The organism is Bacillus sp. BF2-3, assembly GCF_008368795.1.
Lineage (GTDB): Bacteria > Bacillota > Bacilli > Bacillales > Bacillaceae_G > Bacillus_A > Bacillus_A cereus.
The window spans coordinates 115,344-172,347 of sequence record NZ_QOSA01000020.1 but is presented as its reverse complement, the minus strand read 5'-3'; the positions used below and the strand labels follow the sequence as shown (position 1 = coordinate 172,347).

The following is a 57,004-nucleotide window of genomic DNA, read 5'->3' as shown; positions in this document are numbered from 1 at the left end:
TACTTTCATACCATCTGAGGCTTGATACGGTTCAGATGTCGTGCCATCAGTACGGGAAATATTAATTTCGTCCACTGGACTTTTCATCACAGCAGCTTGAATAACTGGAGCCCACACATTCAGCACTGAAAATAATACTAGAAAAACTAATGAAACCATTGAAATATGTCTTTTAGTACTTTTCATTTGCATAGTTCCCTCCTATTTTTTATATTTATATAACAAAAAAAGACCGTCCGGTTGCATCAAAAATGTGCAACCAGACGATCTTAGTAACCAATATGTATTACCGTAGACTCTAAGCTTTGCGGCCTATCCTTTCGAATAGTGTGCTAAAAATATCTTTTATTCTTTTTTTGTTTCATTTTCCTCTTAAACCAAATATTACTATACCGTCTGGACGGTTATAATTCAATACTCTATAAAATTGTTCTATTTTTCTAATAAAAAAAACAATTCACCACTACATTAAAGAAGCAATGGTGAATTATTTTCGCATTATATAGTTCGCATATTCTATTTATATGAATTACTAATAAGAGCTTGAATCACTTTTTCTCTTAACTCGGGGCTTAGTCTTCCAACCCCTAAATATTCCGAATACCATAATCCATCTGCTGCTAATCTAATAATTGTTGCACAAACTGAATCTATCTCATCATTTTCTATATTCTTTTGCAGTTGCTGAAATGATTGTTGTAATGGCTCAAGTAATTCAGGTTTTAACATGAATGCTGCCATCATACTACTAGATAACTCTTCTGTTCTTCTCTCATTATTTAATCTTTCCTCTACAAAAGAGCGAACCCATCTCCCTTTCCTCTCTGAGTCTTCCGCTACTTTATTGTAAATGGCCCCTTCATAATCCTCTACCCCTCTGACTATCATACCTTCTATTAAAGCTTCTTTATTTGAAAAGTGATACAATAATCCACCTTTACTTACACCCGCCTCTTTTGCCACTGCTTCTAAGGTTAATTTAGCAACCCCTTTACATTGCACAATTTGAGAAGCGGCCGCCAAAATCTTTTGCCGCGTTATGCTTATACTCATTCCTTTTTAAAACCCCATTTCTACTAAATTTATATAAATACGAATCTTATTTTTAATATTGTTGATTACTACTAAGTATTTTCTTTATACAACAAAAGCTTCATTACCTTTGAATTTTTAGTTACTTATTCTATTAAAAATTTCCATATCATTCAATATGATAACATTAAACACACAAAGCTGACTATACATCTATACTTTTGTATTTATTGAAAATATATCCATTAATAAAATTTACCAATTTAGTCCTTCTTATTACTTTATAAGACGGCAGTAATTCTTTCAGCACTAAATAAAAAATGTTATTACTCCCATTGAATTGAGTAATAACATTTTACTTAACAAATTCGCTGCCAACTAGCATCCTTCACATCTTCACTAGTCGGTTTTCTAACTAATCCAACAAAACATTCCTCGCAAGCACCAAATGCAATAAAATTTTTCTGTGCTTGTCTTAACGAGACTTCATTTGCACCGCCTTCAAAGTCAGGATCGTTAAACTGTACCTCATCATCTTCCCAGTAACATATATTACAAATTTCATATGTACCTGGTGGTTCTTCTTCTATTGTTCTATACCCGCAGCACGGACATGTATATTTCATTCTGTTACTCCATTATTCATTTCTTTTTTCTCCCATATATTCCGGCCCATAAAGAATGTAACAGCGCAAATCATAGTTATTACCATGAAAGTAGTATTAGAATCCTCATATGTAGTTGGAATTCCAACCGTTACAGAAACAATACTAAAAGCTAAAAGTAAATATAATAATAAAGATAGAATATAGCTTAGTCTAAATCGTAAAATGATACCTCTAAACAATAGCTCACCAAGTAGACAGCCACCTAAAATAATAGGTACTCCGAAATACAATGTAAGGACTCCCATTTGCGCAGTAGATTGAATTATCTTTCCAATTATGTTCGGCGAAACCAGCTCACTATTGTTTCCCATCCTATCATATAAATCAAGTGCTGTTGCTGAAATAAAGAAACTTAATATAGAAAATGAATACGGTATTAAAAATTTGCTCACTCTCATTCACCTCGCTTGTTTCTTTACATATATTATTCATTATTTTCGCATAAAAAAATAGCCCGTCTTCCGCGAAAGGCGAGCCGTTCCACTTAATTCTCACTTAACTTCTTCTTATACCAATCCTGCATTCTCTCCGCATCTTCTACTCTCGTATGCTCTATTTTATAATTAGATGATGCACTAGAAAACTTATACGTACATAAATCCGCTCGGCGCTGGAAATATGATTGTGTCTTCTCCATTGATTGGACATGTCTTCTTCTAATAAGTCCTGTATATTTTCCGACGCTACGATAGACAAGTGTAATTTGTTCTCCGTTAACACTGTAACCATTTGTTTTAAATGTTGCGTATCCAAGTGTAAAGATGAGGATCGCGAGCGGAATTAATGCCCACATGATGAAGTGCTTTTCAGAGTATATACTTATTCCAGTAAGCGGGATTGCGAGCATAGCGAAAAAGATAAAACTATCAATGAGATAACGGCGCAATGCTGCTTTTGGTAATGCAATAATGTTTGCATTCAGTTCGTATGGTAATTGTAAATGGGCGAGTAACTGTTGTACTCGATCTTTTCGAATGATTGGGTGCAGTGTAACCTTTTCTTTTTCGTCACTCATTCCTTTACTTTGAATGACTTCTACTTGCACAGCACAATAACCGAATGGTTGGCGTAAAATACTTTCTTTTATCGTAATACCTTGAATACGATGCAATTTTAGTACAAGCTCTTTTTTCTCAAGTAATCCTTGCGAAATGCGAACTTCGTCATTTCTTCGATTCACTGTGAAATCGCCATGTTTTAACGCGTAACCGATTGTAGATATAATCCAAGAAAGAACGAGTAACATGGCTACCATGAAAATCCAGCCATATATATCATGTTCCATTACATACGACTTTACGCCATTCTCTATCCATTTCGGAATGTACTCATCTACTTGGTGATAAACGAAAAAGATTAAAGAGAATAATAGTCCAAATTGACCAGATGTAACAGATGCTAATAAAATCTCTTTCCAAGTTAATTTATATTCTGTCGCTTGTTTTTCTTCTGTAACAATTTCTTTTTCTACTACATTTTCTGCTGCTTCGTCTAATGTTCCTTCTGCTTTCACTTCTGGAGTTGGCTCATTTAGCAAAGTAATAAGCTCCGCCGCTTCTTCTGCCGTAATACCAGCTAAGCTAACTTCTGCTTCATCGCCCCCACCAGCTGTTTCAATCTGAATTTTTTTCAAACCGAGCATTTGATATAGTACGTTAGAACTTGTATTAATCGTTTGAACACGTTCTTTATTTAAGTAGCTCTCCTTTTTCACGAAGAGACCTTTTTTCACATGTAATACGTTATTTTCAACCCAATATGTTGTGTAATACCATTTTTCAAATGCTGAAAAAACGGTGAGTAAACCAAATGCTGCGGGAATTAAATACCAAAACGGGAATTTTCCGTTTAAGCTAAACATGAAAATAATGAGTGGTATAAAATCTGTTATTTTTAATTCTAATAACATCGTGATTGGATGCTGCCTCTTATACATCCTCATCACTCACTTTCGCTAATTCTGCGATTTTCGTTTTCAACATTTCTGCTTCATACATCGTTAAGCCTGGGATGCTATGAGAAGTTGCTGCTGTTGAAATGTGTAATTCTGCTAATCCGTATTTTCTCATAATTGGCCCTTGTTCAATCGTTACGTGCTGTACACGAATCATCGGCACTAATACGCGCTTAACAACGAAAAGGCCATGCTGAATTTCAAGTTCTTCTTCATTTAGTTGGTAGCTGTAATAACGTTGACGTAGTTTCGGAAACGTAAAGTAATCAAACGGTGTATATACGATTGTTAATCCGATGAGCACATAGAAAATCCAAGCCCACCAATTAAACTTAATCATAAAGAAAAGATATGCAAAAATGACTATAATACTGATTCCTAGCTCAATTAAAGAACGCGCTTTCCACACCTTGACCATGTCAGGGTGAATTTCATTTTTCAATGGATCCATGTAACCACTCCAAATCTAGTAATCTAATATATGAATACTCTCAATCTATATTTTACGTAACTTTACAGAAAATTGGAATTTAATCTTCTTTCTTCTCAGGAATAAAATATCCGAACCAAAGTAGCCAAATGAAACCGATTAACTTCATCCAATTTCCATCCGCTTGAAAAGCTTCAATCATACCTGGTATTTTATAAACCCCAATAAATCCAAGAAAACCGAGCCACCAGTTTTTTTGCATTTTCATTTTTACTCCTCCTTCATTACGTTTTTCACATTTCGAATCCAAATTTCTTTATACTTTAACTGGAATCCCATGAGCATATAGTTGCTCATATTATCGATCACGAGCGCTAGCGTATGAGCATTTTCTTCCGTTTCATGTTGTGACACAACGCCCAGTCTCGCGCCTTTCTTCAATAAATCGTGGAAACCATGCAAAAAATCCTCTTGTATTTCAAATAAACGTTTCTGATACTTTTCATTTCGTGATGCAGTTACGATAAATTCATTGATAACGCGTAGTATTCCTTCTTGCCCTTCATACTCAGAGAGCATATGTAAACCATCTGCGATTAGCTTTTCTGCAAAGTTTTCTTTCGTATACCGCTCTTCATTAAAGTACTTTGTAAAATGATAATCAGAAAAAATCTCTTCAAATAAAAAATCAACTAACGCTTCTTTAGAAGAAAAATGATAGTAAATAGCCGGTTTTGAAATACCTACCTCTTTCGCAATCATGGAAAGACTCATCTTCTCAATGCCGTGTTCTGCCATAAGTTTAAATGATGCCTCTACAATGTTCTGCGATGTTTGTAAATTCTTCGTCATACTGTACCTCACTTATTTTTACTTACCGGTCGGTAAGTAAATTATAAAACAAAACGAAATGATTTTCAATTTAGTTAGCACTACAGAAGGTGTTTATTGGAAAATACAGAAAGTTATAAAGTAAAAGCAACATATAACAATAAGGAGGATATCATATGAGACTTGGTGGTAATGGCGGCGGTGAAGCGGGACAAGCTGGTAAGAGCGGATTTTCATTAATCATTGTACTTTTTATCGTATTGATTATAGTTGGAATTAGCTATATCGGACTTAGCTTCTAAGAAAAGGCGTCCTACATTACATATGTAGGACGCCTTGTTTTTAATCCCTATTCAGCAATCGCATACGATAGCAATTCATCGTCACTTCTCCAAGCCTTTGCAGTAATTGATAGTTCGCATATGCGCCGACTGGGGCACCGATTACTGGTACGAGCTGAAGCATTTTCGCTAAATCAATATAGTCTCGGTACTCTGTTTGGAACTTTTCCCAGTCCATATGATTTTCTTTTTCTGTATCCCACGTTTCGATTGCTTTCCATATTTCTTTTCTGTGATTATCACTTGAAAAGGCAAGTTGGAAAACGTGAAGGATAAAAAGACGCTCTTCTTGTTTACTCGTATCAAATCCGTACAATGTCGCTGCATCGAATAAAAATTTAATTTTAATTGTAAGTAAAAGCGGAAAGTCAGCAAGACCGAGGAGAATACCACCAGCTCCAGTCCCTGCTCCTTCTGCCGCTGCTATTTTTTTGTACTCATCCATTTTTTTACGAACTTCATCGTCACGTCTTTGCAGTGACCATGTCGTCTCTTTTAGCTTCGGCTTTATAAAGTTTGACCCGGCGCTAATCGTTTGCACCATCATACGAATCGTCTCTGTTAGTACCTTTTGTACTTTCGCCGGAATGAGCTGTTGCACCTTCGTCTGCACTTTTTTGGAGAACCGTGTCATCATAGAAGAATCTTTCATGAATGTAGCTTTCCACTGCTCCAATTCTTTTATAACCTTCTCTTCGTATGTAATCATAGGTTCATTCCTTTCAATTTAAACGCTCAATGCGCTTCGCCCCGTATTGGTAAACGAAACCGATACTAAATAATATGCTTACGATAAGTAAAATTCCTGTCATCATGAAATCTTTCGTTGCTAGTGCAAATATAATTGTAAATATAACGCTACCTGTAATAAGAATTGCATTTAATAAAGTAAGAAAATCTTTCTTCTTCTCTTCTCCGCCTACTGGGTACAAATCAAGCCAAATTTTCATGCGGTGATGTTTCCATAAAGTTAATAGCTGATAACCGATTAAGTATAGGAAGATAAGGCTTACGATAAATCGTCCATATAAAAACGGAATGAAGTAAAGAATAACTCCGCCTAGAGCGAGCAGGCGCACATATAATCCAAAATAGTTACCTGATCTTAAAAATGTTCTCGTATATAAGTATAAATATGTACGCTTTTCGCCGATTATCGAAAGAAGGAAATCCAGCCATTTTCGGCGAGATACTCTTTCTTTTAATGCTGGTACATCAACGAACATATTCGCGATGCGGTACAGCAGCATCATCTTCTTACCTTCTTCGGAAATTAAATACTCCCAGTTTAGTGGCTTTCCTTTGACCATTTGATGCATGATAGCAAGGTATAACACCATGAGAAGGACGATTCCACCAATGAAAAGAACTGAAGTACGTTCTACAAGGAAATATACAAATAAACCGTTTAGGATAAAACGAATAAACCAATCAGCCCTTTGTATATTTTGATCTGTTAAAAATGACTTTTCCCACGCTACAAATAAATTCCACGCTTTTACAATGACAAATGCGAGTACGATCCATATGTAGCCAGCTCCTGTTTGCTTCATTTGTTGGAAGTATAACGGAGCAAGCGCAGCTGCTACGATTGCGATTATGTATAACTGAATCATAAATGTAAAAAGAAATGCCTTTGTGAAGTAAGGTTTTAACTTTTCTTCAACTGGCAGTAAGTAAACGAGATCCGCTTCTTTTAATAACGTTTGAATGGATCCAGCCGTTAACACGAGTCCAATTAATACTGCCATTACGAGCGCAGTTGGAAACGAAGATGTTAACGTTTGTAACCATTGCTGGTAATAATACGCTCCCGCACCGATGATGAACACGAAAATAAATTTCAAATGATCATTAAATACGTATTTACTATATGTACGAACTTCTTTTAGAAATTGACGAAATCGTTCTTTCCATAACGCTGTGCTATTCATAATCTTCTTCCTTCGTTAATGCAATGTAAATATCATCTAACGTTGCACCTGGCATATTAAACTGTGATTGCAGTTCAGATAGAGTTCCCTTCGCTCTTACTTCACCTTGATGCAAAATAATGAACGAATCACAATAACGCTCTGCCGTCGCTAAAATATGTGTGCTCATTAAAATACCGGCACCACTCTTTTTCATTTGGTCCATCATTTGAAGAAGGGATTGAATCGCTAACGGGTCTAATCCAACGAAAGGTTCATCTACTATGTAAAGAGATGGCTCCACTAAAAATGCGCTCATAATCATTACTTTTTGTTTCATCCCTTTTGAGAAATGAGATGGAAACCATTTTAAACGATTTTTCATACGAAACTCTTGTAGTAGTTGTCCTACACGTTCTTCATATTGTTTTTCATCCACGCCATACGCCATAGCTGTTAATTTCAAATGCTCTTCTAACGTTAATTCATCATATAATACCGGCGTTTCCGGAATAAATGAAAAGCTAGAACGGTACGCTGTCATATCATCACGAATTGTTTTCCCATTAATTGTGACAGTTCCTTTTTTCGGTTCCATTAAACCGATAATATGTTTAATCGTCGTACTTTTACCAGCTCCATTTAAACCGATTAAGCCGACAAGTTCGCCTTTATTAACAGAGAACGAAACGTCTTTTAATACAGGTCGTTTCGTATATCCTCCTGTAACATTTTCTACACGCAATAACTCGCTCATACGACACCACTTTCTTCATTAGTATTCATTCTATATTCATCTTACCAAAAATTATGCTGTACTACATAGTATCCATGTACTCAAAAAAAATTTTAAAATTTATTAGCATATAATTTCCCGAAAGCGGACATCATAATTATTGAAGAAGGAACACATTGAAAAAGCAACCACCAATTGATGAGTACAACAACATAGTGAAGTCATCATGAAATGGGGTGTCCAAGTTGGACAATGAAATTTACACATAACCAGATCATTTGTTTCATTTTCGAAACGGGGTGTCTCTGAAAGAGCATATACTGTTTTAAAAAATAAACAATTTCATTTTAAAAAAGATTGCAATTCATTTCACTTGAAAATGGGGTGTCTACGGCAGAAACTTTAGCCGATTTACCGTGCATTTCTTAAATAAATGAGGTGTCTGCGAAACGTAAATTACGATAATGCTTTTTCAATCCCTCTTCAGAAAACAGGAAGCTGAGTCAGCTTCCTGTTTTTCGTGTTTGTTCTCTTATGTAATTATGGTAAAATACGGCTAAGGATATTTGAAAGGATGAGATCAATGAATCATACAGCAGACAATTGTATTTTTTGTAAAATCATTGACGGGCAAATCCCTTGCTCAAAAGTATACGAAGATGAACATGTGCTTGCATTTTTAGATATTAGTCAAGTAACAAAAGGACATACTCTTGTTATTCCGAAAGTTCACAAACAAGACATTTTTGCGTTAACGCCAGAAATCGCATCACATATTTTTTCTGTCGTTCCAAAAATCGCAAATGCGATTAAAGCAGAGTTTAATCCAGTTGGCTTTAACCTACTTAACAATAATGGTGAAAAAGCTGGACAAACTGTGTTCCACTTCCACCTTCATTTAATTCCACGCTACGGTGAAAAAGATGGTTTCGGTGCTGTTTGGAAATCACACCAAAATGAATACACTATGGAAAATTTACAAAACATCGCAAGTACAATTGCAAATAGTGTGAAATAATGACACTATAAGAAGGCGTAATACATAACAAGCCACTTCCCTGAAGTCATCAAATTCCGCATGGCTTGTTTCTTCACCTAAAATGCTCAGGGATGATTGTTTGTGCATAGCACATATAAGAAAGATATGCATATTTTTTCACATCATGAATACGAACAAAAAATAAGGAGGTCTCCTTTTATGTCAAAAGCTAAATCCTTTATTACAGGTGTTATTTGCGGCGGAGCAGTTGCTGGACTAGCCGTTCTTTTCTCAACTCCTTCTTCTGGTAAAGACATGCGCGGCAAGTTAAAAGAAAAAGGAAATGATATTAAAAAGACTTTAGCTGATATTACAGCTGATACGAAATTATTAAAGCGTCAAATTGTTGAAACTGCTTCAGAAGGTAAAGAAGTGTTTCAAGAACTAAAAGATGACATGCAAGACACGCTTTCTAATTGGAAACAAGATATTTCTCAAAACAAGCGCCATATTGAGAAAGAAATTTTGGACATCCAAAAGTCAATTGAGAAACTGCAAGAAGCTGTTCCAGAAAAAGCGTAAACAAATTCCTGCTTAGTTTTTTGCATATAACAAATATTTTTTATATAAATTGACCTTGACACGGCATATCGTATAGATATGCCGTGTTTTTATGCATTTACAATATATGTTATCAATTAACATGTAAGGACAACGCATGTATTCACGACTCATAAAACGCTTCCATAGTTATGCATGATTTGTATAGAATGTCATTTTGTTAAAAAATTTTCACAATTCTTACAAAAAGACTTTATTAATTTTTATTTTACTGGCATAATAGATAGTAATGAAAAAGAATGTTAAAGTGGGTGAGTAAATGAAAAGTGGAGAAAAAGATTACTCGGTAAAAGAAGCGATGATTTTCAGCCAACGCATTGCTCAATTATCGAAAGCGTTATGGAAATGTGTAGAGAAAGATTGGCAGCAGTGGATTAAACCTTACGATTTAAATATTAATGAACATCATATTTTAACAATCGCTTATCATTTAAAAGGGGCTTCTATTTCTGAGATTGCTAAGTTTGGAGTTATGCACGTATCAACGGCATTTAACTTCTCTAAAAAGCTAGAAGAACGCGGCTATCTTGTATTCTCAAAAAAGGAAGATGATAAACGAAATACGTACATTGAAATTACAGACAAAGGGGAAGAATTACTACTTCGCTTAATGGAGGAGTATGATCCTGAAAATAATTCAGTGTTTAATGGGGCTCTTGCACTTCGTAATTTTTATGGGAAGTTCCCAGAAAATATCGAACTGATTGCAATCCTGCGTAATATTTACGGACAAGACTTTATCGATATTTTTGAGAAATCATTAGAAGATATTGAAGAGAACTTTACAGAATCCGATCAAAAGTTAGTTAAGAAATAATCTATTTATTTTTTCGCAATCATGCTTAAGAATTCATTCATAAGCGGCTTAAATAAACCTTGTTTTGCTAGCGCTTCCGCAGTTTCGTGTACTTCGAGCTGATGTGGAAGCGCTTTTTCAAATTGATCTAACAGCGCATCGAACAAAAGAAGCCCTTCTGCTTTCTCCACTACATATTGATCGTTCAGTTTTTCACAAAGATTTAGTATACGTTCAATATCTTTTTTACGAGCTTTTTTCTTTATGATTAAAGAATAAAATGGACACTTCTCTTCATCAATCATTTTAAATAGTAGGTCTACATAGTATTCAGCTTGTTCTAATCTTCTAACAACGTCCATTTTCTCCCTCACTTTCTAACACAAAGTCTTCTATTTCTGAATTTTGTAACACGAACAAAATATCGTGTGATACAATATATGTATATGTATTTTAGCCAAAAGGAGGTCTCGCCTCATGACACTTATAACAGTTGTTTTTGTCGCATTCGCACTTCTTGTTATATTTTACACGAATTTCATGACACATACACTGTGTGAACGAAAACAAATAGCTGCGAGCCGCCAGCCCGGTGTCTTTCGGGTTATTAATGTATGTATAACAATTTTATTAATTTCTAGTTATATAGAAATTATATTTCATGGAAAGTGAGGAAGGAAAGCCCCTTCCTCACTTTTTTCCTCTATAAGCAAATTATACCTACAATAACCAATAAAATAAACAGTACAAGTAATAAAATAAGTTGAGAATTCATCCCCATCCCCTCCTCTATTCTGTATATGCGGTATACGCCCAATATGGCACACTTTCAAAATCTGACACGTGCTGGTTAATTTTTCTTTATCAATATGAAAACGAGTCGAAATATGATATATTAAATTTTGTACATATTGCTTATACTATAGAACAAAACATTCATCAAAACTTTATCCTCAGCCTCGGTAAGCCCTGTTAAGCGCGCTTTACCAATATAAAAAAGCAAAAGTATCAGTGAGACTTAATCGGGCTCTTATGAACTAAAATTCATTGGTGTAGGATAAATTAAAAATACATAATAGTAGGAGTGTTTATCGAATGAAGAAAGCTATGCTTGCCTTAGCCGCAACAAGTGTAATCGCATTATCAGCATGTGGAACATCATCATCAGACAAAATTGTTACATCTAAAGCTGGTGACATTACAAAAGAAGAATTTTACAATCAAATGAAGACACAAGCTGGTAAACAAGTACTAAACAACATGGTTATGGAAAAAGTACTTATTAAAAACTACAAAGTAGACGACAAAGAAGTAGATAAAAAGTTCGATGAAACGAAAAAACAAGTTGGTGATCAATTCGATACACTGTTAAAACAACAAGGTCTGAAAGAAGAAACATTTAAAAATATGTTACGTGCTCAATTAGCTCAAGAAAAAGCAATTGAAAAAACAATCACTGATAAAGAATTAAAAGACAACTACAAGCCTGAAATTAAAGCAAGCCACATTCTTGTAAAAGATGAAGCTACTGCGAAAAAGGTAAAAGAAGAACTTGGACAAGGTAAATCTTTCGAAGAGTTAGCGAAACAATACTCTGAAGATACTGGCTCAAAAGAAAAAGGTGGAGACTTAGGATTCTTCGGACCTGGTAAAATGGTTAAAGAATTCGAAGATGCTGCTTATAAACTGAAAAAAGATGAAGTAAGTGAGCCTGTAAAATCACAATTCGGTTACCACATCATTAAAGTTACAGACATTAAAGAGCCAGAAAAATCATTCGAACAATCTAAAGCTGACATCAAAAAAGAACTTGTTGCGAAGAAAGTGCAAGATGGCGCATTCATGAACGATCTTATGATGAAAGAAATCAAAAAAGCTGACGTAAAAGTTGACGATAAAGATTTAAAAGATCTTTTCGAAGAGAAAAAAGCTGACGATAAAAAAGAAGAAAAGAAATAATGAAGTAAAAAAAAGCTTGGGCTTCGGCCCGAGCTTTTTTATGTATCCTCTTCGTTAATGAAAGTTTATTTTTTCATTCGTTTAACTAAAACCATCTTTTATGCATTTCACTTAAAAACATTTCTGTAATTTTAAATCCAGAATTTTCTCCTATAATAGAGTCAATCCCGCAATGCGGACAAACTGCTGTGTTATCATCATCCCACCACTCTGTAATTTTTTCTGGATGAAAAATTTCTAAACAATAGAAACAACCACATATAACATCCTTTTCTAAGTGCTTTCTATTACGAGAACAAAAACGATGCGCTTCCTCAAAATATTTTTGCATCAGTATCCCCCTATTCCTGATTTTCTTCTTTGCTTTACTTACATTCTCCTCAATAAAATTGCAATTCTTCCTTAAAGAAAAACACAAAAAAACCTTGATCCACGCCACGCAGAACCAAGGTTTATCTTATTATCATTGATTAAATTCAAAAACTATGTTAAATTAGTACAGAAACACGTTTTCTAAAACGAAAGGAACGTATTTATCCGTATCTTAATTGTACACCAAAACACATCTTCAGTCAACCTCTATTTTTCACTTTTAAAGGAGTGCTTACCGTATGAACAAAAAACTTGATTTAGAGCAAAAAAGATTGGATACCGTAATCGAGACAATTACGGAGCAAATTGATAAACTGGAGAACGAAACTGGCAGACGCCGGGCAGAAGTAATCAATATTCGTAAACACTTTTGGGATGATGTGAAAGTGAACACGGATACTTTTGATGATTATCTTGAAACAGTTATCAACTTAAGACAACAAGCTCAGTCACTAGCTGTCACACAAATTACTCATAAGCACACCTTTAATCGACTTGCCGCACTAAAACGCATGCATAAAGCACCTTATTTTGGACGAATTGATTTCAAAGAAGAAGGAGAATCTGCTGCGGATCAAATTTATATCGGTGTTGCTACACTTACTGATGCTAGCGGAGAAAACTTTCTTATATATGACTGGCGCGCACCCATTTCGAGTGTATACTACGATTATCCACCAGGACCGGCTGAATACAGTACACCAGAAGGCGTAATTCACGGCAATGTGGAGAAAAAATTACAATACATTATTCAAAATGGCGAGATTGATTCTATGTTCGATACGAGCCTTACAATTGGCGATGAAATCTTGCAACAAGCGCTCGGAAAAGGTACGAACAAACATATGCAAAGTATCGTCGCTACAATTCAGCGTGAACAAAATGAAATTATTCGTCACGATGAAGGCCGACTCCTTATCGTGCAAGGAGCTGCTGGTAGTGGTAAAACGTCAGCTGCCCTGCAGCGAATCGCCTACTTACTATATAAATATCGCGAATGGCTAAAAGCGGATCAAATTATTCTCTTCTCCCCTAACTCTATGTTCAATAGCTACGTTTCTAACGTACTACCTGAACTCGGTGAAGAAAATATGCAGCAAGTGACATTCCAAGAATATTTAAATCATAGACTGAGTAAGTCATTTGACGTTGAAGACCCTTATGAGCAATTAGAATATATGCTAACTGAAACAAATAGCCCTACCTATAAAACGAGAAATGCGAGCATCCGATTTAAAGCATCCACTCAATTTTTCGAGATGATTAGAGCGTACAGACAATCTCTTGAATCTTCAGGTATGCTATTTAGAGGAATGAAATTTAGAGGAAAACTGATTGCCTCAGCTAAAGAAATTACAGAGCAATTTTATAATACTGACTCCTCCCTCCGCTTCCATAGTCGAATTGAGAAGTTAACGGATTGGCTAAATAAGCAAATAGATGCACTTGAAAAAGCAGAACTGAAAAAACCTTGGGTAGAAGAGGAAATTGAATTACTTAGTAAAGATGAATACCAAAAGGCTTATAAATATTTACAGAAAAAAGGCGAGTTTGACGACAACTCCTTTCAAGACTTTGAGAAAGAAACAAGAGTACTTGGGCGTATGATTGTCCGTAAAAAAATGAAGCCGCTTCGTAAAGGCGTTCAAACATTGCGTTTCATCAATTTCACAGGCATATATAAACAGCTCTTCACAGATGCATCATGGGTTCCTGGGGAAAAACCGAAAGAGTGGGATGACATTTGCTCATTAACAGTAAACATGCTTGATGAAGGAAAGCTATATTACGAGGATGCGACTCCATTTTTACTTTTAAAAGAATTAATTGAAGGCTTCCAAACGAACAGATCGATTAAACACGTACTCGTAGATGAAGCGCAAGATTACTCTCCGTTCCAGTTCGAGTTTTTAAAACGTCTCTTCCCTGCTGCAAGAATGACGGTACTCGGAGACTTTAACCAAGCGATATTTGCCCATGCGAGTGAAACGGTGAATTTCGATACACTTACGAATTTATACGGGCCAGACGAAACAAACGGCATTAACTTAACTCGTAGCTATCGCTCAACAAAACCGATTATTGAATTTACACGTGCTCTCGTACCGGAAGGGAAGAACATTCACGCCTTTGAACGTGACGGCGCGAAACCTACAGTGACGAAAGTAGCTAATCACAACGAACTACACGAACATATTACTGCTAAAGTTGCTGCACTACAAACAGAGCAGCACAATACGATCGCAATCATCTGTAAATCCGCAGCTGAAAGCGCCGCTGCCTATGAGGAACTTAGTAGCATTGAAGATATTAAACTTGTGAAGAGCACCTCTGCTGAATACGAACAAGGCGTTGTTATTATCCCTGCTTATTTAGCGAAAGGCATTGAATTTGATGCCGTTATTATTTACGATGCTTCTAAAGATGTGTACAGCGATGAGAGCGTTCGTAGATTGTTCTACACTGCTTGTACGCGAGCGATGCATGAATTGCACCTTTATAGCGTTGGCGAGATTAGTCCTTTTGTGCTTGGGGCTGATTCGGATAGTTTTGAACTTATAACGAAAACACCTTGATAATCATCAAGGTGTTTTTCTCATTCTAAAAGGAATATCTTTACGTCGATATACACTTAACACAATTCCCATTATAAATGCATGAAACAGAGTTGGTATCAATCCGTAGCTAATAAAAGGTAATGGTATAGAAACACGTGGTAATATCCCGAGGGTCATGCCAACGTTACAAATAAAATGGATTACAAAAAGAGTCACTCCGCCAACGAGAAGCAATTTACCATAACCATCATTTATTTTATAAGCTATGTTCATTATTCTTACTGCAAAAAGAGAAAGAATCACGACAAGAACTAGCGCAAGTACATATCCATAATAGTAAGTCAAACTTGCAAATACAAAATCAGTATGGGCAGCACGGATAGACTTTATATTTTCATATGTACCGAACCAACCTGCTGAAGACATCGCCTCTTTTAAACGTAAATACCATAGATCATGCTCTGGGTTTAACATTCCTAAAACTCTGGCCATACGGTATTCTTTTACAGCAGACCAGGAAAGTAGATCCCTAATAATCAATGGTACAATAGGTAAAATCGTAATGAGCCATGCCGTTTTCTTTCCTAACTTACTCCACCAAAGCATAACAAATACCATCGTAATGTAGATGAAAACGGGTAAAAGAATTGATATAGTTGAAAATAAATATAAAGAAAATACGTACAACATGAGAAGATGTATAAACTTTAACCTACTATTATTGAAAAAAGAAGCCCAAGCTAGAAAGAAGAATGGTATCGTCATTAAACAGTCAATTTTGATGGGGCCAATTTTTATTATCGCTTCCCCAATCACGTAACCAGTCGGAAAACATTTTATAGCTAACAAGATAAGTATTCCAATTGTATAAAACAGCCACCCGAGTCTTTCTAGCTTCCGGTAATCAAGCAGCATCATCCCAACAGCTGTTGCAATGCCGAGAATTACAAAAATTACTTTGTTCATTAGTAAATCGTTCGTATGCCCAAGAGCGATTATTGGTAAAAACCCTAATCCCATAGCAGCTACTAATAAAATAAGTAAGAACCAATCCACCTTTGGCTTATGAAGTTTGTTAAGTTCCCGGCCAAGTTTAATCGGACTCCCCATTTGTTCAACAGCCTTATCTTCAGCAACTTCCTCACTTAATCCTTTATCCATCCACATATTCTTCGTCTGTTTCAAGTGAAAATCTATTTCCGTTGCTACTAAGTCCTTCGCTTCTTTTGATTTAATATGGTTCGTAACTTCTTTTAAAAAACGCTCTCCTTTTTTGTTCATTTTTTCTCACCCCTGTACTAAGCCTTTTAATATAAATCGTGCCTTCGTAGCATTCTTCTCTGCCTTTCGCAGCATCTTGTTTCCTTTATCATTTAATTGATAATATTTAGCTCCTGCGTGATCCCAGCTAGATTGGATAAAGCGATTCTGTTCTAAACGATGTAATAAAGTGTATAGAGACCCTTCATCACCTTCGAATTTTTGAATTCCTCTCCCTCTTAGCAACTGCATCAATTCATAACCTGATTTTTCATTCATAAGAAGTTGTAACACTGCTAAAAGGATATCTTCTTCCTTTTCAGACGATTGCTTAATTTTTTCGCGCACCTGCTTCTGGTGTTGATCAGAAAAACTCAAATGTTTAAACGTTGTGTTCTCCATTGATTTTCGCAAGCCTTGTAATCGATCTTCCATTTGATTATTCCTCCAATCCTTCCTTCAAAAGTTCCTTCGCTTTTTTTAGTCTCGTTTTTATCGTATTTTCCTTTACGTCTATTACCATAGCAATCTCTTTAATTGATAATTCTTCATAATAAAATAGATAAATGACTTCTCGATATTTTATCGGTAAATTCATTACTGCAGAAGCTAACCTACTATCCTCAGCATTTTGAATGACAGTTTGTTCGACACTATCATTTTGAATCCCAATATACGCAAATTCATCCTCTGTAACGATTACCTTTTTGTTATACCAACTTTTTATATAGTCCTTACATTGATTGATCGCAATTCTCCATAACCACGTTTTCACATTCGATTTCCCTTTGTATGTATGAAGAGATTTATAACATTTCACAAATATATCTTGCGTTACATCCTCCGCAACCTCTTTATTATTCACATATGAATACACAAGCTGTAGGACTTCTTGTCCATACTTGTTCATTATTTCGTCGATAAGGTCCTCCTTATCTTCTATTTCAAACGCTTCTATCGTTAATTCATCCACATCATTTCCTCCTTCCCATATATTAGACGACGCACTGTATGGAAAAGTTTTATAAATACATAAAAAAATACGGATGGTAATGTCCATACCGTTTTTTTATGTATATTTATTTACTTCTTGTCCCCTGACACTAATGCTCTGCTTAAAAACAGGAATTTTCATCCATATATCTTGTTCCCTATTTTAAAACATAATACAATTAAAATGTAACTTAATAAGCTATAACTAGTAGGTGTGGCAATCATCTCTTCCATTTTGAAAAAAGGGGGGAGGTGATAATATGATCGCGATGTTTGTAATTAAATTAGTGTATGGTATCCTAACCGGAGCTGGCGTTGTCATCGGTAGAAGATACGTCGGTCCGTGGCTAATTTCTGTATACAAAAAAGCGAGAACCACCCTGCTTCGTGGAAAAGGTAAGGGCGGTTCTCGGCTAAAACGTTAATGTAGTTGTCTTATAACCGCACCTACTACCACCACAATAGCAAGTTAGGTTACACAAGGCAGAAGTTTCTCAGGCTTCTGTCTTTTTTATTTTATGCAAAATTCACACTAAATACTCTATCATCATTGTAACACATTTTATTTATTCTTAGTCAAGAGAAAAACCACCTAAAGGGTTCCCCTTCAGGTGGTTCTCTATTTTACGCTAACACAGCTGCCTGTTCTTGTTGTTCTAGACTTTTTCTAGTTCAGCTGTGCCGCTCTCATCATTTATAGCACCAATAAAGACGGATTATGTACCCGCTTCATAACAGTAGGATTAAACAAGGAACAACACCTATTACGAATATAAAAAATCCTCTCACTACATAGTACCTATGTTTTCAGCGATACTCTATTACCATCAAATTAAATTTGTATAATTTAAACTACAGAATAGCGAGCTAATTTTCAAATATCTTCTTTCGCATAACCCTAAATTTATTATCCAGTTGCATTATGCTTATAAATAAAAGATATCCTACCGACGCACCGAGCATATTTATAGCAATCCGCCACACATCAAAAACATCAGACAAAGTTAGTAAATGTAATATCTCCCAAACAAGAAAGGTCATAACATACCACTTACGAGCTTTCTTATAGTTAGTCACTTTATTAATGAGCACTGGAACGAAAAATCCGAATGGAACTACTAATATTATATGTTGTAAAACGCTTAACCAATAAGTTGAGTTTCCCCAAGGACCTGGATGTGCAATAAAATCTTTAACTTGCCAAAGTGTTATTCCAAAAAGTTGTAATAACGTTTCTAAATCAGATATATGTAAAAATTGCTGCCAAAATTCAATGGGATGATAGACAGTCCCACCACCTGTCAAACTGCGAACAGAGTCAAATGTAGAAGTTGAAATAAACGTTCCTAAAAAGACAATAAAACAAATGATTATATAAGGAATACATAAAATTTTTGATAATACCTTTAATGGCCTAGGAACTTCGTATACCGATTTATTAATCTCTACGCCAATAACTTTTGATTCTCCAAAACTTTGAATCGCTTTATAAATCGCTTCTTTTTCATTCATACCTTGTTCCATATACTCTTCTTTCAAACTGTTCAAGTGATCATACATTTCTAGAAATAACTCATCCTGTTCAATATCACTAAGTTCTGAATAGGCTAAAATAGACTTAATATACTCGTCAAATTCACTCATAAATAACTCCTTTCTGACAAGCTTGAATTAATGCTGTTACACTCTCCCAAGAGTTCACTTTCTTCTGCAATTCTTTTTTCCCTTTATCTGTAATAGTATAGAATTTCCTTTTCATCCCATTCTCAGATTCATTCCAATAAGATTCAAGAAACTCCTTTTTCTCTAATCTCTTTAAAGCAGGATACAAAGTTCCCTGTCCCATACTATACAAATCTTCACTTGCATCCTTTAAACTTTGAGCTATTTCGTATCCGTATGTATCATGTTTTGCAATGATAGAAAGTAATAAAATATCTATACTTCCCTTCAAGATTTCTTTGTCCAACAATACCACCACCTTATATACATAGTATAACAACATATGTCGTTATGCAACATAGTTAGAAAAATACCCCATAAAAAAACCACCTAAAGGCTCCCCTTCAGGTGGTTCTCTATTTTATGCTAACGCAGCTGCCTGTTCTTGTTGATCTACAGGAATTACAGCATCTGTTAATGCTTTTTCTAGTTCAGCTGTATATTTCATTTGTTCTTCTTTGCTCCAGCCTAGTTTCGCAGCCATGTAGTTGATTACTGCTTCTTTCCACTCGTATACCCAGTGGATGTTGAAGAACACAGCGCCTCTGCGGCGTACGAAGAAGTCAACTGGTTTTGCTGTCATTTCGTAATCCATTGCGTATACAAGCGGGATTAGAACGTCTAGTGGCATGTTGTATTCTTTCGCTTCGTCTTTATGTTTTTTCGCTAAATCAAATAGTACGTCAACGTTAGAGCCGTAGAATTTCGCGAATTCTTCTGCTTGTGCTGTTGTTAAACCATATTTCGTACCTTCGCCAGCTTTTTTCGCAACGAATGCTGGGAATCCGTGTGAACCATCTACATGTCCACCAGAGATTGGCATATGTTTCGTGTCGCTCTTCGGATATGCGCTATGACCTTCTTTTTGTAGTAAGTTCGTTACATAGTCTACTACCATTTCAGCCATTTTGCGGTATCCAGTTAATTTACCACCTGCGATTGTAATTAAACCAGATTCAGAAGTCCAAATTTCATCTTTACGAGAAATTTCAGATGCGCTCTTACCTTCTTCATAAATTAACGGACGAACACCAGCCCAGCTTGATTCAATGTCTTTCTCTGTAATTTTCACGCTTGGGAACATGTAGTTAATCGCATTAATGATGTATGTGCGATCTTCTGTTGTCATTTGTGGTACAGCTGCGTCTTTATCATAGAACGTATCTGTTGTACCTACGTATGTTTTTCCTCCGCGAGGAATCGCGAACACCATACGTTTATCTGGTGTATCGAAGTAAATCGCTTGACCTAATGGGAAACGTTTTTGATCAATTACTAAGTGAACACCTTTTGATAACTGAAGTACTTTTCCTTTTTTCGAGTTATCTTTTTCACGAAGTGTATCTACCCAAGGGCCAGCTGCGTTTACAATTTTCTTACCGTAAACTTCGTATACTTCTCCGTCTAGTAAATCGATTACACGTACACCACATACTTTTCCATCTTTATATAAGAAACTGTCTACTTTTGCGTAGTTAACAGCTTTCGCACCATGCTCAATTGCTTCTTTCATTACTTCAATTGTAAGACGCGCATCATCTGTACGATATTCTACGTAGTAACCGCCGCCTTTTAATCCTTCTTTTTTTACAAGAGGCTCTTTGTTTAGCGTTTCTTCACGGTTAAACATCTTTCTGCGCTCGCTTCGTTTTACACCTGCTAAGAAGTCGTATACACGAAGACCAATTGATGTACTAAATGATCCGAACGTACCGCCTGTATGGAACGGAAGTAACATCCACTCTGGTGTTGTTACATGGGGACCGTTCTCATATACGATCGCACGCTCTTTCCCCACCTCTGCTACCATTTTCACTTCAAGTTGTTTTAAATAACGTAGACCACCGTGTACAAGCTTCGTTGAACGACTTGATGTACCTGCTGCAAAGTCCTGCATTTCAAACACAATTGTTGATAACCCGCGTGTTGCTCCATCTAATGCAATACCAGAACCAGTAATACCTCCACCAATTACGATCACATCTAACTCTTGTTTATTTACTCCGTTTAATACGTCTTTACGTTGTTTACTTGAAAATTTCATGGTAATTCCTCCCTTTGATAACGAAAAAAGAGACCACAAACTCCGCTATAGATTTCGCCTCTATAGCGCGTTGTGGTCTCTCCAAATCTCCTACCGAATTATTAACTTGTCACCATTATAACACTGTTTATGATTATTTGAAAGCTTTTGTTGCTTCAATTGCTTTTTTCCATCCAGCATATAGCTCTTCGCTTGTTTTCGCTTCCATCGTTGGTTCAAAGCGTTTGTCCATATGCCACTGTTCTTTAATTTCATCTTGGTTTTTCCAATATCCAACCGCAAGACCAGCTAAGTATGCTGCACCTAGAGCCGTTGTTTCGTTGATTACTGGACGCTCTACAGGAACATCTAAAATATCACTTTGGAACTTCATTAAGAAGTTATTTTTAACTGCTCCGCCATCAACGCGTAATGTTTTCAGCTCAATACCTGAATCTGCTTCCATTGCGCATAATACATCTTTCGTTTGGTAAGCTAAAGATTCTAGCGTTGCACGAATGAAATGCTCTTTCGTCGTACCGCGCGTTACACCAAACATAGCGCCGCGTACTTCACTATCCCAATAAGGTGTTCCTAGTCCAACGAATGCTGGTACAACGTATACACCGTCAGTTGATTCAACGCGACTCGCATACACTTCACTCTCACTTGCATCTTTAAACATGCGCATTCCGTCACGTAACCATTGAATTGCAGAACCCGCTACGAAAATACTTCCTTCTAATGCGTAGTTTACTTTACCATCTATTCCCCATGCAATTGTTGTTAATAGACCGTGCTCAGAAGCTACTGCTTTTTCACCAGTGTTCATTAACATGAAACAACCAGTTCCGTAAGTATTTTTCGCCATACCTTCACCGAAACAAGCTTGTCCAAATAATGCTGCTTGTTGGTCACCAGCTACACCTGCAATCGGTACATTTTGGCCGAAGAAGTGATAATCAATTGTTTCTCCGTAAATTTCAGATGATGGACGCACTTCTGGAAGCATGCTCTTTGGTACTGTTAACATTTCTAGAAGCTCATCATCCCACTGTAAGTCGTGAATGTTAAACATTAACGTACGTGATGCGTTTGAGTAATCTGTTACGTGTGCTTTACCACCAGATAGTTTCCATACAAGCCACGAATCAATTGTTCCGAATAATAGATCGCCGTTTTCTGCTTTTTCTCTTGCACCTTCAACGTTATCTAAAATCCATTTTACTTTCGTACCAGAGAAGTATGCATCAATTAAAAGACCTGTTTTTTCGCGAACCATTTCGCTATAACCTTTTTCTTTTAACTCATCACAAATTTCAGCTGTTTGGCGAGATTGCCATACGATTGCGTTGTAAATTGGTTTACTAGTTGTTTTATCCCATACAACCGTTGTTTCACGTTGGTTCGTAATACCGATACCAGCGATTTGTTCTGGTTTTACATCCGCTTCGCTTAAGCAAGTTGCGATAACTGCTAAAATAGATCCCCAAATTTCTTGTGCATTATGCTCTACCCAGCCCGGCTTTGGAAAATGTTGTGTAAACTCTTTTTGAGCTGAATGAACAATTTCACCTTTTTTATTGAAAAGAATTGCGCGTGAGCTTGTTGTTCCTTGGTCTAATGAAAGAATATATTTTTTCATATCGGTTTCCCCCTTATGCTACTTTTCTACTATTTGTATTGCTTCCGCTTTTTTTACTTGTCATATAAGAGATTGCTAGTACAATCACAGTTGCGATAATCACATAAATAAGTGCTGAATTTTGTTTTCCTTCAAATACAACTTGATGGAATAAACCTGCAAGTGATCCACCTAAAATTGGACCAACTACTGGAATCCATGCATACTTCCAGTTTGAACCGCCTTTTCCTGCAATCGGAAGGAAGAAGTGTGCGATACGCGGACCTAAATCACGCGCTGGGTTAATTGCGTATCCTGTTGTCCCACCTAATGATAAACCAATACTTACAATTAAGAAACCTACGATAAATGGATTTAATCCATCTGCAAATTTATTTGCACCAATTGCTAATATACCAAATACTAAAACGAATGTTCCAATCATTTCACTTAAAAGGTTTGCAAATGTGTTCGGAATTGCTGGACCTGTTGCAAATACACCTAACTTTGTTCCTGGATCTTCTGTTTCTTTCCAGTGTGGTAAGTAATGTAAATATACGATAACTGCCCCGATAATTGCCCCAATCATTTGTGCTACGATATAACCTGGTACGTCACTCCATGGGAACGCTCCCTTAAATGCTAATCCTATCGTTAACGCTGGATTCAAATGTGCCCCACTAATTGATCCAACCGCATACGCTGCAACCGCTACTGCTAAGCCCCAGCCCATTGTAATAACAATCCAACCTGAATCTTTCGCAAACGATTTCTTTAAACTTACACCAGCACAAACGCCGCCACCAAGTACGATTAACAACGCAGTCCCTATTAACTCTCCTAAAAATGCTGACATAGTATCCCTCCACAATCAATTTAAACGCTTTCAAATGTGATAGAGGTAAAATGAATGGCCATTCGTTTTTGTCAAAAGAAAAAGACCCACAGCTTGCACGCTTCTATATAAATTTATATAGAAACAATGAAATGTGGATCTCTACTTTTCTCCGTCACGTTTATTAACTTGTCTATAATGTTAACCGCAAATGAAAGCGGTGTCAACGAAAAAATTCACATTTTCGTCACTTTTTTTGGTAATGTTTCCATAGTTCACGTTTTGATGTCGTAATTGCTGTCGCACCAGCATTTAATGCTCTTTCCACATCTTCTACAGTACGAATAAAACCACCTGCTAAAATCGGTACACCAGTACGCTCTTTCACTTCAGCGATAACATCCGTTAATGCTCCAGGAAGTACCTCAATATAATCCGGTTTCGTCTTATCTAAAAGATTGCAGCTCTTCTCCATCGCACTCGAATCGATTAAAAAGATGCGTTGTATTGCCACAACACCTTTTTGCTTCGCCTTCATAATAACACTCGCCTTTGTTGAAAGTAACCCGTACGGTCTAAACTCCTGACATAAATATTCCGTCGCATGCCCATCACTCTGCAAACCATGAATTAAATCCACATGTAAAAATACCTTTTTACAATATTGCTTCGCAAGTGATATAACACTCTTCAATTGGCCGACATGAATATCTAAAATAACGATATATTCATACGAACTATGTAATAGCTTTTCCAAATCTTTAATTTGCCTCACTGCCGGCAAAATTTTCTGTTCATGAAATTCCATTCTATACGTCCCCTTCTTTATGTCATCCTATCCTTTATAGTACACAATTTAAGTGAAAAGAACAGCTAGTGTCGGGGATTTCTTTCAAATCTTTCTCTTATCTATATATTTTCTTCAACTTATCAGAACCTATACCACCTATAATCATGAATACAAGGGGCAAAAGATTCATTACATATGGCGCATCTGCTACAATTGTAATACTTGCTCCAGCAAACTTATTTAGCATCCATACAACGATTTTTGCAATAAACAAAAATACTCCTATCATAAATAGACTATCAAAAAACACCTTCCATTTTGGATACGCCAATTGCTTACTATCTTCAATTATTTTCTGCGTCAATTCTTCATCACTCCTTAGCAGTTCATCAATTGTAATACCGAACAGATCACTTAAATGAATAATAATTTCAATGCTCGGATAGTTCTTTCCCGTCTCCCATTTCGAAACAGATTGCCTGCTCACATGAAGTTTTTCAGCCAAATCATTTTGCGACCAATTTCTTTTTTCCCTTTCTTCTTTTAAACGCTCACTAAAAATCATACTGTGTTTATCACCTCTCTATGCCCATTATGTTCAAATAAATGATGAAGAGTAAAGCGAGTTATTGTTGCATTTCCTGCACAACTTATACGTTACAGCTTATAATGGCGCTCTTTTATATGTATCTTCCCTATACTATGCTCCAATAATAATTTCCCGAACAATAATACAAGGGACGGATACTAATAAAGTGAAACTTTAATCAGCCCTCACTAATCGGGCTTTTACGGACAGCCCGCGCCCCACCTAACTTCTTTGATTCCGCTGAATTTTGAGGTGGGTCTTACTGCCCGGCAAATAGCGGGATAAAGACTAGATTAGGCATAAAAAATACGCCATCCCTTCTTATCAGTCTCCAGAAAGAATAACGCAAATTTTCATTTTTACTCATCACTTTTCGGACTATATGAAAACCCCGGATATTTCACAACAGGCCACTTCTCCTTACGCAGAGAATCCATTACTTGCGGGCCAACATGTATATTACTCTCCACTATTTCTTTAGGAGTCAGTGCCATCCATTGATTTAACGATACATCTTCAAAACGATTGCTTCTGAACATCTCTAAAAACCATAATGTTTCGGTACCTGTATTTTGAATATAATGCCCCGTCGCAAACGGTACATATCCGACATCGCCAGCTCTATAATCAAATGTACGAGCGGTACCATTTCCAAGAAACACAGTCATTCTCGCTTCCCCTGTAAGATAATATTGCCACTCATCATTATTCGGGTGCCAATGAAGCTCTCTCATTCCACCAGGCTCCACTTCAACGAGCGCCGCTGCGATTGTTTTTGAAATAGGAAAATTCGTAGAGTCGACAATTCGAACGCTCCCACCAGGAGTCTTAATCGGTTTTTGTTTTAAAAGTTCGTACTTGAACGTTAAAGGAACTTCTCCTTTCGGCGACTGAACTTCCTGACTCTCAAGCGAACCTGGTACCTCTCCCTGATAAATATACACTTGCTCTGAAGGAATGGAATGAAAAGCACTTTCCGGCACTCCGAAGTTAGCCGATAGCACTTCTTTCGGCGTATGCGCAAACCAATCAGAAATAGCTAAAGTAGATAAATCAGAAAAATGCCCATCATCGAAAACGAGCAAAAACTCACAATGTTCCAACCCTTGAATGGAATGCGGAATACCAGGAGGAAAATACCAAAGATCACCTGGTCCAACATCAGCAATAAAATTCCGTCCATTTTGATCTACAGCCGTTATGCGTGCCCGTCCTAAAAGCATATACGCCCATTCTGCTTCTTTATGCCAATGTAGTTCTCGTACTCCACCTGCCGTTAAACTCATATTTACTCCGGCAATCGTCGTCGAAACCGGTAGTTCCCGAGCAGTAATCTCCCGAGACCACCCGCCTTGTTTCAAAATCATAGAAGTGTCCGAGAATGAAAACTTCAAGTTAGGAACTAACCCTGCATCCGTTATAGGCGGAACAAGCATATTCGGATTTTGAATATCCCGCATAACATTACGAGGTCCAGAATCAATCGCACCTGCTCCGTCGCTGCGGATTGGTTGTGGCACATTCCTTCCTGCTTCATTAACAGTACGTTTCTTCATGATTACACTCCTTTTTCATCCGGTTATGAAGTAAAAATCCTCCATCATAGTGTATGAATTGGGCTTTAGATGGTTACAGTTACTATGGAGTTACATCATCTGCCTATCATTATCGTTTTGTTCATTTCTCAACTTATACTAGTATGCTTAGCGCTTAGGAAGACAAAAAAATAAACTAGAACTAACAAAAAACCCTGTAAAATTTATTACAGAGTTTTTCACCAATTATTTATTGTTTTACATATCGAATACGAACATTATCGTCCATTTGATAAATTTGTAATGTGTTTCCATAACTAATTCCTAACTCTTCACTTGCACCAACTGCACTTACAAATACCCCTTTAAATACTTTATTTTTAGTTAGTTTTACTACCGATACTCTTCGCTGCCTCTTCAAACAGTTTCGAACCTTCTTGTGCTTTACTTACTGATTGATGCATTTTACTTTCGTCTTCTTGGTCCAATGCATCAAAGAGAAGTTGAAAACAATCCGCATACAGTTCCATCGATTGCTTTATCTTCGCCTGTTCTCCCTGTAACTCAGGGGGCGCTTGTAAATTCTTCAGTTTCTTCGTTGTTGCCTTTGCTCCACCTAAACTTAGTTGTACTTCACTTTTCTTTTGTTTGTATGATTTTACGTCTGAATCTGCTATTCCTTCAATTAATTTCATTGTATCTTCAATTTGAGTAGCACTATTTATGATATCTGCCTTGTACCTTTCAACATCTGAACCAGTTACCTTACCAGGTGAAGAAGTTGAATTATTTGAAGAAGAACTTGGTTGACTACTTGATGAACTACTGTTTGTACCTTCACCTTTCGCTACAGATAAGCTATCCTCTTTCTTGCTATCAGTTGACTTACTCTCTTTTTCAGAAGCCTTATTTTCTTTCTCTACCTGTTGTGTTTCTTCTTTCTTTGGTTCATTAGCTTTCTTACCATCCGTTTCAATTGTAATACAACCGCTCAATAACATAACTGGTAATGCTAAACTTACTAATTTCTTTGCCTTCATGATTACTACTACCCCTTTAGTTGTAAAATTTAATGTGAAAAAGTTAATATACTTAATTAATAAATTTCCCCCGAGTAATTTATTAAAATCTACTACCCATAGATTTCCTGTATATTCATAATCTTTCCATATATAATATTTTACAAATAATTACATATTTGGTCAAAAGGATTTATGTAGTCCTTAAAAGAAAATTTTAATCACAAAGAAAAGAAGCTAACAATAAATTGTTAACTTCTCAGCTTAAGGAAAAATAGTATCTTTCCTTATCTTCTAATATCTAGGTTGTGATTGAATATTTGTAAGATGAACATCATACATATCAATGATTTCAAGAAATCTATCAGCTTCACGGAAAACATGGTCTGCTAATAATGGATGAATGATGCTCTTTATTTTACATTGCTCAATTAAATCACGTGCTGTTTTCTTAAAATCCCGAAGAGATGCAACTGACACGCGATTTTGATCTAAAAATTGATCTAAAAGAGGAGCTGTTTGGGATTGTGGTTTCATAGATTCTAAGTCAATTGCTTGATACATCAATTCATCAAAATCATTGCTAAAATTCCGTGCTGTATCTACAAGCTTTCTTTCTGATGGATCAAGAAGATGGCCAATAAATTTAGCATGGTCTGCCATAATCCTTAAAAAGAAAACATTTTCTTTAATAATAGCATCAGGAAGAGCATCTAATTTACCTTCATTTAATTGTATTAAACGTTTTCTAAAATAATCAGCTTCCCTACTTGTATGGTCAACTAAAAGTGGAAAGTTATTTTGTCCTGGCAATTTACATGTGAGAATTAATCCTAAAATTTTTCGTTTAAATCCCCAAATATTAGTTGCGGCTTGTTGTACTTCTGCATTAAACCTTTTGATTTGCTCAGGATCTGTTTCATTTGTATAGGAATGCGCTATTTGTTCAATATGTTCAAACAACCGATAAAATTGATTCGCCTCTTCAATTAATTGAGTATCCTCACATCTAAATCCCAATCGAAGAAAAAAAGAATGCTCCTTCATGATTCTAGACCAAAAACGAATTTCATTTAATGAACGCTCAACAAACATTACAGACGTAACGCCTGTATCAGGATGTAATGAAGTTTCATCCCTATGCATTGTTAATCCCCCCCAGTAAAATCCCCGCTAGTTCCATTCTTATGAGGAAAAATATATATAAATGCCATCAATAAAAGTTTATGATGACTCTCTTATACATGTAAAATTAAACTAATATAACCTTAGCTTGATGAACATATACTGCTCCCCCAGAAGAAAAAAGCTACCACCTAGATGTAAAATCCTACTAGGTGGTAGCCTTTCAAAATTTCTATTAAAGCAATACCGAATCTTTATCACTATCCTGATTACGTTTCTCGCGCTCTTCTTCTAAGCGCTTCATATACACTTCGCCTTCTTTTTCGATAAACTCATTATCCATATCTTGCTCTTTTTTCGAAGTATATAAAACCATGTAGCCACTTAGTACAATCCCGACAATTACAAGATAAACCCACCATGGTAAAGTTTCCAAATCACTTCATTCCTTTCCTTAGACAAGCCTTATTAGTTTCACTTTATGAGGAAAGAAGTGGATTTATGCTTAAAATTTTTATTGTGGATGCTTCGCGAAAAATGCTTGTACATATTCCATAAACTCAATTGGTTCCTGACGAAACGGTGCGTGGTATCCTTTTTCAATAATATGAAACGTACTATTTGCAAATAGCCCATGATACAGTTCACCATTTTTCCAAGAAACACTTTTATCATGTCGTCCCCATATAATTAAAGTCGGTACCTTAATTTTATCAGCTTCCATCGCAATGCGGCGCTCTCTCATTTTCGTAAGCTGATCATAATGCTCTTTATCATCACGACTATTTTTTACTTCATTTTTATTATACTTCGTAATCTCAGTTACAGTTTGTAAGTCCGTCGATAGCGGTGGTACTTCATAACTTTCTTTTTGTTGGAAAGACTCTATCCCTGTAGCATCCGCCAAGATGAGATGCGTGACTGCATCCGGATATAAATACGCTAAATTAAGGGACATCTCTCCGCCCATCGAATGGCCGAGCACCGCAAACTGATCGTATCCGAGCTTCTTCATTAACTTATAATATAAATTCACTTGCGCAGGAAACGAATACTGAAAATCAACCGGCTTAGAAGAACGCCCAAACCCTAAAATATCAACCGCAATAATCGTATGATCTCGCACTAGTTCCGGATAAATATCACTAAACCCATCAGAAGAACCACCAAACCCATGCAACATAAGTAAAGGAGGTTTTCCCTCACCAATTTGTTTAAAATAAATCGTCTGTCCATCAATTTGCGCCATACTCTCTTTCGTATTCAGCTTCATCATAACAGTATCTTTCACTTCTCCAACCTTCGCAATCGGCTTCTCAACGAAGTTACAAACAATTAACAAAACGAGCACAATACCGCTAATCATATAAAACTTAAACCTTTTCAAAGTTCCCGTCTCCTTTCTCTTGTTGCTATTTAAAAGTTTTTACATTTTTTGGTTGTTTTATGTTCTCTTTTTAATTGTAACCAAAACAGTTACAATTAAACTAAAAAAATATAACTCATTTCTATTACTAATGGTTATTATGTAACTATTATAGTTACATATTTAAAGTAAGTCAATTGTTTTACAACTAAAAAGAAAAAAGAGACCTCATTGTGAGATCCCTTTTTCTCTTTTAGCCACCATAATCACCATGTTCAGCTTTCATTAGTGTTGGACTTTTTTGATGATCTGTTGAACTATACACCCCTAAAGTCAGTGTAAATACTGTTACAATCCCTAATAATTTAATTACCACTTTTTTCATTTTAAAGCCCCCTTATCAAAAAGTTTTTCTCTTGCTTTTTTACTAAAATAAAAATACTTACTTGCCTCTTCCCAAAGGTTTTCTTCATAAAATTTTACTGCTAACTTTTCCTGATACTCCTGAGTATAATCATATAACTCTTCTCTTTCAAAATACGTAATTCCTCTAAGAATAATGTCCTCTAATTCTTCCGCTTTTACACCTTGATTTAATGCATTTAAAATTTCATAATGGTGTTGATATCCTTCAATTTTCGAATCTCTACAAATCTTCAATCCTTTTTCTATAAGCTTATTTGCAATCTCATGCTCTTTTAACTTGTAATGCTCTTTTGCTTTTACATAAAGAGCTTTATAATGTTGGGGAGATTTTTCTACTACTTCAGTAAGATAACGAATTGCCAATGCAGATAAATTTTGCGTAGAATACATCCATCCTAAATTATGACGAACCATAATAATAAATTTTTCTTCACCAATTTTTTGGAATTGATCCATAGCAGCTGTGAAATGCTCTTCAGCTAATTCCCATTCCTTTAAGTTCATACAGGCTAAGCCTAAAATATTATCACAAAAAGCTACATTTAATTCATATCCATCATGATTTAAATACATATCCTTTACCTTCGTTGCATGTTTAATAGATACCAAAGCTTGTTGTGTATCATAATGAAATGTAGCTAACTTATAATAAAATTCAGCCTTTTCTAATTGATCAGGAACATACTTCAAAAAACTTTCAGCCTTTTCGTAATGTTCTTTAGCGAGATGAAAATTTCCTAACTCACTAGCATGTATTGCTTTAAAAAAGTGATAATAATAAGTTAAAAAATTATCTGTTGGTTGATCAAACGAATCTATCTTGTTAAAACTCTCTTGAGATAAGCCTAGATTATCTATTAAATAGTTATATCGAAATTCTAGCAAATAATAATAAAGTAATAGATTTTGGTCCTGCAAACCTTCTCCAGTCTCTTTTTTTAGTTTAGTAAATTTAAAATCAATTTCTTGTTTTAGACGTTCTGCATTACTTATACGTCTAGATCTAATCTCTAGATACCATTCATTCAATAGCTGCGTCAGTTTTTCGTTTGTAGTAGATGTAATCATGAAACCCCTCCTAATCATTTGTTATGTACTCTTCTACAAATAATAACAGAAAATTCAAATATCTATTCCGATCATCCTACAAATAAATATTTCTCAATAATTAACTGACAATTCATTAATTATTTTATGAAGATTATCCACTTTGATAATTACCCAAATAAAAAAGCAAGCAGTTCCAGCACTCCGCTAAAACTACTTGCTCTCCTACTTACTATCTCTATTTTTACTCTTTAATAAATTCCTTCGTACTTCTCACTGTATCAATTGGACGAACTAATTTTTCAATTTCTTCACGTTTTGGCTCTAGGAATGGAGGTAAAGATAATTTTTCGCCAAGTGTTTCGTATGACTCATCTCCCATAAATCCTGGGCCGTCTGTTGCAAATTCAAATAAGATTTGTGGTGCAACTCTTGCGTATAATGATTCAAAGAAGTGACGGTTTACATAGCCAGATGAAGGAAGTCCTACGCTACTGATTCTCTCAATCCATTCTTCTAATACAGCGCGATCTTCTACGCGGAATGCAGCATGGTGCACTGTACCAAAACCTTGTTGTGCTTCAGGAAGAACTGTATTATGTTCTACGATGACAGAGGCACCGTTTCCGCCTTTGTTCACTTCAAATAAATAGAATTCTCCTTCTTGCGCAATCTCTTTAAATAATAAAACTTTTTCTAACACTTCTTTAAAGAAGCTAAAGTTTGCGATACGAATGAATACAGGTCCTAAACCAGTAATTGCGTATTCTAATGGTACTGGCCCGTTTTGCCATGGTGTACCTGATTCGATTCCTTTATCAAGTTCATCTGAGATTAATTGATAGTGTTGATCATCAAAGTCAACGAAAGAAAGAGTTTTCTTACCAAATTGCTCTTTAATTCCTGTATGTTCTACTTCAAGACGGTCAAAACGTTTTACCCAATATGCTAACGCTGCATCAGTTGGAACACGGAATGAAGTTTTTGAAATTTCATTTGTACCGTGTACTCCTTTCGGAACACCCGGGAAATCAAAAAATGTCATATCTGTTCCGGCACTACCTTTATCATCTGCAAAGAATAAATGATATGTTTGAATGTCATCTTGGTTTACTGTTTTTTTAACTAAACGCATTCCTAAAACGTGAGTGAAAAACTCATAGTTTTTTTCTGCACTACTTGTAATCGCTGTAACGTGGTGAATTCCTTTTAATTGGTTCATTTTATATTCCTCCAATGGGTTTCATTTATATGTTAAAGTTGTATATTTTCTTCTATTACTTCTCTTCAATCGGTGCTAAATTCGCTTCAATTTCTGCACGCTGATCTTCTAAGAACGGTGGTAAATCAAGTTTTTCTCCTAAATGTTCCACATCTCCATCAACTGTAAATCCTGGGCCATCTGTTGCAATTTCAAATAGGATTCCGTTTGATTCGCGGAAATATAAGCTTTTAAAATAGAAACGGTCGATGATTCCTGAAGAATGGAAGCCTCTTTGTTTCACCTGTTCTTCCCAATAAGCAAGCTCTGCATCGTTTTTCACGCGAATTGCTAAATGGTGAATGCTGCCTCGGCCCGGCTTTTCAGTAGGACCATCTAAATATTTCACAACGATTTCTCCAAAAGCCTCTCCTTTAATGGACTGGAAAATTGCTTCTTGATCATTTCGGCTAACCTCTGTATAACCGAATATCTCTGTAAGTGTACTCGCCATTTTATCAAGTCTACGCACTGTCAGTTCTACAGAACCCATTCCTTGAATTTGATGCTTTGCAGGAACTTCTGATTTCTCCCAAGTTTCCCAGTGCTCCACTTTTTCCCCGTTTGAAACGAGTAGTACTAAGCGAAGACCTTCAGCATCCTCAAATTGCAAAGCAGGACGATTTGCATATGTTGTCATTTCACTATGTTTCACATCAAATTTTTCAAAGCGTTCTTTCCAGTAATGCAAGCTATCCTCTGAAGGAACAAGTAATCCAATTCGAGTAATCGCATTCGTACCGCGATATGTTCTTCCTACTAATGGAATTTCAAAAAATGATAATTCCGTACCTGGACTTCCTGTTTTATCTCCATAAAATAAGTGGTACATTGACGGATCATCTTGGTTTACTGTCATTTTCACACGACGTAAGCCAAGCACGTTTTTATAAAAGTGATTATTTTCATTTGCATTTTTCGTAACCATTGAAATGTGATGATGCCCTTTAATTTCATACATTGGTTATTCCTCCGTTTCGTTTTACTAGTTAAGTGACAACTAAAAAAATAACATTTCCCACAACTAATATGGTTTTTAGCTTTTCAATTTATTCTTAATTATGTTTTTGTAAATTCATCTTAGTTTTTACTGTATAAGTTACTTTGTTTTTAATCGAAAACAACTGAGTGTATGTTTTTCATATGACTCAATCGCTTTCGTTACTATCACTTTACACCTCAAGTGATTAAAAAGCAAGTGATTTATCTCAAATTCGAGATATTTTTTTGTTAAATAACATTTAGGGTGTAAAATCATTAATTTCTGGATAGCGTCACATCACTATCAAGCTAAAGACTCAAAGCTCTCCATGCCCATCAAGCTACCAAGAATACACTACCCCAAAACGATAAAAATGAACTTCGTTGCTATAAAAGACAACTTTTTTGTTCCGAGGGAATTATAGAATTTTATATCTTTACAATTATTTATGGGGAGTTAATTCGTTTTTTTCAAGAATAAGTAATTTCTTAAATAGAAGTTCACGTACCTCTTCCTTATGATAATTAATTTTTGTTGATTGATAAGAAATTTAATGAATGATTATTCGAATATGCTTTCGTAAATGTTAAATGTAGTTTTTGGATAATGTTTGGTCAAGTTGATACTAATACCCTCGATAAACGAAAGAAAATTAAGAGTGTTCCGAGAAAAAGTAATTAAAAAACGCTCATTTACAGAAGAACATTATTCAAGTGAAGCCCTCTATAATTCAATTACAACTCCTTGAAAGTTTATGATACTATCCTGATCACACTTTTTATATTTAATGTTTTAAGGAAAAAAGCTATACTATAAGCGAAACTAAAAATCAGAAAGGAAATACCATAACATGGAAAACTATATGCTATTTATCCTTACAGCACTCCTTATTATAATGATGCCTGGTCCCGGTTTTGCTTTAGTTACAAAAAACACTATCTCTCATGGTAGAAATGGTGGGATAAAGACCGTCTTAGGAACGGTATCTGGAATGATGATTCATACAATAATGGCTACACTAGGACTCTCTGCTATCTTAATGAAATTTGCTATGCTATTTACATTAATAAAATATGCTGGGGCATTTTATTTAATTTATTTAGCTGTAAAGTCAATTAAAAGTGCCTTTTCTAAAAAAGAAGATATGTCAAGTTCAGTGGAAATAAACTTTAAGGATATTGGAACGGTTAAAAGTTTTAGACAAGGATTTACCACGGCAATCTTAAACCCAAAAACGGCTGTATTTTTCCTTAGTTTTCTACCCCAATTTATTGTGAGTAATCAAAGTCATTTCTTCCAATTTCTTTTGTTGGGATTCACATTTACGACTTTGACAGCAATATGGTATTTACTTTATATCTCTCTAATACGTCAATTAAGAACTTTTTTAAGAAAAGAAAAGGTGAACCGTACAATAGAGGGTATTACTGGCACAGTATTATTAGTATTTGGAGTTAGGCTATTTTTCCAAAAATAAATATGTAATAGAGAGCGTTTAAAACTTTCGGTTTTTCCAATAAATGAATCAATATAAAAAGTATGGCTTTCAAACAGTAAAAAAGTGAACAAACGGGTGTGTTTGTGGAATAAGCTTCAATAAAATAACCAAACTTTTTATAAAGAAATGAATCGATTATATTAAAATTGATATAAAGGCGTTATCCTTTCCTATGATTTCTCAGAAAGAATAACGCCTTGCTCTTTTTAGAGGGTATTTTGTCTAGTTAGCTTGATAGCGATGTGGTTCTATCCCTTATAAATGTTACAAAAACATTTATAATAGCTCTAACTTGCACAATGCTTCCCGTTAATATAATACGCTGATTCTGTGAAAACCGTAAATACAACCTCTACTTCTGGAAGTCCAAAATCCATTACATATGTAGTAATGGCCTTGGCAAATCGATTACGAATTTCCTGTCCACGCTCGAACCATTTCACTTCAATAAGAGGAAACGCTTCTATTTCTTGTCCATTGAATACATACGTAGAACTTGGTAGTTCCAACGTAAAATTATCCGTACCACACTCACAAATCTCTGCGAGCTCTTCTACTAATGGCTTGCTTATGTGTTTTAATTGTTCAGTAGTAATTCCACGAAACACAATATGCGGCATGTAAATCCCTCCTTTAGATAGTTTTATATTTGCCCACATCATAGCACAATTCTCCCACCTTTTAACAAAAATAGATGCTAAACAAGTTTCAACTCTTATTTTTAGGCCTGTTATACAGGCTGAAGCGATTCTAAGTATCTGCCATATTAAAGTTGATATGCTCCCATTCTAGTGGTGAGATATGTTTTAATCGTTCTTCGTTAACCCCATGCGTACTTCTTAACTATTTCATTTAATTTTTAATAAAGAAAACAGCCTCACTAAGCTTTTAAAACTTAATAAGGCCACTTTATTCACACTTTTAATTATGGAACGACGGCTTATAGAACGAACGATTATCAAGCGCAAAGACACGCTCTGTATATTCGCCTGGTTTTGTGCGTCCTAATGCGCGGTCCATCATGTTCATTTTTGCATCTAAGTTATCGATGTAATGCAGAATTTCTGCTTCTTTTACTAATGGTGGTTTTGGACTACCCCATTCTGCTTTTCCGTGGTGAGAAAGGACGATGTGTTGAAGAATTAATACTTCTTCTGCATCGATTTGCAATTCGTCTGCCGCTTTACCAATTTCGTTCACCATAATCGAAATGTGGCCTAGTAAATTTCCTTCTAACGTATACGTTGTAGAAATTGGGCCAGATAGTTCGATTACTTTACCAAGGTCATGTAAAATAACGCCTGCATATAGTAAGTCTTTATCTAACGATGGGTATAGATTTGAGATAGCTTTCGCTAAATCAAGCATTGATACGACGTGATAAGCTAGTCCAGATACGAACTCGTGATGGTTCTTTGTCGCTGCTGGATAGTCTAAAAATTCGTTTTGATGCTTATTTAATAAATGTCTTGTTAGACGTTGAATGTTCGGGTTTCTCATTTCAAATATGTATTGCGTAATTTTCTCAACCATATCTTCTTTTTTCACTGGTGCTTTTTCTACGAAGTCTGAGATGTCTGTTACTTCATTTTCATTCGCAACACGGATTTGTTTCACACGTAATTGAATACGTCCTTTGTAGTTTAAAATATCTCCAGCTACTTTCACGATTGTTTCCGCTACATATTGTTTCTCAACTTCTGGTGATACGTCCCATAACTTCGCTTCAATATCTCCACTTGGATCTTGTAAGATTACTGTTAAAAATGGCTTTCCATTGCTTGCGATACCTTTTGTCGCTGTTTTAATTAACAAGAAAATATCGACTTGTTCACCAACTTCATACTCTGCAATTTTCTTTTTCATTCGAATTCCTCCACCAAATCAGTTACTTTTAGTATAGCACACTACAACTCATTTTCTTTACGCATATGTGTTAATTTTATAATCTGTTTTTCTGTAAAATAGGCGAGTAAATGCGCATGACATGTAAAGAATATGACTTGTCTATCCTTTGCAATTTCCTTTATAAGTTCAATCGTTCGATTCGTCCTTACCGCATCAAAGTGCACGAAACTATCATCAATAATAAATGGGTAATCATGCTCAAATGTTTTTGCTAGTGCAAATCTCAGCGATAAATATAACTGCTCCGCTGTCGCTTGGCTTAGTTCATGACTGTAAAAACGCATACCATCGTTACGCTCTACAATAAACGGCTCTGACTCTGACGGTGAAAAGATTTTACTATATCGTCCGCCTGTTAAATAGACGAAATACTCTTCTGACTTTTGTAAAATACGAGGAAGATGTACTTCATGATAATATTGCTTCGTTTTCGTTAACACCGTTTTTGCGGCCGCATAAGCAGCCCACTTCTTCACTTGTTCACGCACTTGCGCTTTTTTCATTTCCCATTCATGCATTAAATCGCCGTACGTACTACCTTCTTCTAAATTCGCAATTTCCATACGATGTTTCGCAATACGCTCTGTCAGTTCTTTTTCTTGTGCCAGACAATTTTGCGCGACTGTTAGTTCTTGCTTTAATTTTTCATCATAACCGTCAACTTCATAATGTTCAGCTAATGATAAACTCGTTAAACGTTGTTCTAACAGATCAATTTGTGGTAATAAACGCTCCACTTGTTTCTCTGCATCTTCACGGTTTTCCGCTAGTTTACCCGCTTCTAAAAACATCTCTTCATCTGTAGACGCTGCAATATGCCATAAACCATCTCGTTCTATTAGTAATTTCTTTAATTGTTCTTGCATAAACTCATATTCTTCTTGCCATTCCGCCAGTTTTTCTTTTAACTGCTTACAAGTTTGGCGCTTCTCTTTCTCATTTTGCATACGGCTTTGTGCCTCGTGTAGCTTACTATACTCCGCACTACCGATAACAGTTTCTAGTTTATGTTCAAATTGCGAAATCATTTCATATAATGAAGATTTTCGCGTGCCTTGTTTCTCTAATTCACGATATAATTGCTGCATTTTTTCAATACGCTCAAACGCCGGCAATATGTGTGCATACGTATAAAATTCAGGAAACATATAGCGCGCTTTATATGCATCGACTTGTTCTCCCGCCTGGAACGTTTCTCTCTCCCATTCCTCATACGATGAAACGACTTTATCATACGCTCGTTCCAACTGCTGTAACTTATAAGACTCGCGCTCAAATAATTTACGTATCTCTTCATCTTTTTCTAACTGATAGCGAACAGACATCGCTTCTTCACTTTGTCTCCCGCCGGCACTTTGCTGAAGTGTAAGGAGCTCTTCTTGTAATCCACTTGACGGATCTTTATATAAAATGAGGGCAAGAACAATCCCTACAAAAACAATGACACTAATAAATAAGAGCGGGCGATTGTCTATAAATAAGCTCGTGAATAAAACGACTGTGTTAATAAGAAGTAACAGAAGACAAACTCTTTGCCACTGCTTTTTCTTTTGCTTAGCTGCTCCTGCTTTTTCCTCATACTTGCGCTTCATTCTCTCTGCGCCCATACCGATAAACGCCGCATCTTGGAACGATTTCTCTTTCTCAACTAACACATTTCTCTCTTCATCCACTAACATTTGTTTCTTAATCTGTCTTATATTTTCTTCTTGTTCTTCTAATTGCTCTTGCGCTACTTTAAAACGATCATCGAGCTGTGCTTTTTGCGTTTCTAATTCGCGCGCCTTTTGCACTGTTTGCGTAATTAACTCTTTCGTTGCCAAACTCATATCAAATGAAAGAACTGTTTCCTTTTCAAAAGTAGTACCAATTTGCTGTTCTAGTTCTGCGATTTCTTCTTTTATATTCGTAATATTCCCGCTCATATCACGCATTTCTTGGCGTGCATTTTCGTAAGACATATGCTGCATACGAAGTTCTTCTACATAACTTTCTTTTTGTAAAAACTCTTCATCTATTTGAATCGAGGCAATTTCCGATTGCACTGTCTCAATTTTCTTGTGGAGCGAATCAACTTGTAATTGAAGCGGCTCCATCTTCGCCTTCATTGCTTCATAACGCGCTATTCCGTTTACAGGAAACTGTCCGCTCTCGTTCTCTAACACTTTCTCATGCGCACGTTTTTCAATAACGAGTGGCTCAAGCGCTGCTAATATTTCATAATCTTGCTTTCGCTTTTCTGCACTCTCTTTCTCCACGCGAACAGAAGCAAGCTTCTCTTCACTTTCTTTTAACTGCTCTACTTGTTTTTCATACGTGCCAATTTTTCCTTGCCACTCTTTCATCTTCTCTTCAAGTTTCTTCATCTCTTGCAGTGACACGTTAATTTCTGGTTTACGACCACTCGGCTTGAAGCGCTGGTCCATTTCTTTTTCTAGCTTTTTATCTAACTGCAATAGCGCATCACTTCCGACTGCACTTGCCGAAAATAAATAATTGCCAATATCCGCTTCGCCAAGCTGATGAATATTTTGAAGGCCATGCATATCAAATGAAAAGACAGATTCAAATAAACTTTCATTCATCCCGCTTAATATATCGTTTAAAATTTCTTCTCCGCCCGTTTTCCCGTCTTCAAAATAAATGGTCACCTCGCCAGCTGCCGTCTTTGGCAATCGCTCAATTTTCAAACGACCGTACTGCTCTGTTTGCACAGTCATCGCACCGCCATACTTACCACCTTCTTTCGGCTCATAACGGCGCTGTCCTCTCGTCGGAAAACCGAATAAAATACTTTTCATAAATGAGCGAATTGTCGATTTCCCCGCTTCATTTTCACCGTATAACACCGTCAGCAATGAAAGATCCATTTCCACATTTTCTAATTTTCCGTACCCATAAATATGGAGTTTTTCAATTCTCATTTTTTATCCCTCTCTTGCTGGAATAATTGCTCTAAAATAATATTTTCTGCTTCCTTTTGAATCTCTTTCTTCTCTTCTTCTGTAAAAGATTCAATACTATTACGCGCTACAGGAGATGTCCAAATGGTGCGCAATACGCCGTCCATATTGCTAAAAGCTTCTAACTCCTTTAGCACACTACCGACGAAATGATTTTCCGCTTTCAAACGTTCGATTTCCGCAAAAGAAACCGTCTCATTTTTCCACTTCATCGCATATACAAAATCTTTTCGCTCTTCGCCAGATGCTAAAATGTGAAAAATCTCTTCCACGCGCTTTTCGTCACGCAAATAAGGTGAAAGTGGACCTTGTCCTGTGAATACGACAGTTAATAGCGTACCTTCCTCTTCTCTTCGGCATTCATTCATCGCAGTAGATAGGCTCGTCATAAGTTCATCAACAGTTTCAAGTCTATCAATACAAACTTCGATTTCATCCCATACAACATCTGCCGTATGGAAAAATGAACACTGCGTTCCTTGTTTCGTAAGTTCAATAAGGTACGCACCCTTCTCGCCTGTTTCCTTACGATGACGACCTTGTATGTTCCCTGGATAAATAATGCATGGTTCTTCTGATAAAATTTCACGTTTATGTATATGGCCAAGAGCCCAATAGTCAAACTGTTTTTCTTTCAACTCACGCATTTGAAACGGTGCATAGCGATTATGCTCTGCATCTCCTTCCACACTTCCGTGAAGCATGCCAATATGAAAAGGCGCATCACTCATTTTCGTATACTGCGCTGTCATATTATCCGTTACCGCTTGCTGCAAATAACTAAACCCATAAATAGAAGCTAATAGCTCACCATTTTTATAAAATGATTTCTCTTCTACATAAGGCTCAGTAAATACATGAACATTTTCCGGAAACTCAATTGCTGCCCAGCTTCCCCCTAAATGATCATGGTTACCGTGAATAATAAAAACAGGGATATCGTACTGCGAAAGTCTCTTCATTTGCTCACGCACAAACACTTGCGCCCTCAAACTTCTCGTCTCCGCATCATACAAATCCCCAGCTAGTAATACGAAATCAACGCGCTCTTGAATCGCTTTATCAACAATACGCTCAAATGATTCAAACGTACTTTGCTTCATTCTCTCCCAAACAGACTGCGCAACATTCATCTCCATCCCTTTAAACGGACTATCCAAATGCAAATCAGCCGCATGTATAAACTTTACTTGTTTCACAAATAACGATCCTTTCTATCTTTCAAAAGTTTCATTTTATTAAAATTAAAATCGCTGAAAACTAATACTCATCGAGAATAAAAATATTCTCGATGAGTAAAGTTTCATTCTATTTTACCACGCAATGTCATATATTTCTTTGCATATTGTAGCGTTTTATGTCAAAATAATTATAAGATTCTGATTTTAATTATTGGAGGGAATTTTCATGGGAGTATACGTTCTAACAGTCTTTGAAAAAGATGGTTCAAAAGCATTAGACGAATCATTCGAGGCGGCAACTGAAAAAGAAGCAAAAGCAAAAGGTGAATCTATCTTACAAGAAAAAGGATTGTATGAAAAAACACATCGCTGTACATCTACTGCAGGTAAGCTCGTTTTATTCCAGCGCTAAAAAAAAGAAGCGTCATCCGCTTCTTTTTCACTCTACTATATCTTCGTCACACCACGTAAACACCACATCTAGAATGCGATTACCGATACGTACGCGTTTATTCCATTTTCCTGTTTGGATCTGATGTTGCAATTCAGCTTTCATCTTTTCCGTCCAGTCGTGAATCGTTTCACTACCGTCGTACGGATATACGCTCGGAAACTCTTTCTGCAGTAGATGCAAGCTCTCTGCATCAAAATGAAAATGGAAGAAGTAGTTTGCTGTAAGCGATGGTTCTTGCAATCGTAAAAAATGATCATCAATTTGCTTTCTATTTCTATAGAAAGTAAAGATATTCACTTTACCGCTAGTAATTTGGTCAATTTGAATTTCGTGCTTCTCTATAATCACGTCTTGTCCACCTCGTTGTATACTATCTTTAGTATATATGTCTTTTGCAACAAAGTTAACCATTTTCGCGCGAAATTCATTTCCTTCATTATAATTCCTGTACCTCCATATGCAATCAGGATAAATAAAAACAAAGTTGAAGGGGAGCGATCACATGTATTTCGGAAGCAAAGGTTGGTATGTAAAAGAACTTAAAAAATTAGGTATCCGTACTTATGAAGGTAAAAAACTAGAATCTTATCGTACGCATGTGTTGTCTAGTTTACTTGAGAGAATGAAGAGAGCTTCGGCTTAATAGAATAGCAAGAAGTAAACCTGAATATTGGTAAATGATAAAAAACACCTCCTAAATTCGCATACTAAGTATGCAAATTAAATGGAGGTGTTTTAATTAGTCTCACTTTTTCAGGGGCGCTTCAGTTTTCATAAAATATTTTTTGTTTCCGCTGAAACGGATACGTTTTAATCTCAGCTGTATCTAAATCTTCATTGAATAAATGAATGGCTATAATTTGTCTACAATCGTAAGTATGGTAATAATATGTTCCAGACTCCATACACATTGCACTTGTATAGATCGTATTATCTAATATACCGTCTTCTGTTATTACTGCCCCCTTAGGAACCTCACAATTCGATAAAATATGAAAAATAGCCGATATACCCTCTTCTTCGTTCTCTATACCTTGAATGTTTTGTTTGCCATACGCTGCCCGTACAAATCTTGATGGCGGTGTGAAATCTCCAGGAAGTCCCATCGATCCTGAACCTTGGCCAAAAGCACTTAATGGTACATCGCCCCACTCCGTTGGCGCAAATGGCTGCGATTTAAGACCAATATATTGTCTTAAATTTTGTAAATGCCAACTAAACTCCGGACTATTAGTCATCACTCCTATTGGATTGTCATACACTTTTATTCCATCAGCTGTCGGCTCAAGTACAATACATTCTCCCGATTTATCTGCTAAAATCCAATGTAGCGGTGGAGTAACCCCTAAAATTGGTAATGGCACATCTATAAAGGCAATGCTATCAATAGATTTTCTTAATTCTTCAACAGAATTGAACTGCGTGAGGCTCCAAGTCACAAAATCAAATGGTGCTACATTCGTTTTATTGCTATCTACATGACTACTATAAGTAGCGAATCCTGGGAAATAGAGAGTTGCACATGTCATACCAGCTTCATTTACTCCGTCTGCCATCATGACCCTTCCTCCAAAATTAATTCCCATTCCGACAACAGCCTTTTTCGTTCGGATTGTTTCACCAGTTATATTGTTCCACTGATAACGCCGAGGAATAATTATTACTTCCTGATTCATATCTAATGTGAAATCCATTGTTCTCGCAAAAAGATGTTGGAAATTTTTAGTTTGTAACGTCAAACTAGTACACATGAAGAAATCCCCCCCATTTCATAGTTACATACACATTTTATAAAATTCTGATAAATACGTAAATTAAAATCTATTTTACTTACCATTGTACAAACCCTATTTATCATTAACAAAATAACCAACCAAACCAAAAATGCTATAATAAACTCAATCAAACTAAGGGGGAACATCTATCTTGCGTGGAAAACACATTCAATTTCATAAGTTTGGCAATCCAAAAGACGTATTACAAGTTGAATATAAAAATATAGAACCACTGAAAGATAATGAAGTTTTCGTCCGTATGCTAGTTAGACCGATTAATCCATCTGACTTAATTCCAATAACCGGAGCGTACGCTCATAGAATTCCGTTACCTAACATACCTGGTTATGAAGGTGTTGGTATTGTAGAAGATGTAGGAGCTTTTGTTTCTAGAGAGCTTATCGGTAAACGTGTGTTACCGTTACGCGGGGAAGGTACTTGGCAAGAATATGTGAAAACATCAGCTGACTTTGTAGTTCCTATTCCTGATTCCATCGATGATTTCACAGCGGCACAAATGTATATTAATCCTCTTACGGCGTGGGTTACATGTACAGAAACGCTAAACTTACAACGTAATGATGTTTTATTAGTGAATGCTTGTGGATCCGCAATTGGTCATCTTTTTGCGCAGTTATCACAAATTTTAAACTTCCGACTCATTGCCGTGACAAGAAATAGTAAACATACAGACGAATTACTTCAGCTTGGCGCTCATCATATAATTGATACTTCGACTGCCCCGCTTTATGAAACAGTTATGACATTAACAAACGGCAGAGGTGCAGACGCTGCGATTGATTCTATTGGGGGACCGGATGGAAATGAATTAGCTTTCTCCTTACGTCCCAATGGGCACTTTTTAACTATAGGACTTCTGTCGGGAATACAAGTAAACTGGGCAGAGATTGTCACGAAAGCAAAAGTGCACGCGAACATATTTCATTTACGACATTGGAATAAAGAAGTGTCACCATATAAATGGCAAGAGACGTTTCGTCATTTAATTCACTTAGTAGAAAATAAGCAATTACGTTTTATGAAAGTACATTCTACATATGACTTAGCGGATGTGAAAACGGCGGTTGATGTTGTGCAATCTGCGGAGAAAACGAAAGGGAAAGTTTTTTTGACGAGTTATTAAATACAATTGAAGTGGGCTTTTTGATTGACCTTTTAAATAGACTAGATAGTACGTTCAGGAATACCTAATTGTAAGTATCTGGTGTAATCATGTTAAAAGGTGAAAGGAGACGCTAACATGTGGTTACTTACGGCAATTGCGCCTGTTTTAATAGTCGGGGGAATTGTAGTCTATGTAATTGGAAGGCTTAAACATAAATATGACAACGGTACATTAGGTAAGAAAAAATCAAAAAAAGCTCAAGTTTTATTGGATAGTTTCATACCTGTAGGAATGCTCATTGGCTGTATAATCGGTTTGATTTTCGGCATATTTTTCCCGGATTATTCACTTCTTACAATGAGTTTAGGATCCGGAATCGGCTATTTATTGGGGTTTTTCGCCTATGAAATTTATAGCAAGACAGGAAATAACCTCTCATAATCCAAAAAGAATAAGCGGAACAGTACATAGTAGTCATATACAATATGTACTGTCCTTTATTTTTGTATCAACACTATCACCTTACCTTTCGCCTACTATACACCTTTTTTATTGATTTTCCTCTCCTCCACCTTTTGCATATTCGCTTTTTTATTTTCATTGGATCTATATCCAAAGTAAAGTAGCGCACATGTAATAATAGAACCTACAATGTATCCTAAAAAACATCCTAACCAAAACATAGTGTAACCGCCTCCATTCATAATAAATTTTATGTAATATAACTCTTTACATACTCCATCGTTTATTTCTATTAACTATACACTTTCTAAAATTATTCATACCACTCATTCTCTTCGTACCTCAAATAGCAATTTTATTATTTGTCATAAAATTAACACCTTCTTTAAATACAAAAACTTCCATTTACTTGCTTTTTCTTAAGAAATAATATACTACATTTGAAATAAGCGAGCTAGTACATCGGCCCTTCTCTATTTTAACTTTAGTCATGAACAAAAGAAAAATAAAAAACCCCCTCAAAGCATAAACTTCAAGGGGTGAGCCTGTTTTTTATTTACTTATATACGTACAGCTGTACCACTTACAGCAACCATTAACATTCCATCACGAACTACTTCGTAATCTACGTCAACACCAACGATAGCGTTCGCACCTTTTTGTTTTGCAAGTTCTTTCATTTCGTCCATTGCGATATCACGAGCTTCTTTTAGCTTACTTTCATAAGAACCAGCACGACCACCGACAACATCACGAACAGAAGCGAATAAATCGCGGACAATATTTGCACCCATAATAGCTTCACCATTTACAATATCGATATACTCAATAATTTCTTTACCTTGAATTCCAGACGTTGTTGTTACAATCATGACTGACACTCTCCTAATAAGTTGTAGTTTTAATTAGCTTTCTTATGTCTTTATTATGACATGGAACAAACAACTAATCTATTGAATTACCTTACAGGAATGTGACAGTTTTGTAAGAATGAAACGCGCATTATGTTTCATTTTAATAAAGCGCTTTAAAATTAGGATACATAAACGACTCTTTATTTTCTTTCCAGTCCTTTTCTACTTCTTTGAAAGTTGGTCGTCCTAATTTTTCATTGTTCTCATGTTTACGAAACCATTTCTTTACATACTTATCCCCATTTTTATTTTGAATCGTGCAAAGGAAACTATCGCTACTATCCTTTAATATTTTTACAATCACGAAAAGACACCTCTTTCCTTTTAAATAACAGAATAAAACTTGATCTTTTACTATAAGCCCTTCCTCTCTTATAGTCATACGACTCCTCGGCCGCGCCAAATTTGTAAGATCAAAAAACGATATTTACTTTGTTTACATTTTATTTAAAGAAATCAGAGTTATAAGCATGATGCTTATCAAATATTTTATAGATTTCTAACTTATCATCTAATTTTGCATCTACTAAAATTAATATATTTCCATCGTAAATATATTCTTCATACTTCTTAGCATGTTCTTCTGGAATTCCTAATCCTATAAATGCTCCTATTAAACTTCCAGCTCCTCCGCCAATACCAGCTCCGCCAATCGCTGCTGCGATCGGTCCCGCTGCTACGATTGGACCCATTCCAGAAACGGCAAGTATACCAAGACCTGTTAATAAACCACCGAGTCCACCTGCTACACCTCCTGCTACAAGCCCTGTTGCTGAAAAGATATCTGCTTTATGTGCAGTTTCGCTATTCACTTTTTCACCCGATTTTTCTTCCAGATGTTCAATTTCCTTCTGATCTTTTGCAATAGCTGAAATGTTATCTGCTGAGTATCCTTTTTCATTTAATTCATTAATAACGAGTGCCGCATCATCAATTGTTCTAAAAACACCTACTATTTTTCTATCTACATTCATAACTATTAACCTCCTAAAGTTTTATATAATGTATCTTTATTTTTCTTCATTTCTGTATACACTAATCTTCTTATTAACATAACCATTTACGAAAAAAGCGAATAGTATAAGCACTACAAGTGAACTACTTAACAAGTAAATTAAATCAAATGTAATATTAATCATCATTTCATTCATGTATACCAGGCTCCTTTTTATTTAAAGTAAAAGTATATTTTGATAGACTACTCTACTAAACATAGACATCTTACAATTCATCTTCAGTTAATCTCTTTGTAGTATATGTATACCCTTCCTAACCTTTTCTAAACGTAAAAAACTATAATTATATTTTTTCTTATTTATATGTTTAACATTTTTTTAAACGGGTATGTTTATATTGTTATGCTTACTATATGGAAAGGAATATTACGATGAACGCCATTCACTCTACTACTATTTCTTATAATGAAACACCTACAATAACGCAGATTCATCATTTTTATGCTTTAATGACAACATTTCAAACGAATGTATTTATAAGTAAACACGGAACACTTACTTCTATTAAAAACTTAAGCACTCTAGTATCCTTTTTCCTTACTGTAAAAAAGAGAGATCTTGTATTATTTATTTTTGAAGGAATAGATGCAAAAAGAGCTTTAAAAACACTCTTCCCTTCTTAGAATGTTTGTTATCCTCTATTCCCTCGTCTACTACCTTTCATATATGTTTTTATATTTCAAAATGATTTCCTCTATTAAAAAAGAACCCCCTAATACAATAGGGGGATTTCTAGTTTGACCTTATGAAAACTGATATAATATATATTACGTTTTTCATTCTTTAAAATAGAAAAGTTTTAATAACCTTGAAGGTAGGAATTTTTAATGAACTCGAAAGCAAAATTTAGTATTCGCTACAAAATTATGGCTGGTTATTTAGTTATCATTTTGTTCTTACTTGTTTCTTTCATTATGTTAAACAATGAGATTTCCAGCTTACAAAAATCTCGTAATTTTATTATTGATCACGATTTTAAAGTTCTCAATTTAACGAATCAAGTGGAGAAAGAGTTACTAACAATTGAAAATAAAGCGAAAGGGTTTATCATTTCTAATAACCCTACTTACGTGCAATCCCTTAACTCTGCGGAAAAGGATTACGAAAAACATTATCAAGATCTTTTTGCTTTATTAGAGGATAATCCCTCTCAGCAAGAAAAATTAAAACAGATTAACGAAAACATTACTAGTTGGATTAATAAAGAGATTCACCCACTCATTGCAAATAATAATAGTAATAATGTACAAACAATCGACACGACTCAAATTCAGTCATTACAATCACAGCTAACTAACTTCCGTAACACTGAGGAGCAACTAACGAAAAAAAGAGCTGCACAATTAGATACTGAAAATAATAAATTAGAGATTTGGTTATACAGTTTATTGTTCTTACTTTCTTGTATTTCTATTATCGTTTCACTCTATATTTCGAATGCCATTACAAAAACGATTAAAAATGTAATTCAAGCTATTAAATCCATTTCTTCTAAAGAAAAAATTACGGAAAGAATTCATGTAAATACACATGATGAAATAAAAGATCTTGCTCATACAACAAATCACCTACTAGACGAAATATCAAAAAGAGAGTGGTTACAAACTGAGCTTGCAGAATTAATTTTAATGTATCAAGGTGTATCTTCTATTGAGATGTTAGGTAAAAAAATTCTTAGTGGCATCATACAAAAAACGCAAACTTCTTGCGGTGCATTTTATGTACGTGAAGAATATGAAGAAACTGTCTACTATGTGAAAAAAGCTTCTTTCGCCGATCAAGGTGCTGATGTTGGAAAACAATCCATTAAAATGGGTGAAGGTTTCATTGGACAGTCTGCTTTAGAAAAGAAAAGTTTTATTCTGAGGGACATACCTGAAGAGTTTCGTTACGTTACTACTGGATTATTAGAAATACGTCCTAAAAATATACTAGTCATCCCTGTCTTATTTGAAGATGAAGTGATTGCAGTAATGGAGTTAGTAAGTGTAACTGAGATTTCAGATTTACATCAAGATTTAATTCACCAAACTGTTGATAATTTAGGTTTAACAATCCATAGTATTATGGGACGTATGCGAATTCAAACTCTTTTACATGAATCACAAGCAATGACAGAAGAGTTGCAAGTTCAATCAGAAGAATTGCAAACACAAGCGGAAGAACTACAAATGCAAGCCGAAGAATTACGAACAACGAATGAACAATTAGAGTCTAGAACTGAAGAGGCTGAGCAGAAGACAGCTGACTTACAAATTACTAAATTAGAATTAGAAGAAAAAGCAAGCGAGTTGTTACGCAGCTCAAAATACAAATCTGAGTTCTTAGCAAATATGTCACATGAATTACGCACACCATTAAATAGTATTTTACTATTATCTGAAATGTTAAGAGAAAATCATGATAACAATTTATCCGACGATGAGATTGAATTAGCAACTGTCATTCATTCATCAGGGAAAGACTTACTTACTTTAATTAATGACATACTAGATTTATCTAAAGTAGAAGCAGGCAAACTAGACATCATTTTTGAGGCAACGAACATAAGTGACATGGCAGCCAATATGCATCAAAACTTTTTACATATAGCTGCACAAAAAAATGTCGAATTTACTATTGAGGACAGTGATACGATTCCTGATCTGTTTTATACAGATGCAAAACGGATTGAGCAAATTATTAAAAACTTATTATCCAATGCATTTAAATTCACAGAAAAAGGATCCGTTTCTTTACATTTTGATTCGATAGAAACAACCAATTTAAGTCATGATATGCAGTCTATCAGTAAAGATTGGATTACAATTTCAGTAAAAGATACTGGTATTGGTATCGCTAAAGAACAGCATCAACTTATTTTCGAAGCCTTTCAACAGGCAGATGGAGCAACGATTCGAAAGTATGGTGGTACAGGATTAGGTTTATCTATTTGTAAAGAGTTTGCGAGATTATTAGGTGGTTGGATTACGTTAGAGAGTAATGTAGGAGAAGGTAGTACTTTCACCGTATATATTCCTAACCTTCCAAATGGATTACATGATATACAGTTATCCAATTTAGAAGTCGCAGCAACGATAGAAGATGTTATTCCTGCTAAAGTTGTTGAAGAAACTATCGTTACTCCAGAAACAAATAACGTCTTCCAAGAGAAAAACATTTTAATTGTCGATGATGATCATCGAAATATATTTGCGTTACAAAATGCATTAAAAAAACAAAATGCCAACATTATTACTGCCCAAAACGGCATAGAGTGTTTAGAAATACTAAAAAGCAATACAAATATTGACCTTATTTTAATGGATATTATGATGCCGAATATGGACGGTTATGAAACGATGGAAAATATCCGAATGAACTTAGGGCTAAATGAAATACCTATTATCGCATTAACTGCTAAAGCAATGCCAAATGATAAGGAAAAATGTTTATCTGCTGGCGCTTCAGATTATATAAGTAAACCATTAAATCTACATCAACTCTATTCGGTAATGAGTGTATGGTTAATAAAATAAGTGAGGTTTAGTTGGAGTGGAAAATAAGTATTATAATTTTGATCCATCAGTAGATACGGATGAGCGCACGAACTTAGAAATTGAATTACTATTGGAAGCGGTATTTAAACTATCAGGATTTGATTTTCGTCAATATGCTCGCACATCTATTTATAGAAGGATTTGTAATCGAATGCAGCTCTCTAATATCCCAACCATTTCAAAATTAATTGAAAAAGTAATTCACGAGGAAGGGGTTTTAGAACAGTTATTAAATGATTTCTCGATTAATGTAACTGAGATGTTCCGTAACCCTGCCTTTTTTAAAGCGCTAAGAGAGCATGTTATTCCTGAATTGAAAAAGCAACCTGAAATTAGAATTTGGCATGCTGGATGCGCAACTGGTGAAGAAGTATTATCAATGTCCATCTTACTTCACGAAGAAGGATTAAGTGAAAAGTCGGTTATTTACGCAACAGATATGAATACAAATGTGTTAGAAAAAGCAAAACAAGGTATCCTCCCGTTAAATAAAATGCAAACTTATACGAAAAACTATTTACAAGCTGGCGGTACACAAGCGTTTTCTAACTATTATTCAACAGATAATCGTTTTGCTTATTTTAATCCATCACTTTTACAAAACATTATTTTTGCACAGCATAATTTAGTAACCGATCAATCTTTTAACGAGTTTCATATTATACTTTGTCGTAACGTTTTAATTTACTTTACAAGCAAACTTCAAAATCAAGTGCAGCAACTATTTTATGAAAGCTTAGGTCACAATGGATTTCTATGTTTAGGAAATAAAGAAACTCTTCGTTTTTCAAATATAATGCCGCATTATACCCAATTTAATCCTAGTGAACAAATTTATCAAAAAATACAATAAAAAGCGTATGAAATCCTCTGTTTGGATTTCATACGCTTTTTATTTCGCATTCGTTTGTATCATAATGAGACACTTATATTCTGATTTCATACGCTTTTTATTTCGCATTCGTTTGTATCATAATGAGACACATATCATCTGATTGCGCTTTCTTTTGTTCTTCCTTGTAAAACCCTTCTATCTCGCCTTCTAAATCTCCCCATTTTCTTTCTGTAAAAGTACGTAATTTCTCTTCAGCCTCAAATTCATCATTTGCAATTGCTTCAAGAACACCATCTGTAAATAATACGATTTGAGCATTTTTCTCAAAAGGTATAACTGTCTTTTCAACTTTTATTTCATCAAAAAATCCTACCGCACAACTCCCGCGATCTAGTTCAACTACATTTGTTTCATCAACTAAAACATATCCAGAAGGATGCCCTGCATTGACATATTCAACTGTTCTATCTTCTGTATTAACAACTAAGTATATGGCCGTAAAATAATAGGGAATATTATCATTTTCATTATGTAAAAGGGTCATATATTTATTTAATTCTTTAATAACGAGTTCTGGATCAATTAAACATTTAATCGTTTCACGTAATACAGACGAAATAAACATACAAACTAATGAAGCAGATACACCATGTCCCATCACATCTAATAATATAATACCGTAGCGATTTTCATCGATTTTATACCAATAATACATATCTCCAGCTAGTTTAAATGAGGGCAAGTAACTTGCTTCAATTTTTATATGATCTTCTCTTAATGGGCTACTTAATAAGTTTCTTTGTACTTGCGTAGCTAAATCTAGTTCATTCCGAAGATTTTCTTCTTGCTCTTTATGCCAATTTAATTCCGATTTCAAGCGTAACGCTACACGCATACGTGCTAATAGTTCAACTTTATTTATAGGTTTCGTAATATAATCCATTGCCCCCATATCAAGAGCTTCGGCCAATTTATTTGCATCCTCTAAAGCTGTAACAAAAATAATAGGGATATCTTTAAACTTCTCCTCTTTTTGTAATCGCCTACAAACTTCAAGTCCATCAATTTCAGGCATCATAATATCTAATAATATTAAATCAATTTCATTATGCCTGGAAGAATCTTTTCCAAACTGTATGTATTCGAAGAGCTCTTGTGCAGAATTGAGCGATACAAGATCATGATATCCGGCTTGTTTTAAAATCTTCTCAATTACAAATATGTTAACCGGATTATCATCAACAATTAAAATGGACACAAGTTATTTCCCCTTTTCTTATTTAAAATGTAAATCTATTATCATTTTCTATTTTTCTAGTATTACATACTCAGTTACAAAATGAAAATTTCTTACTCAAACATATTTATACAACAAAAGAACAAACCCCTAGAAATAGGAATTTGTTCTTTCACTCTATAAATTTCTACTTTTAATTTAACACCATTGCTTTATCATTTAAAAGACGATCTAATTCTTCCATATGATTTGTTTCATCGGCAATCATATCTTCTAGTTTTACAACTAACTCTGTCATATTTAATTTCGCTGCCTGTTCTTTTCTCGTTTCATAACGCTTAATTGTTTCATATTCTGATTGTCTAGCGGATTCTAACATTTCTCTAACATCTTCTACTTGTTTCACTGGTAAAGGGATCGTAGTGGGGGTACCACCTAGCGTCTTAATTTTCTCCGCTAAATATAGGGCATGTCCTTGTTCATCACTAATTTCAGATTCAAAGAAAGGTTTTAACACTTGTCTATATATACCAGAAACTGTAGCTGCATTATGGTTATACATAATAATTGCTGAGTATTCTCCTGCTAAATCTTCATTCAATCCTTCGATTAGTTCTTTCACATCGTGTGACATTTTCATATCTCCTCCTATACTTAATAAGTACCCCTTTTCTCATGTTTTAAACATCATTATTTTAAATTTTTATGTATCTAAAAATGCGGCTTGCTTCAATTTACTTATCGCTTGTCTTTTAATACGAGAAACGTGCATTTGTGAAATACCTAACCGTTCCCCTGTATCTTTTTGATTTAAATTTTCTCCAAATATATAATGAATAACACTCTTTTCCGTATCATTTAATACGTTAAAAATATCCTTTAAAACGAGACGCCTTTCTGTCTCTTCATATCCTTGCTCTACTTCACCTACAGATTCAATTCTCGCTACCGAACTTCCATCAGATGAATTTTCAACTACATCATCTAAGGAAGATACTCGATAATTATTTTTCGCATCCATAATCTCTAGAACTTCCTCTTCCGATAGTCCTAAATGATTTGCGATTTCTATTATCCTCGGTGAACGTTGTAGGTGATCTGTTAGCTCCTCTATCGCAAGCTTAATTTTCCCGCCCAAATCTTTAATTCGCCTTGGAACGTGAATGCCCCAAGTTTTATCACGTAAATACTTCTTTATTTCGCCTACTATTGTAGGTATTGCAAAAGGCTCAAAGGCATTCCCTATCGAATAATCATACCTTCTTATTGCACCTAAGAGCCCTAACATGCCTACTTGTATAATATCCTCATGCATCGGTCCGCCTTTTGAATAGCGATATGCAATGGAATAGACAAGATTTTTATAATGCTCAACTAACCTTTCCTGCGCTTCATCACATTGGTTTTGTTGGAAGTCTGCAATTAGTTTAATAACGTCTTCTTTAGTAAGATTCGTAGGTTGAGATTGGATTTCCATCATTCTCCACCTGCTCTCTTTGTATATATTTTGTCATTAAAACTGTCATACCCTCATCATGCATGATTTGTATATCATCCATTAACGTATTAATTAAATATAAACCTAAACCATTTTCCGGCAAATGTTCTACTGGTTTACTAATATCATACGGACCAACTTTCCTTTTTAAGTTATTAAAATCAAAGCTAACCCCATTATCCGCAACCATAATTTCTAATCGATTTTCATATAGTCCAAAGACAATTGCAATTTCTCCAACGTCTTCTTTATATGCATGTTGTACAATATTTGTACATGCTTCACTAATAGCAATTTTCATATCTTCTATATCGTCATAAGCAAAGCCCATTCGATTCGCAACACCAGCCATTGTTAAACGAATAATAGCCACATATTCTGCCTTTGCAGGAATTTTCATTTCTATCTTTTCAAATCTCTCCATCATCCCTAGTCACCTTCTTTCTACTTTTTCAAAATCGGAATTCAAATTTAATATTTCTGTTAACCCTGTAATATCAAATAATCTTTTTAACCTTTTAGATACACCAATAAACTCTAGTTTTCCATCATTTTTCTTAACCGCTTTTAATAGCGCTATAAAAACACCTAAACCGGTGCTATCCATATAATCTACGTTATGAAAATCTACTACAATCTGAACCTCTTTTTCGCTTGCAATAGGCATAATCTTATTTTTTAAATCTGATGCCGTATATGCATCAATTTCACCATTAAGTTGTACCGTATAACCTCCATCATTTTGCAAAATATTTATTGCCAAATTCATCATTTCCGCCCCCTTATCTCGAACTTTTACTATTTAATTACCCATAAAAATTAGTTTTAAACATATTTTTTTATTTTCATTATAAATAAATTTTCTACACCTTTCTCGGCTTAACACTTAAATCGTACTAATAAATGTTTAAAACTTATAATTTTGTGTATGTATAATGTATAAACATTATTTTTAGGGGGATCTATCTATGGAAGAGCACAACTTTAAAAAGGGAGATTTCGTTCAATTTTCTTATCGACACGATCATGCTACAAAATTAGTTGGTTCCATTATTAACATACTAACGAATACAATTGTAGTTGATATAAGTAATAGCGAGGACTTATCTCATATAGAACCAAGGCAAGTCGTAAGAATAAATAATTGTAAAAAGGTAACGATGGCTTAATACATAATAGAAAGTGTAATGTTAATGAGTGGGGGGTTCTTCATCCTCCACTCATTCCTATGTAAAATACATAAAAAAGCATCCAAATTAGTTTAATTGGATGCTTTTTTATGTATTTTTATCAGTTCATTCACTTTATAGTTATATATATACATAATAGAAAGTGTAATGTTAATGAGTGGGGGGTTCTTCATCCTCCACTCATTCCTATGTAAAATACATAAAAAAGCATCCAAATTAGTGATGCTTTTTTATGTATTTTTATCAGTTCATTCACTTTATAGTTATATATAATAAACTTAAGATTACTATTCATTATCATACTTACGCTTTCCGTAGCATTCTAGAGAAGAATGTAACGATTAAAATAAAGACGATTGCACCTAATAACGCTGGAAGAACGAAAATGCCTCCCCATTCAGGACCCCAATGACCAAATAACGCACTACCTACCCAAGATCCAATTAATCCGGCAATCACATTACCAACTATACCTAAAGGAAAGTCTTTTCCCGTAATCATTCCAGCTAACGCACCAATAAGTCCACCTACAATACACGTAATAATAAGTCCCACAATTAAACCTCCTATATTCGTTTTATATTGGATTTATCAAGCTTTGGTATGTAACCAAAGCTTGATAAACATGTATTATTCTTTATTATCCAATCCATCACTTATCTTTTGTTTCACTTTTCCGACTTTTTCTTTTATCGTTCCCTTCGTCTTGTCCCACTTCCCTTCATTTTTCAACTTTCTATCTTCTGTAACTTCACCAATTCCTTCTTTTACTTGTCCCTTTGCCTTTTCCACTTTACCAGTAATTTGTTCTTTTAGTCCGCTCTCACTCATATTTCCCATCTCCTTTTCGTAATAGATTTATAGATTTACAGGATACAAATTTAAATAGAATACATGCATCTTCTTTCGTGTAACCATTCACCGACTCTTTCTAAATCTTTAACGAATAACAAGATCTTCCCTTCATCTAGCTTTTCTTCGTAGAAGTTTGCTTCTTCCTCATTAAGCCCTAACTCCTGCATCTTATTTCTTAACTGATCTCCCGTTTTTTGAAAGACATTAATAATGCTTGTCCCAAGTCCTTCCTCTTTTATTCCAATCGTGTTCACGTCTGCATTATCTGCGATTCTATCTGTCCTCTCTTTCTCATGTGTTAACACGTAAATATCTTTTTGTTCTATTCCTTTCTTCACTAGATCATTCGCCGCATTCATGACCTCTTTCTCCGTAATAAATTCATATACAAAAGGTTTACTATACTTCGTTTCCATCTTTAACTTCCTCCTTTAAAATGAATTATTTGTTATATTATATGTAGTACACCTATTTTCGAAATGTTAAACATAAAATATGAAAAAAATTATGTGAATTTTAATTTTAATAGAAAATGAACAACATCATTTACCACTTTAAAACATCTTCCCCTTACAATAACTACCTAAATTAACAGAAAATTGTTATAATTAATCTTAAGGAGGGATACTATGAAAAAAATCATATCTATATGCGCACTAACCGCTCTATCTTTCACTTTAATAGGTTGTACAAGCACCTCGGCTACAGATAAAGCTTCACAAGTTAAGCAAGAACATGCACAATATACCTTTCAATTAAACTCCGC

At 35.2% G+C, this 57,004-nt stretch carries 70 protein-coding genes and 1 riboswitch (2 of these 71 only partly in view); of the genes, 18 read left to right on the top strand and 52 right to left on the bottom strand.

The window, feature by feature from the left end; genetic code table 11:
• The 8 genes from DN401_RS16465 to DN401_RS16435 all read right to left on the bottom strand — a co-directional run.
• Positions 1-192, bottom strand: partial view of a SpaA isopeptide-forming pilin-related protein gene (locus DN401_RS16465; protein WP_149287871.1) — the start only. 5,766 nt of this gene lie to the left of the window's left edge; the window shows 192 of its 5,958 coding nt (coding positions 1-192); the start codon lies at positions 190-192; its stop codon lies beyond the left edge, outside the window.
• A gap of 59 nt (positions 193-251) precedes the next feature.
• Positions 252-344, bottom strand: a riboswitch (cyclic di-GMP riboswitch).
• 172 nt (positions 345-516) lie between these two features.
• The gene (locus DN401_RS16460) at positions 517-1,053 is read right to left on the bottom strand and encodes a TetR/AcrR family transcriptional regulator (protein ID WP_000028022.1); all 537 of its coding nucleotides are present in this window, start codon (positions 1,051-1,053) and stop codon (positions 517-519) included.
• Positions 1,054-1,391: 338 nt separating this feature from the next.
• Entirely contained in the window at positions 1,392-1,658 is a 267-nt protein-coding gene (locus DN401_RS16455; protein ID WP_000877836.1) for a CPCC family cysteine-rich protein, read from the bottom strand.
• Entirely contained in the window at positions 1,655-2,098 is a 444-nt protein-coding gene (locus DN401_RS16450) for a hypothetical protein (protein ID WP_002025431.1), read from the bottom strand. The genes DN401_RS16455 and DN401_RS16450 overlap by 4 nt, the downstream gene beginning before the upstream one ends.
• Positions 2,099-2,184: 86 nt before the next feature.
• Positions 2,185-3,636, bottom strand: a complete 1,452-nt coding sequence (locus tag DN401_RS16445; protein WP_078421114.1) for a PH domain-containing protein — start codon at positions 3,634-3,636, stop codon at positions 2,185-2,187.
• Complete coding sequence (locus DN401_RS16440; RefSeq protein ID WP_000371345.1) at positions 3,629-4,105, bottom strand: PH domain-containing protein; 477 nt, start codon at positions 4,103-4,105, stop codon at positions 3,629-3,631. Before DN401_RS16440 ends, DN401_RS16445 begins: the two co-directional genes overlap by 8 nt.
• A 79-nt stretch (positions 4,106-4,184) precedes the next feature.
• On the bottom strand, positions 4,185-4,352 hold the full coding sequence (locus DN401_RS29890) for a hypothetical protein (protein WP_000783813.1): 168 nt from the start codon (positions 4,350-4,352) through the stop codon (positions 4,185-4,187).
• Positions 4,353-4,354: 2 nt separating this feature from the next.
• Positions 4,355-4,936 carry a TetR/AcrR family transcriptional regulator gene (locus DN401_RS16435; protein ID WP_000164838.1) on the bottom strand — a complete coding sequence of 194 codons (582 nt, stop codon included), beginning with the start codon at positions 4,934-4,936 and terminating at the stop codon, positions 4,355-4,357.
• Positions 4,937-5,091: 155 nt separating this feature from the next.
• Between DN401_RS16435 and DN401_RS16430 the strand changes: the two genes are divergently transcribed.
• The gene (locus tag DN401_RS16430) at positions 5,092-5,217 is read left to right on the top strand and encodes a YjcZ family sporulation protein (RefSeq protein ID WP_149287870.1); all 126 of its coding nucleotides are present in this window, start codon (positions 5,092-5,094) and stop codon (positions 5,215-5,217) included.
• 40 nt (positions 5,218-5,257) lie between these two features.
• Here the strand turns inward: DN401_RS16430 and ecsC are convergent, their stop codons facing one another.
• From ecsC to ecsA, 3 genes are read right to left on the bottom strand one after another with little or no spacing between them, the layout of a single operon-like run.
• The gene (gene ecsC, locus DN401_RS16425) at positions 5,258-5,965 is read right to left on the bottom strand and encodes an ecs operon protein EcsC (protein WP_000634143.1); all 708 of its coding nucleotides are present in this window, start codon (positions 5,963-5,965) and stop codon (positions 5,258-5,260) included.
• 13 nt (positions 5,966-5,978) lie between these two features.
• A complete protein-coding gene (gene ecsB, locus DN401_RS16420) occupies positions 5,979-7,190 on the bottom strand; it encodes an ABC transporter permease EcsB (protein ID WP_078421116.1) in 1,212 nt (403 codons plus the stop codon).
• Positions 7,183-7,926 carry an ABC transporter ATP-binding protein EcsA gene (gene ecsA / locus DN401_RS16415; protein ID WP_001292603.1) on the bottom strand — a complete coding sequence of 248 codons (744 nt, stop codon included), beginning with the start codon at positions 7,924-7,926 and terminating at the stop codon, positions 7,183-7,185. Before ecsA ends, ecsB begins: the two co-directional genes overlap by 8 nt.
• A 562-nt stretch (positions 7,927-8,488) precedes the next feature.
• Between ecsA and DN401_RS16410 the strand changes: the two genes are divergently transcribed.
• The 3 genes from DN401_RS16410 (at position 8,489) to DN401_RS16400 (ending at position 10,322) form a co-directional block, all read left to right on the top strand.
• A complete protein-coding gene (locus DN401_RS16410) occupies positions 8,489-8,923 on the top strand; it encodes an HIT family protein (RefSeq protein WP_001016835.1) in 435 nt (144 codons plus the stop codon).
• Between the two features lie 180 nt (positions 8,924-9,103).
• Entirely contained in the window at positions 9,104-9,466 is a 363-nt protein-coding gene (locus DN401_RS16405) for a YtxH domain-containing protein (protein WP_000030302.1), read from the top strand.
• A gap of 298 nt (positions 9,467-9,764) precedes the next feature.
• Complete coding sequence (locus DN401_RS16400; RefSeq protein WP_000834924.1) at positions 9,765-10,322, top strand: HTH-type transcriptional regulator Hpr; 558 nt, start codon at positions 9,765-9,767, stop codon at positions 10,320-10,322.
• Between the two features lie 5 nt (positions 10,323-10,327).
• Here the strand turns inward: DN401_RS16400 and DN401_RS16395 are convergent, their stop codons facing one another.
• On the bottom strand, positions 10,328-10,663 hold the full coding sequence (locus DN401_RS16395; protein WP_000383653.1) for a YhaI family protein: 336 nt from the start codon (positions 10,661-10,663) through the stop codon (positions 10,328-10,330).
• A gap of 115 nt (positions 10,664-10,778) precedes the next feature.
• Here DN401_RS16395 and DN401_RS16390 point away from each other — a divergent pair, with 115 nt between their 5' ends.
• Together DN401_RS16390 and prsA are read left to right on the top strand one after the other, a co-directional pair.
• A complete protein-coding gene (locus tag DN401_RS16390) occupies positions 10,779-10,973 on the top strand; it encodes a hypothetical protein (protein WP_000172690.1) in 195 nt (64 codons plus the stop codon).
• Positions 10,974-11,396: 423 nt separating this feature from the next.
• Positions 11,397-12,260, top strand: a complete 864-nt coding sequence (gene prsA / locus DN401_RS16380; RefSeq protein WP_000710074.1) for a peptidylprolyl isomerase PrsA — start codon at positions 11,397-11,399, stop codon at positions 12,258-12,260.
• Positions 12,261-12,345: 85 nt separating this feature from the next.
• On the opposite strand, the gene DN401_RS16375 is transcribed toward prsA, so the two are convergent.
• The gene (locus tag DN401_RS16375) at positions 12,346-12,591 is read right to left on the bottom strand and encodes a hypothetical protein (protein ID WP_001174905.1); all 246 of its coding nucleotides are present in this window, start codon (positions 12,589-12,591) and stop codon (positions 12,346-12,348) included.
• 280 nt (positions 12,592-12,871) lie between these two features.
• Here DN401_RS16375 and helD point away from each other — a divergent pair, with 280 nt between their 5' ends.
• Positions 12,872-15,208, top strand: coding sequence for an RNA polymerase recycling motor HelD (gene helD / locus DN401_RS16370; protein ID WP_149287869.1), 2,337 nt, complete (start codon positions 12,872-12,874; stop codon positions 15,206-15,208).
• A gap of 6 nt (positions 15,209-15,214) precedes the next feature.
• Here the strand turns inward: helD and DN401_RS16365 are convergent, their stop codons facing one another.
• The 3 genes from DN401_RS16365 to DN401_RS16355 are packed head-to-tail and all read right to left on the bottom strand — an operon-like array spanning position 15,215 to position 17,423.
• A complete protein-coding gene (locus DN401_RS16365) occupies positions 15,215-16,471 on the bottom strand; it encodes an FtsW/RodA/SpoVE family cell cycle protein (RefSeq protein ID WP_149287868.1) in 1,257 nt (418 codons plus the stop codon).
• 6 nt (positions 16,472-16,477) lie between these two features.
• Positions 16,478-16,885, bottom strand: coding sequence for a PadR family transcriptional regulator (locus DN401_RS16360; RefSeq protein WP_017673406.1), 408 nt, complete (start codon positions 16,883-16,885; stop codon positions 16,478-16,480).
• A gap of 4 nt (positions 16,886-16,889) precedes the next feature.
• A complete protein-coding gene (locus DN401_RS16355) occupies positions 16,890-17,423 on the bottom strand; it encodes a sigma-70 family RNA polymerase sigma factor (RefSeq protein WP_059304046.1) in 534 nt (177 codons plus the stop codon).
• A 280-nt stretch (positions 17,424-17,703) separates the two neighbouring features.
• On the opposite strand from DN401_RS16355, the gene DN401_RS29885 reads away from it, so the two are divergent.
• Positions 17,704-17,868 (top strand): hypothetical protein, encoded by a 165-nt coding sequence (locus DN401_RS29885; RefSeq protein ID WP_000561154.1) that lies wholly within the window; start codon positions 17,704-17,706, stop codon positions 17,866-17,868.
• A gap of 442 nt (positions 17,869-18,310) precedes the next feature.
• Here the strand turns inward: DN401_RS29885 and DN401_RS16350 are convergent, their stop codons facing one another.
• From DN401_RS16350 to DN401_RS16280, 17 genes are all read right to left on the bottom strand, one after another.
• Complete coding sequence (locus DN401_RS16350; protein WP_001288377.1) at positions 18,311-19,087, bottom strand: VanZ family protein; 777 nt, start codon at positions 19,085-19,087, stop codon at positions 18,311-18,313.
• Positions 19,080-19,412 (bottom strand): PadR family transcriptional regulator, encoded by a 333-nt coding sequence (locus DN401_RS16345; protein WP_000356628.1) that lies wholly within the window; start codon positions 19,410-19,412, stop codon positions 19,080-19,082. Before DN401_RS16345 ends, DN401_RS16350 begins: the two co-directional genes overlap by 8 nt.
• Before the next feature lie 114 nt (positions 19,413-19,526).
• A complete protein-coding gene (gene glpD, locus DN401_RS16340) occupies positions 19,527-21,209 on the bottom strand; it encodes an aerobic glycerol-3-phosphate dehydrogenase (RefSeq protein WP_000672831.1) in 1,683 nt (560 codons plus the stop codon).
• Positions 21,210-21,342: 133 nt separating this feature from the next.
• Positions 21,343-22,833, bottom strand: a complete 1,491-nt coding sequence (gene glpK / locus DN401_RS16335) for a glycerol kinase GlpK (RefSeq protein ID WP_000760011.1) — start codon at positions 22,831-22,833, stop codon at positions 21,343-21,345.
• Positions 22,834-22,846: 13 nt separating this feature from the next.
• Positions 22,847-23,668 carry a glycerol uptake facilitator protein GlpF gene (gene glpF / locus DN401_RS16330; protein WP_001272200.1) on the bottom strand — a complete coding sequence of 274 codons (822 nt, stop codon included), beginning with the start codon at positions 23,666-23,668 and terminating at the stop codon, positions 22,847-22,849.
• A 226-nt stretch (positions 23,669-23,894) separates the two neighbouring features.
• Positions 23,895-24,455 carry a glycerol uptake operon antiterminator GlpP gene (glpP, locus tag DN401_RS16325; protein ID WP_000394285.1) on the bottom strand — a complete coding sequence of 187 codons (561 nt, stop codon included), beginning with the start codon at positions 24,453-24,455 and terminating at the stop codon, positions 23,895-23,897.
• A gap of 97 nt (positions 24,456-24,552) precedes the next feature.
• Entirely contained in the window at positions 24,553-25,002 is a 450-nt protein-coding gene (locus DN401_RS16320) for a helix-turn-helix domain-containing protein (RefSeq protein WP_078186735.1), read from the bottom strand.
• A gap of 383 nt (positions 25,003-25,385) precedes the next feature.
• Positions 25,386-26,582, bottom strand: coding sequence for an oxalate decarboxylase family bicupin (locus DN401_RS16315; RefSeq protein WP_000747526.1), 1,197 nt, complete (start codon positions 26,580-26,582; stop codon positions 25,386-25,388).
• Between the two features lie 229 nt (positions 26,583-26,811).
• The gene (locus tag DN401_RS29880; protein ID WP_002182520.1) at positions 26,812-26,982 is read right to left on the bottom strand and encodes a hypothetical protein; all 171 of its coding nucleotides are present in this window, start codon (positions 26,980-26,982) and stop codon (positions 26,812-26,814) included.
• Entirely contained in the window at positions 26,942-27,601 is a 660-nt protein-coding gene (locus DN401_RS16310) for a DUF7018 domain-containing (lipo)protein (protein WP_000644846.1), read from the bottom strand. Before DN401_RS16310 ends, DN401_RS29880 begins: the two co-directional genes overlap by 41 nt.
• 273 nt (positions 27,602-27,874) lie before the next feature.
• Entirely contained in the window at positions 27,875-28,726 is an 852-nt protein-coding gene (locus DN401_RS16305) for a DUF2935 domain-containing protein (protein WP_000554479.1), read from the bottom strand.
• Positions 28,727-28,940: 214 nt separating this feature from the next.
• Positions 28,941-29,141 (bottom strand): sporulation YhaL family protein, encoded by a 201-nt coding sequence (locus tag DN401_RS16300; RefSeq protein ID WP_000449223.1) that lies wholly within the window; start codon positions 29,139-29,141, stop codon positions 28,941-28,943.
• Between the two features lie 78 nt (positions 29,142-29,219).
• A complete protein-coding gene (locus DN401_RS16295) occupies positions 29,220-30,092 on the bottom strand; it encodes an alpha/beta fold hydrolase (RefSeq protein ID WP_000819487.1) in 873 nt (290 codons plus the stop codon).
• A 232-nt stretch (positions 30,093-30,324) separates the two neighbouring features.
• Complete coding sequence (locus DN401_RS30220) at positions 30,325-30,456, bottom strand: hypothetical protein (protein WP_000758182.1); 132 nt, start codon at positions 30,454-30,456, stop codon at positions 30,325-30,327.
• The gene (locus tag DN401_RS16290) at positions 30,453-31,565 is read right to left on the bottom strand and encodes a response regulator aspartate phosphatase (RefSeq protein ID WP_000633311.1); all 1,113 of its coding nucleotides are present in this window, start codon (positions 31,563-31,565) and stop codon (positions 30,453-30,455) included. The genes DN401_RS30220 and DN401_RS16290 overlap by 4 nt, the downstream gene beginning before the upstream one ends.
• 223 nt (positions 31,566-31,788) lie before the next feature.
• The gene (locus DN401_RS16285) at positions 31,789-32,766 is read right to left on the bottom strand and encodes a ring-cleaving dioxygenase (protein WP_001072569.1); all 978 of its coding nucleotides are present in this window, start codon (positions 32,764-32,766) and stop codon (positions 31,789-31,791) included.
• A 55-nt stretch (positions 32,767-32,821) separates the two neighbouring features.
• Entirely contained in the window at positions 32,822-33,766 is a 945-nt protein-coding gene (locus tag DN401_RS16280) for a ring-cleaving dioxygenase (RefSeq protein WP_000272976.1), read from the bottom strand.
• A gap of 871 nt (positions 33,767-34,637) precedes the next feature.
• On the opposite strand from DN401_RS16280, the gene DN401_RS16275 reads away from it, so the two are divergent.
• On the top strand, positions 34,638-35,264 hold the full coding sequence (locus tag DN401_RS16275) for a LysE family translocator (RefSeq protein WP_000433008.1): 627 nt from the start codon (positions 34,638-34,640) through the stop codon (positions 35,262-35,264).
• A 308-nt stretch (positions 35,265-35,572) separates the two neighbouring features.
• On the opposite strand, the gene DN401_RS16270 is transcribed toward DN401_RS16275, so the two are convergent.
• The 4 genes from DN401_RS16270 to DN401_RS16255 all read right to left on the bottom strand — a co-directional run bounded on the left by DN401_RS16270 (position 35,573) and on the right by DN401_RS16255 (position 41,355).
• Positions 35,573-35,905 (bottom strand): DUF1904 family protein, encoded by a 333-nt coding sequence (locus DN401_RS16270; RefSeq protein WP_001120262.1) that lies wholly within the window; start codon positions 35,903-35,905, stop codon positions 35,573-35,575.
• A gap of 301 nt (positions 35,906-36,206) precedes the next feature.
• Positions 36,207-37,151, bottom strand: a complete 945-nt coding sequence (yhaM, locus tag DN401_RS16265) for a 3'-5' exoribonuclease YhaM (protein WP_000726638.1) — start codon at positions 37,149-37,151, stop codon at positions 36,207-36,209.
• 41 nt (positions 37,152-37,192) lie between these two features.
• Positions 37,193-40,117 (bottom strand): ATP-binding protein, encoded by a 2,925-nt coding sequence (locus DN401_RS16260; RefSeq protein ID WP_127063848.1) that lies wholly within the window; start codon positions 40,115-40,117, stop codon positions 37,193-37,195.
• On the bottom strand, positions 40,114-41,355 hold the full coding sequence (locus DN401_RS16255; protein ID WP_086692738.1) for a metallophosphoesterase family protein: 1,242 nt from the start codon (positions 41,353-41,355) through the stop codon (positions 40,114-40,116). Before DN401_RS16255 ends, DN401_RS16260 begins: the two co-directional genes overlap by 4 nt.
• A 208-nt stretch (positions 41,356-41,563) precedes the next feature.
• Here DN401_RS16255 and DN401_RS16250 point away from each other — a divergent pair, with 208 nt between their 5' ends.
• The gene (locus DN401_RS16250) at positions 41,564-41,749 is read left to right on the top strand and encodes a YhzD family protein (protein WP_000539552.1); all 186 of its coding nucleotides are present in this window, start codon (positions 41,564-41,566) and stop codon (positions 41,747-41,749) included.
• A gap of 27 nt (positions 41,750-41,776) precedes the next feature.
• On the opposite strand, the gene DN401_RS16245 is transcribed toward DN401_RS16250, so the two are convergent.
• A complete protein-coding gene (locus tag DN401_RS16245; protein WP_000582785.1) occupies positions 41,777-42,139 on the bottom strand; it encodes a hypothetical protein in 363 nt (120 codons plus the stop codon).
• 154 nt (positions 42,140-42,293) lie between these two features.
• Between DN401_RS16245 and DN401_RS16240 the strand changes: the two genes are divergently transcribed.
• Positions 42,294-42,434, top strand: a complete 141-nt coding sequence (locus tag DN401_RS16240; RefSeq protein ID WP_000273537.1) for a YflJ family protein — start codon at positions 42,294-42,296, stop codon at positions 42,432-42,434.
• Positions 42,435-42,555: 121 nt separating this feature from the next.
• On the opposite strand, the gene bsh is transcribed toward DN401_RS16240, so the two are convergent.
• Positions 42,556-43,542, bottom strand: a complete 987-nt coding sequence (bsh, locus tag DN401_RS16235) for a choloylglycine hydrolase (protein WP_000337598.1) — start codon at positions 43,540-43,542, stop codon at positions 42,556-42,558.
• A 175-nt stretch (positions 43,543-43,717) separates the two neighbouring features.
• On the opposite strand from bsh, the gene DN401_RS16225 reads away from it, so the two are divergent.
• Together DN401_RS16225 and DN401_RS16220 are read left to right on the top strand one after the other, a co-directional pair.
• The gene (locus tag DN401_RS16225; RefSeq protein ID WP_149287867.1) at positions 43,718-44,710 is read left to right on the top strand and encodes a zinc-dependent alcohol dehydrogenase family protein; all 993 of its coding nucleotides are present in this window, start codon (positions 43,718-43,720) and stop codon (positions 44,708-44,710) included.
• 117 nt (positions 44,711-44,827) lie between these two features.
• Positions 44,828-45,133 (top strand): hypothetical protein, encoded by a 306-nt coding sequence (locus DN401_RS16220; RefSeq protein ID WP_149287866.1) that lies wholly within the window; start codon positions 44,828-44,830, stop codon positions 45,131-45,133.
• 95 nt (positions 45,134-45,228) lie between these two features.
• On the opposite strand, the gene DN401_RS29875 is transcribed toward DN401_RS16220, so the two are convergent.
• The 5 genes from DN401_RS29875 to DN401_RS29870 form a co-directional block, all read right to left on the bottom strand.
• Positions 45,229-45,375, bottom strand: a complete 147-nt coding sequence (locus tag DN401_RS29875) for a hypothetical protein (RefSeq protein WP_000498629.1) — start codon at positions 45,373-45,375, stop codon at positions 45,229-45,231.
• 339 nt (positions 45,376-45,714) lie between these two features.
• Entirely contained in the window at positions 45,715-46,026 is a 312-nt protein-coding gene (locus tag DN401_RS16215) for a YbjQ family protein (RefSeq protein ID WP_000637511.1), read from the bottom strand.
• Positions 46,027-46,168: 142 nt separating this feature from the next.
• On the bottom strand, positions 46,169-46,372 hold the full coding sequence (locus tag DN401_RS16210) for a DUF4028 family protein (protein WP_139310375.1): 204 nt from the start codon (positions 46,370-46,372) through the stop codon (positions 46,169-46,171).
• Between the two features lie 139 nt (positions 46,373-46,511).
• A complete protein-coding gene (locus DN401_RS16205; RefSeq protein ID WP_001100101.1) occupies positions 46,512-47,042 on the bottom strand; it encodes a general stress protein in 531 nt (176 codons plus the stop codon).
• Between the two features lie 36 nt (positions 47,043-47,078).
• Entirely contained in the window at positions 47,079-47,219 is a 141-nt protein-coding gene (locus tag DN401_RS29870) for a hypothetical protein (protein ID WP_001004569.1), read from the bottom strand.
• A 236-nt stretch (positions 47,220-47,455) separates the two neighbouring features.
• Here DN401_RS29870 and DN401_RS16200 point away from each other — a divergent pair, with 236 nt between their 5' ends.
• From DN401_RS16200 to DN401_RS16190, 3 genes are all read left to right on the top strand, one after another.
• Complete coding sequence (locus tag DN401_RS16200; RefSeq protein ID WP_000991356.1) at positions 47,456-47,707, top strand: hypothetical protein; 252 nt, start codon at positions 47,456-47,458, stop codon at positions 47,705-47,707.
• A gap of 204 nt (positions 47,708-47,911) precedes the next feature.
• Entirely contained in the window at positions 47,912-50,602 is a 2,691-nt protein-coding gene (locus DN401_RS16195) for an ATP-binding protein (protein ID WP_001084969.1), read from the top strand.
• Positions 50,603-50,618: 16 nt separating this feature from the next.
• Complete coding sequence (locus DN401_RS16190; protein WP_000429044.1) at positions 50,619-51,476, top strand: CheR family methyltransferase; 858 nt, start codon at positions 50,619-50,621, stop codon at positions 51,474-51,476.
• Between the two features lie 97 nt (positions 51,477-51,573).
• Here the strand turns inward: DN401_RS16190 and DN401_RS16185 are convergent, their stop codons facing one another.
• The 5 genes from DN401_RS16185 to rsbV form a co-directional block, all read right to left on the bottom strand.
• Complete coding sequence (locus DN401_RS16185) at positions 51,574-52,716, bottom strand: fused response regulator/phosphatase (protein ID WP_000025517.1); 1,143 nt, start codon at positions 52,714-52,716, stop codon at positions 51,574-51,576.
• Between the two features lie 172 nt (positions 52,717-52,888).
• Positions 52,889-53,329, bottom strand: a complete 441-nt coding sequence (locus DN401_RS16180) for a ferritin-like domain-containing protein (protein WP_000017755.1) — start codon at positions 53,327-53,329, stop codon at positions 52,889-52,891.
• 69 nt (positions 53,330-53,398) lie between these two features.
• On the bottom strand, positions 53,399-54,175 hold the full coding sequence (gene sigB / locus DN401_RS16175) for an RNA polymerase sigma factor SigB (RefSeq protein WP_002164611.1): 777 nt from the start codon (positions 54,173-54,175) through the stop codon (positions 53,399-53,401).
• Positions 54,138-54,620 carry an anti-sigma B factor RsbW gene (gene rsbW, locus DN401_RS16170; protein ID WP_000970576.1) on the bottom strand — a complete coding sequence of 161 codons (483 nt, stop codon included), beginning with the start codon at positions 54,618-54,620 and terminating at the stop codon, positions 54,138-54,140. The genes sigB and rsbW overlap by 38 nt, the downstream gene beginning before the upstream one ends.
• Positions 54,621-54,626: 6 nt before the next feature.
• Entirely contained in the window at positions 54,627-54,965 is a 339-nt protein-coding gene (gene rsbV / locus DN401_RS16165; protein ID WP_002195245.1) for an anti sigma b factor antagonist RsbV, read from the bottom strand.
• 196 nt (positions 54,966-55,161) lie between these two features.
• Between rsbV and DN401_RS16160 the strand changes: the two genes are divergently transcribed.
• On the top strand, positions 55,162-55,362 hold the full coding sequence (locus tag DN401_RS16160; protein WP_000391011.1) for a hypothetical protein: 201 nt from the start codon (positions 55,162-55,164) through the stop codon (positions 55,360-55,362).
• A gap of 324 nt (positions 55,363-55,686) precedes the next feature.
• On the opposite strand, the gene DN401_RS16155 is transcribed toward DN401_RS16160, so the two are convergent.
• The 3 genes from DN401_RS16155 to DN401_RS16145 form a co-directional block, all read right to left on the bottom strand.
• Positions 55,687-55,938, bottom strand: a complete 252-nt coding sequence (locus tag DN401_RS16155) for a GlsB/YeaQ/YmgE family stress response membrane protein (protein WP_000522903.1) — start codon at positions 55,936-55,938, stop codon at positions 55,687-55,689.
• A gap of 75 nt (positions 55,939-56,013) precedes the next feature.
• Positions 56,014-56,214, bottom strand: coding sequence for a CsbD family protein (locus DN401_RS16150; RefSeq protein WP_000004257.1), 201 nt, complete (start codon positions 56,212-56,214; stop codon positions 56,014-56,016).
• A gap of 50 nt (positions 56,215-56,264) precedes the next feature.
• Entirely contained in the window at positions 56,265-56,654 is a 390-nt protein-coding gene (locus DN401_RS16145) for a YflT domain-containing protein (RefSeq protein WP_016125605.1), read from the bottom strand.
• 213 nt (positions 56,655-56,867) lie between these two features.
• On the opposite strand from DN401_RS16145, the gene DN401_RS16140 reads away from it, so the two are divergent.
• A protein-coding gene (locus tag DN401_RS16140) for a hypothetical protein (protein ID WP_149287865.1) crosses the window boundary here: on the top strand, positions 56,868-57,004 show its beginning. The gene runs 319 nt beyond the window's last position; 137 of the gene's 456 nt are visible here — the first part of the coding sequence; it begins with the start codon at positions 56,868-56,870; the stop codon falls past the right edge of the window.

Coding starts and splice junctions, on each gene's coding strand:
- DN401_RS16460 (WP_000028022.1), bottom strand. CDS start 1,053: ATGAGTATAAGCATAACGCGGCAAAAGATTTTGGCGGCCGCTTCTCAA.
- DN401_RS16455 (WP_000877836.1), bottom strand. CDS start 1,658: ATGAAATATACATGTCCGTGCTGCGGGTATAGAACAATAGAAGAAGAA.
- DN401_RS16450 (WP_002025431.1), bottom strand. CDS start 2,098: ATGAGAGTGAGCAAATTTTTAATACCGTATTCATTTTCTATATTAAGT.
- DN401_RS16445 (WP_078421114.1), bottom strand. CDS start 3,636: ATGTATAAGAGGCAGCATCCAATCACGATGTTATTAGAATTAAAAATA.
- DN401_RS16440 (WP_000371345.1), bottom strand. CDS start 4,105: ATGGATCCATTGAAAAATGAAATTCACCCTGACATGGTCAAGGTGTGG.
- DN401_RS29890 (WP_000783813.1), bottom strand. CDS start 4,352: ATGAAAATGCAAAAAAACTGGTGGCTCGGTTTTCTTGGATTTATTGGG.
- DN401_RS16435 (WP_000164838.1), bottom strand. CDS start 4,936: ATGACGAAGAATTTACAAACATCGCAGAACATTGTAGAGGCATCATTT.
- DN401_RS16430 (WP_149287870.1), top strand. CDS start 5,092: ATGAGACTTGGTGGTAATGGCGGCGGTGAAGCGGGACAAGCTGGTAAG.
- ecsC (WP_000634143.1), bottom strand. CDS start 5,965: ATGATTACATACGAAGAGAAGGTTATAAAAGAATTGGAGCAGTGGAAA.
- ecsB (WP_078421116.1), bottom strand. CDS start 7,190: ATGAATAGCACAGCGTTATGGAAAGAACGATTTCGTCAATTTCTAAAA.
- ecsA (WP_001292603.1), bottom strand. CDS start 7,926: ATGAGCGAGTTATTGCGTGTAGAAAATGTTACAGGAGGATATACGAAA.
- DN401_RS16410 (WP_001016835.1), top strand. CDS start 8,489: ATGAATCATACAGCAGACAATTGTATTTTTTGTAAAATCATTGACGGG.
- DN401_RS16405 (WP_000030302.1), top strand. CDS start 9,104: ATGTCAAAAGCTAAATCCTTTATTACAGGTGTTATTTGCGGCGGAGCA.
- DN401_RS16400 (WP_000834924.1), top strand. CDS start 9,765: ATGAAAAGTGGAGAAAAAGATTACTCGGTAAAAGAAGCGATGATTTTC.
- DN401_RS16395 (WP_000383653.1), bottom strand. CDS start 10,663: ATGGACGTTGTTAGAAGATTAGAACAAGCTGAATACTATGTAGACCTA.
- DN401_RS16390 (WP_000172690.1), top strand. CDS start 10,779: ATGACACTTATAACAGTTGTTTTTGTCGCATTCGCACTTCTTGTTATA.
- prsA (WP_000710074.1), top strand. CDS start 11,397: ATGAAGAAAGCTATGCTTGCCTTAGCCGCAACAAGTGTAATCGCATTA.
- DN401_RS16375 (WP_001174905.1), bottom strand. CDS start 12,591: ATGCAAAAATATTTTGAGGAAGCGCATCGTTTTTGTTCTCGTAATAGA.
- helD (WP_149287869.1), top strand. CDS start 12,872: ATGAACAAAAAACTTGATTTAGAGCAAAAAAGATTGGATACCGTAATC.
- DN401_RS16365 (WP_149287868.1), bottom strand. CDS start 16,471: ATGAACAAAAAAGGAGAGCGTTTTTTAAAAGAAGTTACGAACCATATT.
- DN401_RS16360 (WP_017673406.1), bottom strand. CDS start 16,885: ATGGAAGATCGATTACAAGGCTTGCGAAAATCAATGGAGAACACAACG.
- DN401_RS29885 (WP_000561154.1), top strand. CDS start 17,704: ATGATCGCGATGTTTGTAATTAAATTAGTGTATGGTATCCTAACCGGA.
- DN401_RS16350 (WP_001288377.1), bottom strand. CDS start 19,087: ATGAGTGAATTTGACGAGTATATTAAGTCTATTTTAGCCTATTCAGAA.
- glpD (WP_000672831.1), bottom strand. CDS start 21,209: ATGAAATTTTCAAGTAAACAACGTAAAGACGTATTAAACGGAGTAAAT.
- glpK (WP_000760011.1), bottom strand. CDS start 22,833: ATGAAAAAATATATTCTTTCATTAGACCAAGGAACAACAAGCTCACGC.
- glpF (WP_001272200.1), bottom strand. CDS start 23,668: ATGTCAGCATTTTTAGGAGAGTTAATAGGGACTGCGTTGTTAATCGTA.
- glpP (WP_000394285.1), bottom strand. CDS start 24,455: ATGGAATTTCATGAACAGAAAATTTTGCCGGCAGTGAGGCAAATTAAA.
- DN401_RS16320 (WP_078186735.1), bottom strand. CDS start 25,002: ATGATTTTTAGTGAGCGTTTAAAAGAAGAAAGGGAAAAAAGAAATTGG.
- DN401_RS16315 (WP_000747526.1), bottom strand. CDS start 26,582: ATGAAGAAACGTACTGTTAATGAAGCAGGAAGGAATGTGCCACAACCA.
- DN401_RS16310 (WP_000644846.1), bottom strand. CDS start 27,601: ATGAAGGCAAAGAAATTAGTAAGTTTAGCATTACCAGTTATGTTATTG.
- DN401_RS16305 (WP_000554479.1), bottom strand. CDS start 28,726: ATGCATAGGGATGAAACTTCATTACATCCTGATACAGGCGTTACGTCT.
- DN401_RS30220 (WP_000758182.1), bottom strand. CDS start 30,456: ATGAAAAAAGTGGTAATTAAATTATTAGGGATTGTAACAGTATTTACA.
- DN401_RS16290 (WP_000633311.1), bottom strand. CDS start 31,565: ATGATTACATCTACTACAAACGAAAAACTGACGCAGCTATTGAATGAA.
- DN401_RS16285 (WP_001072569.1), bottom strand. CDS start 32,766: ATGAACCAATTAAAAGGAATTCACCACGTTACAGCGATTACAAGTAGT.
- DN401_RS16280 (WP_000272976.1), bottom strand. CDS start 33,766: ATGTATGAAATTAAAGGGCATCATCACATTTCAATGGTTACGAAAAAT.
- DN401_RS16275 (WP_000433008.1), top strand. CDS start 34,638: ATGGAAAACTATATGCTATTTATCCTTACAGCACTCCTTATTATAATG.
- DN401_RS16270 (WP_001120262.1), bottom strand. CDS start 35,905: ATGCCGCATATTGTGTTTCGTGGAATTACTACTGAACAATTAAAACAC.
- yhaM (WP_000726638.1), bottom strand. CDS start 37,151: ATGAAAAAGAAAATTGCAGAGTATGAAGTTGGTGAACAAGTCGATATT.
- DN401_RS16260 (WP_127063848.1), bottom strand. CDS start 40,117: ATGAGAATTGAAAAACTCCATATTTATGGGTACGGAAAATTAGAAAAT.
- DN401_RS16250 (WP_000539552.1), top strand. CDS start 41,564: ATGGGAGTATACGTTCTAACAGTCTTTGAAAAAGATGGTTCAAAAGCA.
- DN401_RS16240 (WP_000273537.1), top strand. CDS start 42,294: ATGTATTTCGGAAGCAAAGGTTGGTATGTAAAAGAACTTAAAAAATTA.
- bsh (WP_000337598.1), bottom strand. CDS start 43,542: ATGTGTACTAGTTTGACGTTACAAACTAAAAATTTCCAACATCTTTTT.
- DN401_RS16220 (WP_149287866.1), top strand. CDS start 44,828: ATGTGGTTACTTACGGCAATTGCGCCTGTTTTAATAGTCGGGGGAATT.
- DN401_RS29875 (WP_000498629.1), bottom strand. CDS start 45,375: ATGTTTTGGTTAGGATGTTTTTTAGGATACATTGTAGGTTCTATTATT.
- DN401_RS16215 (WP_000637511.1), bottom strand. CDS start 46,026: ATGATTGTAACAACAACGTCTGGAATTCAAGGTAAAGAAATTATTGAG.
- DN401_RS16205 (WP_001100101.1), bottom strand. CDS start 47,042: ATGAATGTAGATAGAAAAATAGTAGGTGTTTTTAGAACAATTGATGAT.
- DN401_RS29870 (WP_001004569.1), bottom strand. CDS start 47,219: ATGAATGAAATGATGATTAATATTACATTTGATTTAATTTACTTGTTA.
- DN401_RS16200 (WP_000991356.1), top strand. CDS start 47,456: ATGAACGCCATTCACTCTACTACTATTTCTTATAATGAAACACCTACA.
- DN401_RS16195 (WP_001084969.1), top strand. CDS start 47,912: ATGAACTCGAAAGCAAAATTTAGTATTCGCTACAAAATTATGGCTGGT.
- DN401_RS16180 (WP_000017755.1), bottom strand. CDS start 53,329: ATGTCACACGATGTGAAAGAACTAATCGAAGGATTGAATGAAGATTTA.
- sigB (WP_002164611.1), bottom strand. CDS start 54,175: ATGATGGAAATCCAATCTCAACCTACGAATCTTACTAAAGAAGACGTT.
- rsbW (WP_000970576.1), bottom strand. CDS start 54,620: ATGATGGAGAGATTTGAAAAGATAGAAATGAAAATTCCTGCAAAGGCA.
- rsbV (WP_002195245.1), bottom strand. CDS start 54,965: ATGATGAATTTGGCAATAAATATTTTGCAAAATGATGGAGGTTATACG.
- DN401_RS16160 (WP_000391011.1), top strand. CDS start 55,162: ATGGAAGAGCACAACTTTAAAAAGGGAGATTTCGTTCAATTTTCTTAT.
- DN401_RS16150 (WP_000004257.1), bottom strand. CDS start 56,214: ATGAGTGAGAGCGGACTAAAAGAACAAATTACTGGTAAAGTGGAAAAG.
- DN401_RS16145 (WP_016125605.1), bottom strand. CDS start 56,654: ATGGAAACGAAGTATAGTAAACCTTTTGTATATGAATTTATTACGGAG.